Genomic DNA, 57,671 nt, shown 5'->3' with positions numbered 1-57,671 from the left:
ACCACAGGCTGCAGGCCAGGAATGCGCCCTCGATCGGCTGGACCTCATCGGACACCTCGCGCGGATCGTGCCGCAGCACGAAGCCGTCGCGCATCATGTGCCGCTCGACCGCGTCGATCGTGCCGCGGATGCGCGGATCGCCCGGCGGCAGGAAGCCGACCGACGGCAGCAGCAGCAGGCTGGCGTCGAGCAGCTTTGAGCCATAGCTCTCGACGAAACTGTTGAGGCCAGGGTCGAAGCCGCGTTGGCAGACGTCGCGATGAATGGCCTCGCGCAGCACCCGCCATTTGACCAGCGGCCCCTTGAAGCCGAACCGCTCCGCGCTCTTGATGGCGCGGTCGAAGGCGACCCAGCACATCACCTTGGAGAACACGTAGTGTCTGGGGGGGCCGCGGCGCTCCCAGATGCCGTGATCCGGCTGATCCCAGACATCGGCGAGATGGGTGACGACAGTACATTCCAGCGACCAGTTCTCTTCGTCGAGCTTCAGCCTGGCCATGCGAGACTGGTGGAAGGCGTCGATCAACTCGCCATAGACGTCGAGCTGAAGCTGCGCATGCGCGGCGTTGCCGGCGCGGACCGGCTGCGCCCCTTCATAGCCGGACAGCCACCCGGCCTCCCATTCCAGGAGGCGCCGCTGGCCCAGGATGCCGTACATGATCTGCATGTTGGCCGGCGCGCCGGCTGCGGCCCGCAGCAGCCAGTTGTGCCAGGCCGCCGCTTCCTCGGTGTAGCCCGAATTCATCAGGGCCAGCAGCGTAAAGGTGGCGTCGCGCAGCCAGCAAAACCGGTAGTCCCAATTGCGCGCGCCGCCGAGCTTTTCCGGCAACGACGTGGTGGGTGCCGCGACGATGCCGCCGGTCGGCCTGTAGGTCAGCGCCTTCAGCGTGATCAGCGAGCGCATCACGAGCGCGCGTTGATAGCTGCCGTCATAGGTCGAACGGCTGCACCATTCCCGCCAATATTCCTCGGTGTCCTTCAGCGCGGCCTCAGGGTCGATCGCCTCCGGCACCGGGTGATAGGACGGTCCATAGGTCAGGACGAACGGCACGGTGTCGCCTTCGCCGACCTCGAAATCGGCGAACGTGGTCAGATCCTTGCCGCGGGTTTCGACCGGCGTGCGCAGCACGGTCATGTCCTGCCCGCTGATCGCCAGAAGCCCGTCGCCATCCGGATTCTTCCGCACCCAGGGAACATCGACCCCGAAGCCGAAGCGGATCACCAACTCCATGCGCATCTTGACGCGGCCGCTGACGCCGCGAACGAGGCGGACCACATCGGAGGCGTTGCCGCGCGGCGGCATGAAGTCGATCAGCGCGACCGCGCCGCCTTCCGCCTCGAACCGGGTCTCCAGGATCAGCGTATCGTCCCAGTAGCGCCGCGCGGTCTGCCTGATCTCTCCGGCGGGCGCCAGCAGCCAGCGGCCATTCCTCGACGTGCCAAGCAGCGCCGCGAAGCAGGGGTCGGAATCGAACGCGGGCCAACACAGCCAGTCGATCGAGCCGTCGCGGCCGACCAGGGCTGCGGTCTCGCAATCTCCGATCAGGCCATAGTCTTCGATACGAGAGGCCACGCGCTGCGCTCCGCGTTACCCGGTGTGCGAGCGCTCGCGGGTCGCGCGCTTGAGCGCGTCGACGTCGATCGCCGACGCGAGATGCTCGATCGAGACCGGGAGCCGCCGCTTCCAGTTCGGATGCTCGTAGACGGTGCCGGGGATGTTCGGCTGCTCGACAATGCCGAGCAGGTCCTCCATCGACACCGCCATCATCCGCGACCGCGTCCGTGCCAGGAAGCTCGCCACCGAATAGAAATCGTTGGCGTGGATGTCGTGCCGGCGCAGCACGTCGTCGAGATGGCCGAGTGCATCCCAGCGCCCCTGGTCGCTCTCGCCCGGATCGATCCCGAGCGCGCGCTTGGTCTTGAGGTCGCTGAACGAGCGCCAGCCCGCATAGGTCGAAAGGTCGTGGGTGTTGAAGGTCACCAACGCATCCGGCAAATAGTAGTCGGCATTGCGGAAGACGCCCTGGTCGTCGGTCTCGAACATCATCACGAGATAGGACCAGATGCCCCAGCCGTTCATCTGCTCGCGGAACCCCGGAGGTACGGTGCCGAGGTCCTCGCCGATCACGACGCAGCGGCTCGCCACGCTCTCCTGCGCGGTCGCCGCCAGCAGCGCCTCGAACGGCATCAGCACATAGGCGCCATTGGCCGGGCCGAAGCCGCGCGGCACCAGATAGAGCCGCTTCAGCCCGAACGCGTGGTCGAGCCTGATTGCGCCGGCATGGTGCATCGAGGCGCGCAGCATCTGCCTGAACGGCTCGAACGAGCGCTGTTCAAGGCCCGCGGCATTGAAGCCGGCAAGCCCCCAGTCCTGGCCCGCCGTGTTGAGCGGGTCCGGCGGCGCGCCGACGCCGAGATGGCGCGAGATCGCGGTCTGCTCATTCCAGGCGTCGAAACCGTCCGACTGCACGCCGACGGCAACGTCGAGATAAAGCCCGACCCGCATGCCGAGCCTGTGCGCAAGCGCCTGGCAGGCGCCGAGTTGACGGTCCGCGGTCCATTGCACGAATTCGACGAACTCGACCTCGGCGGCGGAGTCGCGCGCACGGCGCAATTTGGCGCAAGCTGTATCGCTCGGCTGCCGCCATTCGTCCGGCCATTCCCACCACGGCGTGTTGAATTTGTGCCGCATCACCTCGAAGCAGGCGAAGCGCGACAGCAGTGTGCCCTGCTCGTTGCGATAGGCCTCGAAATCCTGCCAACGGCCGAGGCCGGGATTGGCCTTGAAGGCCGCGAACGCCGCGCGCAGCGCGGGCCATTTCCGCGCCGCGACGCCGACATAGTCGACCATGTCGTGGCTGCGGAGCTGTGCCAGCGCGGCCTTGGTCTCGGCATCGACGCGGAATTCGGGAATCTGCTCGACGTCGATGTAGAGCCCATTGAGGAACAGCCGGCTGTTCGGCGAGTACGGGCTGCAATCGCCGGGCCGATCGTCGAACAGCGCATGCAGCGGATTGAGCCCGACGCCGTCGGCGCCGAGCCGGTGGGCGAATTCGAGCAGGTGCTGCAGGTCGGTGAAGTCGCCGATGCCCCAGTTGCGCGCGGACCGCACGCCGTAGAGCTGCACCGCGATCACCCAGCAGCGGTCGAACTCGCCGCCGAAGGCGCCGTGCGGCGCCACCAGCAACGGCAGCTCCTCGCTGCCAGATGCGTCCGACAGTTGCAGCCGATGCACGCCTTCGGGCAGACCGGACGGCCACGTCACACTGCGCTCACGCGCCTCGCCCTGCGCGAGCACCCCGGTGCCATTCGCAAGCTTCCATTGCACCGGAAGCCGGGCAGCCTCCGAGAGTTGCGTTTGCGCGGCCTGGCCGCCTCTGATCACCACGGGATCGGCGATGATCCGACGGGGCGCCTGCGGCGGCAGCGCGTCGAGGATCGCCGTGAGCGCCTCGGGGGTTGTCACACGGCGGTGACCGCTGCCATCGATATACTCGGTCTGGATTCCCAGGGTCTGGGCTTTGGCGTAAAGGTCCATTCGGCACGCTGCCTGCTCGCAACGGTAGGTGTGTCGTTGCTAAATTGTACAGATACGGGAAAGGGATAGTTGATGTTCAACGCTCTACCCTATCCGGCGTTCCCGCCGGGAACCATTGCCCGGCGAGCGGCTTTCTATATGGGTCTGGCGCGCCTCCTTCCCGGCGCCGGGACGTCATTTGCATTTTTAATGGCGGCATCACCGTGAACAAAACCCTCCGGCCTGTCGAGAGTGCCCATGGCACTTTTCATATCACCGATGTCTATCCGTCGGTTGATGGCGGCCGCTTTCCGGTCAAGCGCATTGTGGGCGAACCTGTCGAGGTGTGGGCCGACATCTACCGTGCCGGACATGACGTGATATCGGCGGCATTGGTGTGGCGGCGCGAGGGCGACGGCGAATGGCAGGTCGCGCCGATGACGCCGCACAGCGACGACCGCTGGGGCGGCGCCTTCGTGCCCGACAGGCCCGGCCGCTACGCGTTCGCGATCGAGGCCTGGACCGATGAATTCGCCAGCTGGCGGCATCGCTTCGAGCAGAAGGCGCGCGATGGTAGCGACCACACGCAGGACGCGCTCGAAGGCGCGGGCATGCTGACCCAGGCGCAGGCCGGCAGCCCGGCGGCCGCCGTCATCATCAGGCAGTGCGAAATCTTTCTGCAGACCGGCGAACCAGGCGCGCTGCTCGCGCCCGAATTGCGGGAGGCGATGGCCGGCAGCCAGTTTCGCCGCGATCTGATGCGATCGCAACTCTACCCCCTCACCGCGGACCGCCCGCGGGCGCGCAGCGGCGCATGGTACCAGATGTTTCCGCGCAGCCAGGGCAAGACACCGGGCATGCATGCAACCTTCAACGACTGCATCGCGCGGCTTCCCGACATCGCCGCGATGGGCTTTGACGTCGTCCTCCTCGCGCCGATCCACCCGATCGGCCGGCAGCCCCGCAAGGGCCGCAGCAATGCCGCGATCGCACAGGCGGGCGATCCCGGCAGCCCTTACGCGATCGGCGCAGCCGAGGGCGGCCACGACGCCGTGCATCCGGAACTCGGCACGCTCGACGACTTCCGCGCCTTCGTGGCGGCATGCCAGGCGCATGGCCTCGAGGTCGCGCTCGATTTCGCCGTGCAGTGCTCCCCCGATCATCCCTGGCTGAACGAGCATCCAGACTGGTTCAAGCGGCGCCCGGACGGATCGATGCGCACGGCCGAGCATCCACCGCAGCGCTGGGATGATGTCGTCAATCCGGATTTCGGGTCCGAAGACGCCGGCGCCTTGTGGCGCGCGCTGCGCGACGTCGTGCTGTTCTGGGTCGAGCAGGGCGTCAGGATCTTCCGGGTCGACAATCCGCACACCAAGCCGCTGGCGTTCTGGGAATGGCTGATCCGCGAGGTGCGGGACCGCGACGCGGACGTGCTGTTCCTTGCGGAAGCCTTCGCGCGCCCGAAACTGATGAAGGGCCTCGCCAAGCTCGGCTTCACGCAATCCTACAGCTATTTCACCTGGCGGACGCAGCGCTTCGAGCTCGAACAATATCTCGGCGAGTTGACCTCCTATCCCGAGCGTGACTTCTTTCGGCCGAATTTCTTCGTCAACACACCGGACATCCTGCCCTTCCACCTGCAAAGCGGCGAATCCTGGATGTTCAAGTCGCGTCTCGCGCTGGCCGCGACGCTTTCAAGCAGCTATGGCATCTACAGCGGCTTCGAATTGCTCGAGCACACGCCGGTCCCCGGCCGCGAGGAATATCTCAACTCCGAGAAGTACGAGATCAGGGTTCGCAACTGGGAGCAGCCGGGGAACATCAAGCCCTATGTCGCGGCTCTCAATCGGATCAGGCGCGGCAGTCCGGCCCTGCAACAATTCGCCAATTTGCGCTTTATCAGTGTCGATGACGGCGGCGTGATCGGCTTCATCAAGGAGGCGGTCGATCAGAGCAATGTGATCGCGGCCGCGATTGCATTGTCAGCCGAGCTGCGTGAGGTCTGGCTGCCGCTCGGCGACGTCATGGTCGGCCGTGGCGATGCCCGCCGCCCCGTCTCGGCAGTGGAAGACCTTGTCACCGGCGAGCGCCACGCGCTCGAATGGGGAGGCATCCGCCTACGTATCGATCCTGCGCGCGATCCCGCGTTGCTGCTACGCTGTATCGCCTGAAGGAGCCGTCATGAACGTATTCTCCAACGTCGACATCAAGGAGAAGGTCGCAACCGAGACTGCGGACCAGCTGTGGTACAAGGACGCGATCATCTACCAGCTGCATGTCAAGGCATTTGCCGACAGCAACAATGACGGCATCGGCGACTTCGCGGGGCTGACGGAGAAACTCGGCTATCTGCAGGAGCTCGGCGTCACCGCGCTGTGGCTGTTGCCGTTCTATCCCTCGCCCGGCCGCGACGACGGCTACGACATCGGCGACTATGGCGACATCAATCCCGATTTCGGGACGATGAAGGACTTCAAGCGCTTCATCCAGGAGGCCAAGAGGCGCGGCCTGCGCGTCATCACCGAGCTCGTCGTCAACCACACCTCGGACCAGCATGCGTGGTTCAAGCGCGCGCGCCGCAGCCCGCCGAATTCGAGCGCGCGCAGCTGGTATGTCTGGAGCGACACCGACCAGAAATACCTCGATACAAGGATCATCTTCACGGATACGGAGAAGTCGAACTGGACCTGGGATCCTGAAGCCGGTCAGTTCTACTGGCATCGCTTCTTCTCGCACCAGCCGGACCTGAATTTCGACAATCCGCGCGTGGTGCGGGCCATCGTGCAGGTGATGAAGCGCTGGCTCGACACCGGCGTCGACGGCTTCCGGCTCGACGCCATTCCCTATCTGTGCGAGCGCGACGGCACCAATAACGAGAACCTGCCGGAGACGCATGCCATCATCAAGCGGCTGCGCCAGGAGCTCGACGCCTATGCCAAGGGCAAGATCCTGCTGGCCGAAGCCAATCAATGGCCGGAGGACGTGCAGGAATATTTCGGCCATGGCGACGAATGCCACATGGCCTATCACTTCCCGCTGATGCCACGCATCTACATGGCGATCGCCCAGGAAGACCGCTTTCCGATCACCGACATCCTGCGGCAGACGCCCGACATTCCCGCCGCTGCGCAGTGGGCGCTGTTCCTGCGCAATCACGACGAGCTGACGCTGGAAATGGTCACCGACGTCGAGCGCGACTATCTGTGGTCGACCTACGCCGACGACCCGCGCGCCCGCATCAATGTCGGCATCCGCCGCCGCCTTGCGCCGCTTATGGACAACGACCGGCGCAAGATCGAGCTGATGAACTCGCTGCTGCTGTCGTTCCCGGGCACGCCGATCATCTATTACGGCGACGAGATCGGCATGGGCGACAACATCTATCTCGGCGACCGCAACGGCGTGCGGACGCCGATGCAGTGGTCGCCGGACCGCAACGGCGGCTTCTCGCGCGCCGATCCGGCGCGGCTCTACGCGCCGATGATCATGGACCCGGTCTACGGCTATGAATCCGTCAATGTCGAGGCGCAGTCGCGCAGCCTGTCGTCGCTGCTTTCGGCGACCAAGCGGCTGATCGCGGTGCGCAAATCGACGCTTGCCTTCGGGCGCGGCACCATGACCTTCATCCGCCCGGAGAACCGCTCGGTGCTGGCCTATGTGCGCCAGTACCAGGGTGAGGCAATCCTGTGCGTCGCCAATCTGTCGCGGTCGGCGCAGGCCACCGAGCTCGACCTCTCCGCCTTCAAGGACCGCATTCCGCTCGAGATGCTCGGGCGCACGCGCTTCCCGGCGATCGGCGAGCTGCCCTACATGATCACGCTCGCGCCCTACGGCTTCTACTGGTTCCAGCTGCAGGAGCGCGACAAGTCCGAGCCGGTGACGCCGCGCGCGGTGCCGGAATTCGAGACGCTGGTGGTGCCGATGAATTCGACCTGGATGTCGCTGGCGCGCACCCGCGGCGTGTTCGAGCACGACGTGCTGCCCGGTCATCTCGCCCGCACGCGCTGGTATCCGGAGCGCTCGGCCAGCGCGATCCAGCCGATGCTGGTCTCCGCGATCCCGTTCTGCGACATCGGCGACAACCGGCCGTGGCTTGCCTTCTTCGAGACCACGCAGCGCGGCACCACCAGCCGCTACGTGCTGCCGATGCAGATCGAGTGGGTGCGCTTCGACCGCGAGCGCTACAATCCGCGCGCGTTCGCCGCCGTGCGCCAGGGCGCGCGCGAGGGCACCTTGCTCGATGTCGCCACCGACCAGATCTTCACCGGCCTGTTCCTGCGCAACTTGCGGGAAAACCTCACGGTCGACGAAGGCGAGCAAGGCCTCAAGCTCGAATTCCGGCCGACCAGCCGCTTCTCCGACCGGCCGGTGCGGCAGCCCGAGCGCATCCGGGTCTTCGAGAACGATCAGCCGCATTCGACCGCGCTGGTCGACAACGAATATGTCACCAAGATCTACCGCAAGCTCGAGGTCGGCATCAATCCGGAGATCGAGATGGGCCGCTTCCTCACCGAAGTGGTCAATTTTCCGAACACTCCTGCCTTGCTCGGCACCGCCGAACTGATCGAGGGCGACAAGCGCAGCGCCATCGCCGTGCTGCATGCGATGGTCGTCAACCAGGGCGACCTCTGGACCATCGCAGGCGCACACCTCGACCGCCTGGTCGAACGGCAGCGCCTGCTCACGGTGAGCGAGCACCCCGTGGAGAACGGCGACCAGGCGACCTATCTGCGCCACATGTCGCATAGCGGAAAGCGGCTCGCCGAGCTGCATATCGCGCTCGCCAGCAACCGCGACCTGCCGGACTTCGCGCCCGAGCCGACCAAGCCCGACGACCTGCAGCGCTGGGCCGACGAGATCATGGCGCGGGCCGAGCGCGTGTTCGATACGCTGAAGCAGCGACGCAGCTCCCTGAAGGAAGCCGACCGGCTGCTGGCCGATCAGTTGCAGGCCCAGCACGACACGCTGCCGGAGCGGCTCAAGGCACTGCTGCCGCGCGAGACCGACGGCTTCAACATCCGCCATCACGGCGACCTGCATCTCGGTCAGTTGCTGGTGGTCAAGGACGACGTCTTCATCATCGATTTCGACGGCGGACCGGGCCGCACCATCGCCGAGCGGCGGCGCAAGGCACCGCCGGCACGCGACGTCGCCGGCCTGATCCGTTCGATCGACTATGCGGCAACGGCCGCGCTGGAACGGACGCTCAAGGTCTCCCCCGACGAGAGCGGCCGGCTGAGCCTCGCCTTGGCCGAATGGCGCGACCAGGCCGCGGATACCCTGCTGGCGGCCTATCGCGAGACGATGGCCGGCCAGCGGCTGTGGCCCGCCGACACCAAGACGGCCGATCGCCTGCTCAATTTTTTCCTGCTTGAGAAAGCCTTCTATGAGATCGAGTATGAGCTGGCCAACCGGCCGGATTGGCTGCGGGTGCCGCTCACCGGCCTGCTGAGGATCCTGGCGCAACAACCGCATGAGGTTGCATGAGCAAACTGCCCGCCGAGGCCTATGCCATCATCGAGGGCCGCCACTCCGACCCCTTCCACTATCTCGGGCTTCACCCCGAGGGCGATCGCAACGTCGTGCGAGCCTTCCTGCCCGATGCCAGTAATGTCGAGGCGATCGGCGAGCATGGCGAGACGGCGCCGCTGGCGCGGATCCATGACGCCGGCCTGTTCGCGGGTCCCCTGCCGAACGGCTCGACGCGCTACCAGCTCCGCGCCCGCTTCGGCGACAACGTCGTCGAGCTGGAGGATGCCTACCGCTTTCCGCCGATCCTGAGCGATTTCGATCTCTATCTGCTCGGCGAGGGCACACATCAGCGCGTCTACGATACGCTCGGCGCGCATCCGATGACGCTCGACGGCGTCGACGGCATCGGCTTCGTGGTGCTGGCGCCGAATGCGCGCCGGGTCAGCGTGGTCGGCGACTTCAATTTCTGGGACGGACGGCGGCATCCGATGCGCGTGCGCGGCCCGGGCTACTGGGAACTGTTCATCCCGCGTGCTCGCGTTGGCGACCACTACAAATTCGAGATCATCGGGCGCAACGGCCAGCATCTGCCGCTGAAGTCCGATCCCCTGGCGTTCGCCGCCGAGGTACGGCCGAAGACCGCCTCGATCGTGATCGACGAGCGCAGGATCCCGCATCCGCGCCCGGCGCCGGATCGCGTCAATGCGCTGAGCTCGCCGATGTCGATCTACGAGGTCCATCTCGGGTCGTGGCGGCGCAAGGGCCGCAACGAGTGGCTGACCTATCGCGAGATGGCGGAGCAGCTGCCAGCCTATGCCAGCGACATGGGCTTTACCCATGTCGAATTCCTGCCGATATCAGAGCATCCGTTCGACGGCTCCTGGGGCTACCAGCCGACCGGCATGTTCGCGCCGACCAGCCGCTTCGGCTCGCCGGACGATTTCGCCGCGCTGATCGACGCCTGTCACGGCGCACGGCTCGCCGTGCTGCTCGACTGGGTACCCGGGCATTTCCCCGACGATCCGCACGGGCTCGGCAGCTTCGACGGCACCGCGCTCTACGAGCACGCCAATCCGCTGCAGGGCCGTCACCTCGACTGGGGCACGCTGATCTACAATTACGGACGCACCGAGGTCACCAACTTCCTGGTGTCGAACGCGCTGTTCTGGCTCGATCGCTACGGCATCGACGGGCTGCGCGTCGATGCCGTCGCCTCCATGCTCTATCTCGACTACAGCCGTCCCGCCGGCGGCTGGATTCCGAACAAATATGGCGGGAGGGAAAACATCGAGGCGATCGATTTCCTGCGCCGCTTCAACACCGAATTGTTCGCGCACTTCCCGCAAGCGACCACGGCGGCGGAGGAATCCACGGCATGGCCGCAGGTGTCGCGCCCGGTCGAATATGGCGGGCTCGGCTTCGGCTACAAGTGGAACATGGGCTGGATGCACGACACGCTGAAATATATCGGCAAGGATCCGATCCACCGCAAATTCCATCACGGCGACATCCTGTTCGGCGTGCACTACGCCTTCTCGGAAAATTTCATCCTGCCGCTGTCCCACGACGAGGTCGTGCACGGCAAGCGCTCGATCCTCGGCCGCATGCCCGGCGACGAGTGGCAGCGCTTTGCCAATCTGCGCGCCTATTACAGCTTCATGTTCGGCCACCCCGGCAAGAAGCTGATGTTCATGGGCTGCGAGTTCGGCCAGGAGCGCGAGTGGAATCACGACTATTCGATCGATTGGCATCTGCTGCAACAGCCGAGGCACAGCGGCATCCAGAACCTGGTCCGCGACCTCAACCGGCTCTATCGCGCGTTGCCGGCGCTGCACGAGCTCGACTGCGACCAGGCCGGCTTCGAGTGGGTCGTCACGGACGATGCCAACAACAATGTGTTCGGCTGGATCCGCAAGGGCAATGCTGAGCGCGCACGCTGCCTCGTGGTCGCGAACTTCTCGCCCAACGTCTACCGCAACTATCGCGTCCGGGTGCCGTTCGCGGGCAAGTGGCACGAGGTGTTCAACTCGGACTCCGCGCATTACGGCGGCACCAATGTCGGCAATGTCGGCGAGGTCCGCACATCGGAGGGCCCCACGCCCGAACTGAGTCTGACGATACCGCCGCTGGCTGCGATCTTTCTCGTACCGGAAAGCTGATTGATGCGACTGACCGGGGGTACGTCCGCGCGGCTCGGTGCAAGCTGGGACGGCAGAGGCACCAATTTTGCGCTGTTCTCGGCGAATGCGGAGAAGGTCGAGCTGTGCCTGTTCGACGGCCAGGGCCGCCGCGAGCTCGAGCGGATCGAGATGCCGGAGCGCACCGAAGACGTCTGGCACTGCTACCTCAACGACGTCTCGCCGGGCCAGCTCTACGGCTATCGCGTCTACGGGCCCTACGCACCGGAGCGCGGCCATCGCTTCAACGCCAACAAGCTGCTGCTCGATCCCTATGCCAAGCGGCTCGCCGGCCGGCTGGTGTGGAGCGATGCGCATTTCGCCTATCGCACCGGCAGCGCGCGCGAAGACCTCTCCTTCGACCGGCGCGACAATGCCCGCGGCATGCCGAAGGCGGTGGTGGTCGACGAGAGCTTCAACTGGGGCCGCCGCGAGATTCGGCCGCACATTCCCTGGGAAGACACCATCATCTACGAGGCCCACGTCAAGGGCCTGACGCAGAAGCGCGAGGACGTGCCGCCGAACCTGCGCGGCACCTATGGCGGATTGTCGTCGCCTGCGATGATCGAGCATCTCAAACGGCTCGGCGTCACCACCATCGAGCTGTTGCCGATCCACGGCCTGATCGATGACCGCATCCTGGTCGAGAAGAAGCTGGCGAATTACTGGGGCTACAACACCATCGCCTTCTTCGCGCCGGAGGCACGCTACGCCCAGGACAATGCGCTCGATTCCTTCCGCACCACGGTGGCGCGGCTGCACGATGCCGGCATCGAGGTGCTGCTCGACGTCGTCTACAACCACACCGCCGAGGGCAACCATATGGGCCCGACGCTGTGCTTCCGCGGCATCGACAATGCCTCCTATTACTGGCTGAACCGCGAGAACCCGCGCTTCTACGACGACTTCACCGGCTGCGGCAGCTCGGTCAACCTCACCCATCCGCGCGTGCTGCAGATGGTAATGGATTCGCTGCGCTACTGGGTCGAGGTCTGCCATGTCGACGGCTTCCGCTTCGATCTCGCCACGACCCTGGCGCGCGGGCCGAACGGGTTCGATCGCAACCACCCCTTCCTCACCGCGATCCGCCAGGACCCGGTGCTGGCAACCGCCAAGATGGTCGCCGAGCCCTGGGACCTCGGTCTCGGCGGCTACCAGGTCGGGGCGTTCCCATCGCAATGGTCGGAATGGAATGACCGCTATCGCAGCGCGATGCGGCGCTACTGGAGCGGCGAAGGCAGCCTGATCGGCGATATTTCGGGCCGCATGACCGCGTCCTCGGATTTGTTTCACCACGACAACCGCGCGACCCGCGCCAGCGTCAACCACGTCACGGTACATGACGGTTTTACGCTCGCCGATCTCTTCAGCTACAACGAGAAGCACAACGAGGCCAATGGCGAGGACAATCGCGACGGGTCCAACGACAATCACAGCAACAATTGCGGCCATGAAGGCCCGACCGACGATCCTGCCATCATCGCGCTGCGCCGCCAGCTCAGGAAGAATGCGCTGGCATGCCTGCTGCTGGCGCAAGGCACGCCGCTGATCCTCGCCGGCGACGAGGTCGCGAACACGCAAGGTGGCAACAACAACGCCTATTGCCAGGACAACGAAACCGGCTGGATCGGCTGGGAGAACCTCGGCACGGATGACGACGCCATCGATTTCATCGGCCACCTGACCGCGCTGCGGCGTCGCTTCGGCCAGATCCGCTGCCAGAGCTGGCTCGACGGCCGCCGCACCGACGGCAGCTACGGCGTGCTCTGGCTGACGCCCGCGGCGGAAGAGATGAAGGAATCCGACTGGAAATTCCCGGAGAGCCGATTCCTCGCCTATGTGCTGGGGCCGATGGAACCAGGACAGGCGCCGATCTTTATCGTTCTCAATGCCGCACCGCAGGAGATCGTGTTCAGGATGCCGAGGATGGCGGAATACAGGAGCTGGCAGCAGGTCCTGAACACAACCAAGGCCGAGCAAACGGCTGAGCAATTCGCATCCGGCGCCGATACCAAGGCACCCCCGCGCTCGGTGCTGGCATTTGCAGGCTCCACATGAATAGACAACATTTCGGCGCCGAGCTGACACCTGACGGCACACGCTTCCGGCTGTGGGCGCCGGCGGCCAAGCGCGTCGACCTCCTGATCGACCAGCCGCATGCGCGAAGCCGCGATGCGCATGAGCTCACGCGCGACGCCGCCGGCTGGTATGTCGCCGAGATCCCAGGCGCGCGCGCCGGCACGCGTTACAAATTCCGCATCGATGACAAGGTCGATGTGCCGGATCCCGCCTCCGCATTCCAGCCGGACGACGTGTTCGGCCCGAGCGAAGTGATCGACCACGCGGCCTTCAAATGGCGCGCGACGGACTGGCGCGGACGTCCCTGGCACGAGACCGTCGTCCTCGAGGCCCATGTCGGCACCTTCACCCGAGAGGGCACCTATCGCGCCATGATCGACAAGCTCGATCATCTCGTGGCGACAGGCATCACCGCGCTCGAGCTGATGCCGCTGGCGGATTTCGCCGGGAAGCGCAACTGGGGCTATGACGGGGTGCTGTGGTACGCGCCCGACAGCGCCTATGGCCGTCCCGACGACCTCAAGACCCTGATCGACGAAGCGCATCTGCGCGGGCTGATGGTGATGCTCGACGTGGTCTATAACCATTTCGGCCCCGAAGGGAATTATCTCGGCCGCTATGCGCCCGCTTTCTTCAGTGACGCGCATACCCCGTGGGGCAGCGCAATCGACTATCGCGTGCCCGAGGTGCGTGCGTTTGCGATCGGCAGCGTGATGAGCTGGCTGCGTGACTATCGCTTCGACGGGCTGCGGTTCGATGCGGTCAACACCATCGTCGAAGCCGGCGAGATCGCCGTTATCCATGACTTCAGCAAGGCCGCCGGCAAGCTCGCCACCGAGACCGGCCGCTACATCAACCTCGTGCTCGAAAACGGCGACAACATTGCAAGCCTGCTCGATGCCGCCGAGGATCCGCCGCACGGCAAATTCCGCGGCCAGTGGAACGACGACTATCATCACGCCTGGCACGTGCTGCTGACCGGCGAGACGCAGGGCTACTATGGCGACTACCGGACGCCGAAGCAGGACCTCGCACGCGCGCTGTCGTCCGGCTACATCTACCAGGGCGAAGTCTCGGAGTTCTGGGGCGGCAAGGCCCGCGGCGAGCCGAGCGGCATGCTGTCGCCGACCTGCTTCATCAACTTCCTGCAGAACCACGACCAGATCGGCAACCGGCCGCTCGGCGATCGTCTCGTCAGCATTGCCAGGCCGGAGGCGGTCGCGGCGGCGCTGGCGGTGACGCTGATCGCGCCGACCACGCCGATGCTGTTCATGGGCGAGGAATGGGGCGCGACGACGCCCTTCCCGTTCTTCTGCGATTTCAAGGGCGATCTCGCCAACGCTGTCCGCGCCGGACGGCGCAAGGAGTTCGCCTGGGCCTATGCCAAATATGGCGACGACATTCCCGACCCGCTCGCCGACGAAACGGTGCGGTCGGCCGTGCTCGACTGGGCGGCCCTCGGGCATGATCCGGCGCGTGCACGGCTTGCGCTGGTGCGCGACCTGCTCGCCGTGCGCCGGCAGGAGATCATGCCGCGGCTCAGAGGGTGCCGCTTCGGCGACGCCATCGTGGCGGACGACCTGTTGACGGCGCATTGGCAGATGGGCGACGGCGGGACGCTGCGGCTGACCGCCAATTTGTCCGATCGCGATATCCCCGATGGACCGGAGCCGAAGGGAACTGCGATCTGGGGCGGCGCGTTGTCGAGCGACCTCCCCGGCTGGGCGGTGCGCTGGCACATCGGATAGCACAATGCCTCCGGCGATCCCGATCGCAACCTACCGTCTGCAACTCACTGCCGATTTCGACTTCGATGCCGCCGCCGGCGTGGCGCCGTATCTGAAGGCGCTCGGCATCAGCCATGTCTATGCGTCGCCCTTCATGAAGGCGCGCAAGGGCTCGACCCACGGCTATGACGTCGTCGACCACACCAAATTCAACCCGGAGCTCGGGGGCGAAGAGGGCTTTGCGCGACTGAGCGACGCATTGAAGCGCCATGATCTCGGCCTGATCCTGGATTTCGTGCCTAACCATGTCGGCGTTCACTTCGCCGACAATCCGTGGTGGCTCGATGTGCTGGAATGGGGACCGGTGTCGCCGCACGCGGTCTCCTTCGACATCGACTGGGACCAGCTGCCCTATCGCGCGCGCGGCGGCGTGCTGCTGCCGATCCTCGGCTCGTCCTATGGCCAGGCGCTGGAGCGCGGCGACATCGAGCTGCGCTATGACGCGAACGAAGGCAGCTTCTCGGCCTGGTATTTCGAGCACCGCCTGCCGATCGCGCCGGAGCGCTATGGCGAGGTGCTGCGCACCGTCGTCCGCGAGGCCGCTGCCGAACAGAGCACCGCCGGACGCGCGATGCTCGAGCTCACCGCGCAATACCGGGGGCTGCGTCATCCCAATCGCCTCGAGGCGCCGGCGCTGAAGGCGGCGATCAAGGCGATCGAGGGCGGCGCCGACCTCATCGCGCGCGGGCTCAATGCCTATCGCGCCGGCGAGGACCGCCCGACCCAGACGCTGGCGCTACATCATTTGCTGGAACGCCAGCACTACAAGCTCGGCCACTGGCGGCTGGCGTCCAGCGACATCAACTATCGCCGCTTCTTCGACGTCAACACGCTGGCCGGCCTCAGGGTCGAGGACGCCGCCACCTTCGAGGCGAGCCATAGCCTTGTGAAGCGGCTGATCGCCGAGGACCGGCTGCAGGGCTTGCGGCTCGACCATATCGACGGCCTGCGCGATCCCGCGCAGTACTTCCAGCGGCTGCGCCGCCTGATCCGCTCCGCGCAGGGCGCGAAAGCCAGACCGTTCTACATGGTGATCGAGAAGATCCTTGGCGAGGACGAGAAGCTGCCGAGATTCAGCGGCGTTCACGGCACCACCGGCTATGAATGGATGAACACGATCAGCCAGGCACTGGTCGACGGTCGCGGCCTCGATCCGCTCAACGAGATCTGGCGCCAGATCAGCAACCAGTCGCCGAACCTGACGCCGGTGTTGCGCGAGGCCAAGCAGCGCGTGCTGGAGACGCTGCTCACCAGCGAATTTACCGTGCTGGCGCGGCTGCTCGCGCGCATTGCCAGCGGACACTACTCGACCCGCGACTTCTCCGGCGACAGTCTGCGGCAGGCGCTCGAGCTCTATGTGCTGCACTTTCCGGTCTATCGCACCTATCTCACCGCCTCGGGACCAGCCGCGCATGACCGCGCACTGATCCGCGAGACCATCGAGCGCGCCCGCGCCGACTGGTTCGCCGCCGACGAAGGCATCTTCGATTTCCTGCGCGACGCCTTGACCATGGACTTGTTGCAGCCCGGCCGGCCGCCGCATGGCGCGCCGCGGGTCCGGCGCTTCGCGCTGAAGGTGCAGCAATTCACCGGGCCGATGATGGCGAAGTCGCTGGAGGATACCGCCTTCTATCGCTATCACCGGCTGCTGGCGCTCAACGAGGTTGGCGGCGATCCGGCGGCGGGCGCGATCGCACCCGAGGCCTTCCACGCCATGATGCAGGCCCGCGCCCGCGAATGGCCGCACGGCATGACGGCGACCGCGACCCACGACACCAAGCGCGGCGAGGACGCCCGCGCCCGCATCATGGCGCTTGCGGAAATCCCCGGCGAATGGACCAGCGCGGTGGCGCGCTGGAAGGTGCTGAATGCGCCGCATCTCGTGCTCGACGCCAAGATGCGCGCGCCATCGGCGACGTTCGAATACATGCTGTATCAGGCCCTGCTCGGCGCCTGGGATCCCGATGACGCCTCGCTCGCCGCCCGCATCCAGGCCTACGCGCTGAAGGCAGCGCGCGAGGGCAAGCAGGAAACAAGCTGGCTCAATCCGCACCAGCCTTACGAGGCCGGCGTGAAAGCCTTTATCGAGCGGATCCTCGATCGCAAGACCTCGCCGGAATTCCTCGATGCGCTGGGGACGCTGGCGCGGCGCACGGCGTTGATCGGCGCGCTGAATTCGCTCAGCCAGATCACGCTGAAGGCAACCATGCCGGGCGTGCCGGATTTCTACCAGGGCACCGAAGGCTGGGATCTTTCGCTGGTCGATCCGGACAACCGCCGTCCGGTCGACTTTACCGAACGGGCAGGAATGCTCGCCACACTGGAGACGCCGGATTGGGATGCGTTGGTGCAAAACTGGCGCGACGGCCGTCTCAAATTCGCATGGACGCGGCATCTGCTGCGGCTCCGCAACGAGATGGCCGATGTGTTCACCAGCGGCAACTACGTGCCGCTCGCGGTCAGCGGCCCGCACCGCGATCACGTCATTGCCTTCGCGCGGCGCCATGGCCGCGAGGCGGCCATCGTTGCGGTGGCAAGATCATTCGCCCCATTCACGCAAGGCGGCCGCAGCTGGCCGCGCCCCGAAGCTTTTGAAGGTGAAATCGACGTGACGGGGTATGCACTCCCGGATGGAGCAACCAGGATTCAGCTCTCGGCGCTGTTCGCCAATCTTCCGGTCGCGGTGCTAAAGGCCAAGGCCGCAACGGCGTCGAAACCAACCTCGAGGCGAGCGCGCTCGCACGCCTAGAGCATTTTCGGTTCTGATTGAATCAGAACCGAAGCTCTAGATTCTTGTTTTGTCGCGTTTTCTTCACGCGAACCGGTGTCCACTTCGCTCGAAAACGCTCTAGTTTGATGCGTCAGCGCTTGGTCAGCAGCAATTTCCCGCGCTTCTGGATCGCCACCTGCGCGACCTCGGCGAACCGTTGCAGCAGCCACGGCAGCGTCACTTCGACCCGCACATGGGCATCCTCGACATCGACATGCCCGGCCGCGACCTGCCCCAGCGCCCGGACACGAAAGCTCATCCGGTTGTCGTCCCAGCGCTCCTCGTCGACGCTCAAGACCGGCAGGTTCGCCGTCGCGCGCGACAGGCCCGTTTTCAAGCGGCGCATCGCCTCGTCGCGGCCGAGGCTATGGGGTATCGAAACGATCAGCGGCGCCGACATTGCGATGCACTCCTCTGTGGATTTCGTTGATGTAGTTCTGTTCCAAGGCAAACGGAAGAACCACACAGTTTTATCGCGCCGCCGACTCCGGAACCTTCACAGTTACGGGTTGTTTTCCTCCCCGAAGGGCAGAAACGAGACGAGCCCGCGGGGCTGAGGAGACGCTAGATGTCAATTGGAACGATCATTCTCATCATTCTGGTCATTGCGCTGCTTGGCGGCTTCAGTGGCATCGGCGGCGGACCGTTTTACGGCACCGGCTATTACGGCGGCGGCGGGCTCGGCCTGGTCGTCGTGATCCTGCTGATCCTGCTCCTGATGGGACGACTGTAGCGCGTGGCGGCACTGTGCCCGATCCGCATCAACGACTGTCATCGCCCGCGCAAGCGGGTGATCCAGTATTCCAGAGACGCTTGCTATTGAACCGATAAGCCGCGGCGTACTGGATACCCCGCTTCCGCGGGGTATGACGAACCAAGCCAACGGCACGAGCTTGCCCAACAGTTTCTACTGCGCCGCAAGCTTCTTCATCGCCGACTTGATCGACGATGCCGCGTCCTCGTAGCCATCCCAGGCCTTCGTCTTCGCGAGCAAGGCCGGCACGGTGCGTAGCGTGAATGTCTTCGGATCGAGATCACCGCGCAGCTGCGGCCAGGTCAGCGGCATCGAAACCGTCGCCCCCGGACGCGCCCGCGGCGACAACACCGCGACCGCCGTCGACATCCTGTCGTTGCGCAAATAGTCGAGGAATATCTTTCCCGTGCGTTTGGCCTTGGACATGTTGATCAGATAGCGCTCGGGATCGTCCTGCGCCATCCACTGGCAGACCGCCTGCGCGAACGCCTTGGCCTCCTTCCACGTCACCTTGTCCCTGCTGCCAGCGAGCAGCGGTGTGACGACGTGCAGCCCCTTGCCGCCGGTGGTCTTGCAGAAGCTTTCGAGACCGACCGCGGTCAGCCGCTGCCGCATGTCCTTGGCGGCATCGATCACGTCGGTGAATGCGACGTCGGGCGCGGGATCGAGATCGAACACCAACCGGCCCGGCGTGTCATAGGCATCGGGCGCGCAATTCCAGGGATGCAGCTCGAGCCCGCCGGCCTGCGCGACCGCCGCCAGGCCCTCGATCCGGTCGATCTGCAGATAGGGTTTGCGGTCACCTGAGACCTTCGCAAGCTTGAGGAGCTTCGACGTGCCGGCCATCGCATGACGCTGGAAGAAGGTCTCGCCCTTGATGCCGTCGGGCGCTCGCACGATCGAGCACGGCCGGCCCTTGAGATAGGAGATCATCCATTCGCCGACCGCCTCGAAATAATTGGCGAGGTCGAGCTTGGTCACCGGCTCGCCATCGCCCGCATCAGGCCACAGCGCCTTGTCCGGATGCGAGATGACGACGCCCATCACCTCGCTGGACGCCTTCCCGGTGCCCTTCTTCGCCACGCCCTTGGCCATCGGCTTCACCACTTTGGTTACAACCGGCCGCTCGGCCTCGACTTCGTGCGCCGGCTTGTCCTGGCGCAGGCCCTTGAAGGCGGCCTGGCGGATATTTCCGGCGTCGGTCCAGCCGGCGAACTCGATCTCGGCGACCAGCTCCGGCTTCAGCCAGTGCACGTCGCGGGTCTTCTTCGGCGCGTCCTTGCCGCCGAACGGGCTCTCGTCCGCCTCCGCCGCCTTCAGCGCCGGCGTGATGCGGCGGACCGTATCCTGGCCGAAGCCAGTGCCGACGATGCCGACAAACGCCAGATGATCGCCGCGATAGACGCCCGCCATCAGCGAGCGGAATTTGCCGTTGGTGGTCTTCCAGCCGCCGAGCACCACCTCATGGTCGGCGCGGATTTTTGCCTTGGTCCAGTCGTCGGAGCGGCCGGAACGGTAGGCACCGTCGAGCCGCTTGGAGACGATGCCTTCGAGGCCGAGCTTGCGCGCGGATTCCAGCACCGCCTCGCCGCGCTGCTCGAAATGTTCGACATAGCGGATCAGGAGGTTCTTGCCCTTGCGTGCCGCGAGCAATTGCTTCAGCCGCGCCTTGCGCTCGGCGAGCGGCAGCGGGCGCAGGTCCCCGGTGCCGGCGAACAGCAGGTCGAACGCGTAGAAGATCAGCCGATCCGTCTTGCCGTCGGAGAGCGCGGCCTGCAGCGTCGAAAAATGCGGCGTGCCGTTCTTGTCGAGCGCGACGATCTCGCCATCGATCAGCGCATCCGGCAGCTCCTCCGCCTCCTTCACGATCGCGCCGAACTTGGCGGACCAGTCGAGCCCCTTGCGCGTCTTCAGCACGGCCTCGCCGTCTTCGACACGGAGCTGCACGCGGTAGCCGTCGAACTTGATCTCGTGGCACCAGCCCGTGCCATTGGGTGGAGACTCGACCGCGGCGCAGAGCTGCGGCGCGACGAAATCGGGCATCTCCGATACCTGCTTCGGTTTGGCCTGCCGCGCCACTTTCAGCCGCTCCTTGGGCGCCGGCGCCTTGGTCCTGGCGCGCGCGTCCGCAGCCATGCCGTGGTTGGACTGCCAGACCGCGTCAGCTTTGGCCTTGCCATTGCCCTTGGCCAGCATGAACGGCTTCGGCGCCCGGCCCTTGCCGGCCGCGATCTGCGCCATCGAGCGTCCGGAAGCGACCGAACGATCCTCGTCGAGGATCTCCTCGCCGTTGCCGTCAACGGCATATTCGTCGCGGTGCTTGATCAGGAGCCAGTTGGTGCGCTTGCCGCCGAAGCGGTCGCCCTTCATCCGCACCAGCACCCAGCTGCCGTGCAGCTTGTCGCCCTCGAGCGTGAACTTCAGGTCGCCCTTCCTGAAGCCGCGTTCGGGATCGTCCGATTCCCAGGTGCCGCGATCCCACAGCTGCACCGTGCCGCCGCCATACTGGCCTTCGGGAATGGTGCCTTCGAAGTCACCATAGTCGAGCGGATGATCCTCGACCTCGACCGCCAGCCGCTTGTCATGCGGATCGAGCGACGGCCCGCGCGTCACCGCCCAGGACTTGAAGACGCCGTCGAATTCGAGCCGCAGATCGTAATGCAGCCGCGTCGCGTCGTGCTTCTGGATGACGAAGCGCCGCTGCTTGCTAGGTGCGACCTTGACGTCGCCCGACGGCTCGCTGGTCTTCTCGAAGTCGCGCTTCTTGCGATAGGTGGACAGGTTTCTCAGCGACACAACAAACCTCGGCAAACCCTCGGCGCAAACGACGGCCGCCGCCTCCGTGCGGCCATCAGGAACCAAAACCCACGGTATCCGTTCAAGTTCCAAACTCAAGCTGTTTGGAGGCGATCATGGCCGCTCCCCGCGCCTACTGGAAAGGCACGCTCAAGCTCTCGCTGGTGTCATGTCCGGTGGCGCTCTACCCGGCCTCGACCACGGTCGAGAAGACCCGCTTCCACATGATCAACCGGGAGACCGGCAACCGGCTGAAGCAGCAGATGGTCGATACCGAGACCGGCGACGTTGTCGAGGGCGACCAGAAGGGCCGCGGCTACGAGGTCAGCAAGGGCAAATATGTCGAGATCGAAAAGGACGAGCTCGAAGCGGTCCAGATCGAGAGCAACCATACCATCGACATCGACAGCTTCGTGCCCGAGGGCGAGATCGACAAGCGCTATCTCGACCACCCCTACTATATCAGGCCCGACGGCAAGGCCGGCGTCGACGCGTTCGCGGTGATCCGCGACGCCATGAAGGATCAGGACCGCGTCGCGCTGGCGCGGATCGTGCTGACCAACCGCGAGCATGTGATCGCGATCGAGCCGCTCGACAAGGGTATGCTCGGCACCACCTTGCGCTACCCCTACGAGCTGCGCGATGCCGACGATTATTTCGACGACATTAAGAGCCCGAAGGTCACGAAGGACATGATCGAGCTCGCCGGCCATATCCTCGACAGCAAGGCTGCGCATTTCGATCCGTCGAAATTCAAGGACGAGTATGAGACCGCGCTGAAGGCCCTGGTCCGCCGCAAGGCGGCCGGCAAGCCGATCAAGACCGCCGAGCGCGAGGAGAGGCCAAGCAACGTCGTGAGCCTGATGGACGCGCTGCAGCAGAGCCTCAAGGGCGGCAAGAGCGGCGCAAGGCGCTCGCGCTCCACCGCGCGCCGCCCGACCGCGCATCGCCGCGCCGCCAAGAAGGCGCACCGGTCAAGCGCGCGGCGACGCAAGGCTGGGTGAGATCTCTCGTCATTGCGAGCGCAGCGAAGCAATCCATCTCTCCACATACGCGGAAGGATGGATTGCTTCGTCGCTACGCTCCTCGCAATGACGGATGGATGCAACTCGTCCGCTACTTCTTCTTCGAGCTCTTCCGCTTCTTGGCAGTCTTGCGCTTCTTCGCCGTCTTCTTGGACGACTTCTTCGGCACCTTCTTGCCCTTGGCGCGCGCCTCGGACAGCCCGATCGCGATCGCCTGCTTGCGGCTCTTCACCTTCTTCTTGGAGCGGCCGCTGCGCAGCGTGCCGGCCTTGCGTTTCTTCATCGCGCGCTCGACATCGCGCGATGCTTTCCGCGAATATTTCCTTGCCATGGGTTGTCTCCCGGTGAGGGAAAACAAGCCTCGATGGCAGCGAAAGTTCCGTTTGGTGTCGTCGGGCGACGGCACCAACGTAGCCCGCATGAGCGCAGCGACATGCGGGAGATGCCCCGGATATCGCTTCGCTCATCCGGGCTACATGTTAGTCCGCTGCGCGCAGCCGATAGCCGATGCCGGTCTCGGTCAGCACGAATTGCGGACGCTCCGGGTCGGCCTCGATCTTCTGGCGAAGCTGGCGCACATAGACCCGCAGATATTGCGCATCGGTCAGTTCGTCCCACAATTCCTTCAAGAGGAAGCGGTGGGTCAGCACCTTGCCGGCATGCTGCACCAGCACGCGCAACAGGTCATACTCCTTCGGCGACAGCTTGATCTCCCTGTCGCCGACCTTGACGATCCGGCGCACCAGGTCGACCGAGAGATCGCCGGAGCGGAACACCGGCCGCTCGCCCTGCACCTGCAACTGGTGCCGCAGCGCCGCGCGCAGCCGCGCCAGCAACTCGTCCATTCCGAACGGCTTGGTCAGATAGTCGTCGGCGCCGAGGTCGAGCGCCTGCACCTTGCCGGCCTCGTCGCCGCGGCTCGACAGCACCACGATCGGCACGCTCTCGTTGCGGCCGCGGATCATGCGCAGGAGATCGTGGCCCTGGATGTCGGGCAAACCGAGATCGAGGATGATCAGCGCCGGTCCCTCGGCCAGCATCTCCAGTGCCAGCTTGCCGTTGGATGCCTCGAGGATGTCATAGCCCTGCGTGCTCAGCCCCATCCGCAGCAGCTTGCGGATCGGCGGCTCGTCGTCGATGACCAGGACCTTGATCGGCGTGGCGTTCATGCAGCAGTGTCCAGCGCGTTGGTGTCGGCAGGGATCGGCAGGCGGATGGTGATGACGGCGCCGCTGCGGTCGGCGCGGTTGGCCGCCGCGATCGTGCCGCGCATCGCCTCGACGAAGCCGCGCGAGATCGCAAGTCCGAGGCCGGTGCCGGGGCGGACATGGTCGCCCTTTTCGGCGCGATAGAATTTGTCGAACACGCTTTCGAGCTCGGCCGCGGGAATCCCGTTGCCTTCGTCGAGGATCTGCAGTGCGATCGTGTCGCGGTCGCGGGCGCCGCGGATCGAGATCGTGGTGTCCGATGGGGCGTATTTGGCGGCATTGTCGAGCAGGTTGAACAGCACCTGCTCGAACAGCACGGCGTCGAGCTCCAGCATCGGAAGGTCGGCCGCGAGCTCCAGCGACACCCGGTGATGCACCAGGATCTTGCTCGCCCGGCGCAGCGCGCTGCCGACGATCTCGCCGACATCGTGCCGCGCCGTGTTGGGCACGATCGCGCCGGATTCCAGCTTGGTCATGTCGAGCAGATTGGCGATGAACCGATTCAACCGCTCGGACTCGTCGATCACGGTGGCGAGCAGATCGTGCTTCTGCGCATCGCTCAGGTTGGCGCCGAGATCGCGCAGCGCCGAGGCTGAGCCGAGCACCGAGGCCAGCGGCGTCTTGAGATCGTGCGAAATCGAGGTCAGGAGCGCGCCGCGCAGCCGGTCGGATTCCACTGTGCGCTTGACGCGGTCCATGTCCTCGACCAGCAGCACGCGCTCGATCGCCAGCGCGCCCTGATCGACCAGCGCGTCGAGCAGCCGGCGCTGGTCCGGCGTCAGCAGGGGCCCGGTGCGGTCGTCATCGATGCCGATCACCCCGATCGGACCGCGGCCGGTGCGCATCGGCAGGAACAGCCGTTTTCCCCCCGGCAGCGTGTCCGAGCCGCGGCCGGCCGGGCGATCGTTGCCCCAGGCCCAGTTGGCGGCGGCAAGATCGGCCTGATCGAGCTGATCCTCCGGCGGATAGCCGCTCTTGACGGTCAGCATCCCATCCTCCGGCAGCAGCAGCACCACGCGCACCTTGAGCATCAGCGCGATCTGGTAGGCGGTCGCCCACAGCACGTCGTCCAGTGTCGCGGTGCCGGCGAGCTTGCGGCTGAAGGCGTAGAGCGATTCGGTGGTGCGGACGCGGCTGATCGCGGTGTCGGCCTGGGTGCGCACCCGCGCAGCGACGTTGGAGACCAGAAGCGCGATCAGCATGAAGAAGAAAAACGCCGCGACATTGGTCGGGTCGGTGATGGTGAAGGTATAGACTGGCGGCAGGAAGAAGAAGTTGTAGCACAGCGAGGCCGCGACGCTCGCCAGCAGCGACGGCCCGAGGCCGTAGCGCGCCGCGGCGCCGACCACGGCGGTGAGGAAGACGAGGTCGACATTCTCGATGCCGAAGAACGGCTGGATCAGCTTGGCCGCGCCGAGCCCGAGCGCCGCCAGCAGCAGCGCCATCAGATAGGGCCGCGGATTGAACGGCTCCTGCCGCTGCGCGGTCTGCACCGCCGCCTTGCCGACCGGCAGCTCGTCGCCGGCGATCACGTTGACGCTGATATTGCCGGCACGGCGCACCAGATCGTGCACGACGGATCCATGCGTCAGCTCGAACCAGCGCGAGCGCGTCGACTTGCCGATGATGATCTGGGTGACGTTGTTGGCCTGGGCGAAATTGATGACGTCGTCGGCGATGCGGCGGCCGACGCCGGGAAGCGTCAGCGCCTCGCCGCCGAGCGATTCCGCGAGCCGCATGGTGTCGGCCAGCCGGTCGCGCTGCTCGTCGGAAAGTTGCAGGCTGCGCCGCGTCTCGATGCTGACCGCGGTCCATTGCGCATGCAGCCGGTCGGCGAGGCGCTTGGTGTAGCGCACGAGCCCGGCCGCGCGCGGATCCTCGCTGAGGCACACCAGGATGCGTTCGCCCGCGGCCCAGGGTCCGGCAATCGCATTGGCCTGCATGTGGTTGAGCAGCTGCTCGTCGACCCGCTCGGCGGTGCGGCGCAGTGCCAGCTCGCGCAGCGCGGTGAGATTGCCGGGCGAGAAATAGTGTTCCAGCGCCCGCTCGGCTTGTCTCGGCACATAGACCTTGCCCTCCTTCAGCCGCTGGATCAGATCGTCGGGCGTCAGGTCGATCAGCTCGATCGCATCGGCGCGATCGACCACCGAGTCGGGCACCGTCTCGCGCACCCGCACATGGGTGATCTGCGCGACGACGTCGTTGAGGCTCTCGATGTGCTGGATGTTGATCGCGGTATAGACGTCGATGCCGTGCGACAGCAGTTCCTCGACGTCGAGGTAGCGCTTGGGATGCCGGCTGCCCGGCGCGTTGGTATGGGCGAGCTCGTCGACCAGCGCGAGCTGCGGCCGCCGCGCGATTAATGCGTCGAGGTCCATCTCCTCGAGCGTCTGGTCGCGATAGGCCAACCGCTTCCGCGGCAGCACCTCGAGACCCCTGAGCAGCGCCTCGGTCTCGATCCGGCCGTGGGTTTCGACGACGCCGACCACGACGTCGACGCCCGCCTTGAGGCGGGCGTGAGCGCTCGAGAGCATCTCGTAGGTCTTGCCGACGCCGGGGGCGGCGCCGATGAAGATCTTCAGCCGTCCCGATCGATCGGTCTCCCGGCGCGCCGCCTCCAGCAGCGCATCCGGCGAGGGTCGTTTGTCAGGGTCGCGCTGATTGGCCATACCGCAATATAGTCATCCTGCGAGAGACAGCCTACTCCCCTATTTTGCGTTTGCCGCGTCGAGCGCCAGGTTGAGCGCAAGAACGTTAACGCGGGGCTCGCTGATCACGCCGGCGAAGCGGCCCTGCGTGTTCTGCGTCACCAGCTCGCGCACCGCGTCCTCGGACATGCTGCGCGCCTTGGCAACCCGCGGCACCTGGAACAGCGCAGCGTCCGGCGAGATATCCGGATCGAGCCCGCTGCCCGACGTGGTCACAAGATCGACCGGGACGCTGGCGGACGGGTTCTCCGCCTTCAGCTTCTCGACATCCTCCTTGACCCGGTCGTTCAGCGCCTTGCTGGTCGGACCGAGGTTGGAGCCGCCGGAATTGGCCGCGTTATAGGGCGCCGGCACGGTCTTCGTGGAGTCGTTCGGATCGGGCGCGACCGTCGCCGACGGCCGGCCGTGGAAGTATTTATCTTCCTTGAACTCCTGCCCGATCAGGGCGGAGCCGATCACCTTGCCGTCCTGCTCGATCAGGCTGCCTTGCGCCTGCCGCGGGAAGATGACGCCGGCGATCCCGGTGACGGCGAGCGGATAGGCAAGGCCCGTGATCGCGGTCAGCAGGACCAGCACGAGGATGGCGGGGCGGATTTCTCTCAACATGATAGGTCTCCTAAGTCTCCTTCGTCATTGCGAGCGAAGCGAAGCAATCCATGGATCGGCATAACGGATGGATTGCTTCGTCGCGCTTCGCTCCTCGCAATGACGTTGTGGTTAAGCCAGGCCCAAAGCGGCGACGACGAGGTCGATCGCCTTGATGCCGATGAACGGGATGATGATGCCGCCCAAGCCATAGATCATCAGATTGCGGCCGAGCAGCGCGCCGGCACCGACCGCGCGATACTTGACGCCCTTCAGCGCCAGCGGGATCAGCGCGATGATGATCAGCGCGTTGAAGATGATCGCCGACAGGATCGCGCTCTGCGGGCTCGCCAGGTGCATCACGTTCAGCACCTGGAGCTGCGGATAGAACGCGAGGAACATCGCCGGGATGATCGCAAAGTACTTCGCGACGTCGTTGGCGATCGAGAACGTGGTCAGCGCGCCGCGAGTCATCAGCAGCTGCTTGCCGATCTCGACCACCTCGATCAGCTTGGTCGGGTTGGAATCGAGGTCGACCATGTTGCCGGCCTCGCGGGCGGCCTGCGTGCCGGTGTTCATGGCGACGCCGACATCGGCCTGCGCGAGCGCCGGCGCATCGTTGGTGCCGTCGCCGCACATCGCGACCAGCTTGCCCTTGGACTGCTCGTCGCGGATCAGCTTGAGCTTGTCCTCGGGGGTTGCCTGCGCCAGGAAGTCGTCGACGCCGGCTTCGGCCGCGATCGCCGCCGCGGTCATCGGGTTGTCGCCGGTGATCATCACGGTGCGGATGCCCATGCGGCGCAATTCGGCAAAGCGCTCGCGGATGCCGCCCTTGACGATGTCCTTGAGATGCACGACGCCGAGCAGCTTGCCGTCCTTGGCGACGGCCAGCGGCGTGCCGCCGGCCTTGGCGATCTCGTCGGCAATGGCCTGGATCTCGCGTGCTTCCGCGCTCATCGTCGCCGCGACCGCGCGGACCGTATTGCCCGAAGCAAGCGCACGCGACGAGCCGCCGTCGACATAGGCGAGGATGGCGTCGACCGCGCCCTTGCGGACCGACGAGGAGCCGGCATCGATGCCGCTCATGCGGGTCTGCGCGGTGAACGGCACGAAGGTCGCATGGAGCTCGTGCATCTCGCGGCCGCGGATGCCGTACTTCTCCTTGGCGAGCACCACGATGGAGCGGCCTTCCGGCGTTTCGTCGGCGAGGGAGGCGAGCTGCGCGGCATCGGCGAGATCCTGCTCGGAGACGCCGCGAATGGGGCGGAACGCCGTCGCCTGGCGGTTGCCGAGGGTGATGGTGCCGGTCTTGTCCAAGAGCAGCGTATCGACGTCGCCGGCGGCTTCCACCGCTCGGCCGGACATCGCCAGCACGTTGAAGCGCACCAGGCGGTCCATGCCGGCGATGCCGATCGCCGACAAGAGCGCGCCGATCGTGGTCGGGATCAGCGTCACGAACAGCGCCACCAGCACCACGACCGAGATCGAGCCGCCGGCATAGGCCGCATAGCTCGGGATCGTCACCGTCGCGAACACGAAGATGATGGTGAGGCCTGCCAGCAGGATGTTGAGCGCGATCTCGTTCGGCGTCTTCTGCCGCTCGGCGCCCTCCACCAGCTTGATCATGCGGTCGATGAAGGTCGAGCCTTGCGCTGCGGTGATGCGGACGCGGATCCAGTCCGACAGCACCTGGGTGCCGCCGGTGACCGCGGAACGATCGCCGCCGGACTCGCGGATCACAGGCGCGGATTCACCGGTGATCGCGGCTTCATTGACCGAGGCCACGCCTTCGATCACCTCACCGTCGGACGGGATGTTGTCGCCGGCCTCGACCAGCACGATGTCGCCGACCTTCAGCGAGGTGCCGGGCACCATGCGATAGGTCCGGTCGGTACCGGTGAGCAGCTTGGCCTGGCTCTCGGTGCGGGTCTTTTTCAGCGATTCCGCCTGCGCCTTGCCGCGGCCTTCGGCAACGGCCTCGGCGAAATTGGCGAACAGCACCGTGAACCAGAGCCAGAGGATGATCTGGAAGGTGAAGCCGAGATTGGCGCTGCCGGTGACGAGGTCGCGGACGAAGATCACCGTGGTCAACGCGGCCACGACCTCGACCACGAACATCACAGGGTTCTTCGCCATCAGGCGGGGATCGAGCTTGACGAAGGCCGATTTGATCGCCGGCACCAGGATCTTCGGGTCGAACATGGTCGACGCCGTCACCTGCTTTTGCAGTCTTGTGGTTTCCATGGTTGTCACTCCGGACAATTCGATCAGAACAGGGTGTTGGCGTTCATCGCGAGGTGCTCGACGATCGGCCCGAGCGCCAGCGCCGGGAAGAATGTGAGACCGCCGATGATCAGGATCACGCCGATGACGAGGCCGACGAACAGACCGCCGGTGGTCGGGAAAGTGCCCGCCGAGGCCGGGATCGACTTCTTCTCGACCAGCGAACCTGCAATGGCCATCGCCGGCACGATCATGAAGAAGCGGCCGACGAACATCGCGGAGGCGAGCGTCAAATTGTAGAACAGGGTGTTGCCGGTGAGGCCCGCGAAGGCCGAACCGTTATTGCCGGTCGCCGAGGTGAACGCGTACAGCACCTCGGTGAAGCCGTGCGGGCCGGAGTTCGCCATCGAGGCCACCGCCGACGGCAGCACCACGCCGACCGCGGTCCAGCCGAGATACATCAGCGGCAGCACCAGGATCGCGAGCATCGCCATCTTGACCTCGCGCGCCTCGATCTTCTTGCCGACATATTCCGGGGTGCGGCCGACCATCAGGCCGGCGACGAAGATGGCCAGCACGACGAACAGCAGCATGCCGTAGAAGCCGGCGCCGACGCCGCCGATGATGACCTCGCCGAGCTGCATGTTGATCAGCGGGATCATGCCGCCGAGCGCGGTGAAGCTGTCGTGCATGGCGTTGACCGCGCCGCAGGAGGCCGCAGTGGTGACGACAGCGAACAGCGAGGACGCGACGATGCCGAAGCGGACCTCCTTGCCCTCCATGTTGCCGCCGGAAAGGCCGAGCGCGTGCAGCGCGGTGGTGCCATTGGCTTCCGCCCAATAGGTGACGGTGACGCCGGCGACGAACAGGATGCCCATCACGGCGAAGATCGCCCAGCCTTGGCGCTCGTTGCCGACCATGCGGCCGAACACGTTGGTCATCGCGGCGCCGAGCGCGAAGATCGAGACCATCTGCACGAGGTTCGATAGCGCCGTCGGGTTCTCGAACGGATGCGCGGCGTTGGCGTTGAAGAAGCCGCCGCCATTGGTGCCGAGCATCTTGATCGCGACCTGCGAAGCCACCGGTCCGAGCGCGATGGTCTGCTTGCCACCCTCCAGCGTGGTGGCATCGACATAGGCGCCAAGCGTCTGCGGCATGCCCTGCCAGACCAGGAACAGCGCGTAGACGACGCAGATCGGCAGCAGCACGTAGAGCGTGCAGCGCGTGACGTCGACCCAGAAATTGCCGACCGTGCGCATCGACGAGCGGGTGAAGCCGCGGATCAGCGCCATCGCCAGCGCGATGCCGGTCGCCGCCGACAGGAAGTTCTGGTGGGTCAGGCCGACCATCTGGACCAGATAGGACAGCGTGCTCTCGCCGCCGTAGTTCTGCCAGTTGGTATTGGTGATGAAGGAGATCGCGGTGTTGAAGGAGAGATCCTCGGCAACCGCGGACTGGCCCGCTGGGTTGAACGGCAACACTGCCTGCAGCCGCATCAACCCGTAGATGATGGCGAAGCCACCGACGTGGAACAGCAGCATGGCGACCGTATAGGTCAGCCAGTGCTGCTCGCGCCGCTCGTCGACGCCGCCGACCCAGTAGATGCCGCGCTCGACCGGGCGCAGCACGGGCGACAGGAAGGTGCGCTCGCCATTGAACACGCGGGTCATGTACCAGCCGAGCGGTTTGACCAGCGCGGCAACGATCGCGCAAAACAGAATAATTTGAATCCAGCCGATGACGGTCATTTCGTCAAACCTTTCGAATGGGAGCGAAGCGCAGCATCGACGCGAACAAGCCGAGCAACAGCCCGGTCAGCATCGCGTCGGCTAACAGAATTGTGCAAAGCGCTGACATCGCGGGCCGCCTAGAAGCGTTCGGGCCGCAGCAATGCGTAAGTGAGGTAGAACAGCAGGCCGAGCGAGACGAGGCCGGCGAGCGAATAATCAAAGATCATCGCCGCCTCCGTTACAGCCGTTCACAGGCGTAGGCGTAACCGATGCCGGCCGCGAAGAAGCCGACCGCAAGCGCCGCCATGAGAATGTCCATCATGAGAGACTCCTATGCATCCGAGGGGGCGCGGGGCGACCGTATAAGCGCTCCGCGAGGGATGGCCGTGAGGTGCCATCCGGGGCATAGGTTTTCGAGAGGTGGCGAATAAGGACGTTATAGGAATCGTATAAAGGCCACGACTTCCGCAGCCGTCGTCCCGGCGAAAGCCAGGACCCATAACCACAGGGCCGAGTTTTGCGATGGCTGGGGCCCCAACCTGATCTCACAAGCAGATTCGGTGGTAATGGGTCCTGGCTTTCGCCAGGACGACAACTTGGCCTTTATGGAATCCCTATATCTCCGTCCCCCGCCTCATCTCGTTTTCAAATGGCGGTCCGGCCATTTTTGGCTTGCGGCCAATACCCTGGGCCGCGCAAGACGAGATGACGCCATGTCAGTGCTTTCCCAGAACACCTCCATCGATCTCGGCGAACGGCTGCGCGACGCCTATGCGCTGACAGCCGAATTCATGGCCGACATCATCAGCCAGACCTGCCGGCGCTTTCCCTCGGTCGGACAGAGCGGCAAGACCCGCCGGGTCGAGCGCCTGATTCAGTCGGGCGCCTGGACCGACGCCGCGATCGCGCTGCTCGATCTGGAACTGCCGCAATGGCAGATCCGCCGCCTGGTCTATGACGAGGGCGAGTGGCACTGCGCATTGTCGCGCGAACGTGAGCTGCCGGACTGGCTCGACCAGTCGATCGAGACCCACCACACCGATCTTGCACTCGCGATCCTCAGCGCCTTCGTCGAGGCGCAGCGGATCTCCACACCCGATAGCCGAACCAGCGTGCCGACCGTCCGTCGCGACACGCGCGCCCTGTACGAGCCGCTGTTCGTCGACAATATCGGCTGAAGGCGCCGCGGCCGTGGACACCAAACAACTGCCGCGGCAGCTGCAGTCGGTCCAGGTCATGGTTCGGTTCGGCTTCCGGCTTGCCATCATGATCGGCTTTGCCGTGTTCGCCGGTGCCGGCTTCGGCAAGGGCCTCGTCACGCTGTTGTGGATGTCGGCGGTGATCTGTGCCTTTGCAGGGATCGCCAAGCGCGAAATGCCGTTTGCTGCAAACCTCAACCACTGGGACGAGATGGCCGCTTATGTCGCGCTGTGCGCGCTCGGCACCGGCATCGTCCAGCGCCTCTGAATCCGTCCCGGAAAATCCTATTCCGCTCCTATGAAGTCGGCCGTCCTTCGCGCTCGATTTCATATCCGGCAAATCAGACATTGATCGCGTGACTGTGACTGAAGCGTTTTCGAGCGAACCGGATACCGGTTCTCGTGATGAAAACGAATCAGAACGAATGAAGGACTACAACCGTGAAACTCGTCGAACCTCCCTCGTGTAGCGCCGCGTCCACCATCGTCCTCATCGGCCGCAATCGTCGCGGCCAGTGGGTCGCCCAGCAACAGAACGGCCTCTATGGCGGCCTGTTCGTCAACCGCGCCCAGGCCGTCAAATACGCGCTGTTCGAGAACGGCCAGCGTCCCGAAATGATCGTCGAGCTGTCGCGTGAGATCGAGCTCGATATGCGCGGCGAGACCGCGAGCCTCCCCGCAAGCCGCGTGGCTTGAGCCGCCCATGACCTGGCAAACGGCTGCGAAAGCCGACACGGCCGCATGGCTGTTGGGCTTCATCCCCGATCTTCCGACCCCCTTCAACCATCGGGGCGAAATCGACGCGGACGCATTCGGCCGGCTGTGCGAGCGCCAGATCGCAGCCGGCGCCACCGCGCTGGTGGTCGGCGAGACCGCCGGTGAAAGCGCGACGCTGGAGCCCGCGGAACGCGCGCAGCTCGTGCGCATCGCCGCAGGCGTCGCGCGCAAGCGGGTTCGCATCATCGCCGGCGCCGGATCGAACGCGACGGATCGCGCCGTCACATTCACCCGGTCCGCGGACGCCGCCGGTGCCGACGCGGTCATGTCGGTCGCGCCCTATTACAACAAACCGATGCCACGGGGCACGGCGGCGCATTTCCGCGCCGTCGCCGCGGCCACCACACTGCCCGTCATCCTGCACGACATTCCGTCGCGCACGGTGAGGGGCCTTGCCGACGAGACGCTGCTCGAGCTCGCCGCATCGCCGCGCTTCGTGGGATTGCGCGACGGCAGTGGTGACGTTGCCCGGCTGGCGCGCCTGCGCTCACGGCTGCCGGCGACATTCCGGATGCTGACCGGCGACGACGCCGCCTCGCTGGCCTGGCTCGCCGCCGGTGGCGATGGCTGCATCTCGGCCGTGACGAACGTCGCGCCCGATCTGTATGTGGCCGTTCACAGGCATTTCCGCGAGGGACGGTTGTATCAGGCGCGGGAGTTGCACCAGCGGCTGGTGCCGCTTGCGACCTTGCTAGAGCGCGAGCATCCCGCCGCATTGAAGTTCGCGCTGGCGCTTCTGGGATTCATGCAGCCGGCGACGCGGCTGCCGATCGTGCAATTGAACGGGTCGGCAAAGGCCGAGGTCTCGCAAGCGATGGCTGAGCTTGCCGACGAGTACCTCGCAGCCGCGCATTGAGATTTTCCGACCCGACATAAGCCATCGCAATGCACAATGCGATCAGCACGCGGTGCCCGTGACACGACGCCAACTTGAGGTTCCGAAACGGCGCCCCATATCCACGGCAAGGGAGTGCTTGCCGTGCACACCACCTTCAAGGCGGCCCTCGTTGTTGCGACCGTCCTGGTCGCTCTGGTTGTCTCCATCCGTCCCGGTCCGGCCGCGGACAACAGCCATCTTGCCCTGACCATTTCAATCGACGGGGCAATCGGGCCGGCAGCGGCCAGCTACGTCAAGGACGGCCTGGCCAAGGCCGCCGAGCGTCGCGCCGAAATTGTCATCCTGCGTTTGAATACGCCGGGCGGTCTCAGCACCAGCATGCGTGAGATCATCGCCGACGTGCTGGCCTCGCCCGTTCCCGTAGTCGGCTACGTTGCGCCATCCGGCGCCCATGCCGCGAGCGCCGGGACCTATATCCTCTATGCGACCCATCTCGCGGCCATGGCGCCCGGCACCAATATCGGCGCCGCGACGCCGGTGCAGATTGGCGGCCCGATACCGGGGCTGCCGGGCAGCACCCCGGACAAGGGCGGCAAGGACCAGAAGGACGGCGGCCATCCGTCCGAAACCAAGGATGCCATGACGGCGAAGGTGACGAATGATGCCGTTGCCTTCATCCGCAGCCTCGCCGAATTGCGTGGCCGCAATGCCGACTGGGCCGAGAAGGCGGTACGCGATGCCGCCACCCTCTCCGCCAACGCTGCGCTGCAGGCCAACGTCATTGATCTCACCGCGCGCGATCCGGCCGACCTGCTCAGGCAGGTCGATGGCCGGACCATCGAGCTTCCCGGCGGCAAGACGCAACGCCTGGCGACCAGGGAAGCCGCGATCGAGGCCATCGATCCCACCTGGATCGCGCGCGCGCTCGCGGTCATCACCGACCCCAACATCGCATTCATTCTCCTGATGGTCGGCATCTACGGCCTGATCTTCGAGTTCATGTCGCCCGGTGCCGTGGCGCCGGGGGTTGTCGGGACGATCTGCCTGCTGCTCGGTCTCTACGCGCTCAACATGCTGCCGATCAACTACGCCGGCTTCGCCCTGATGCTGGTCGGGATCGCGCTGCTCGCAATCGAAGCCTTCAACCCGACCGTCGTGATCGGCCTCGGAGGAATAGTCGCCTTCGTGCTTGGAGCCGCCATGCTGTTTCGGATCGAGGCGCCCGGATACCGGCTGTCATGGCCGGTCATCGGCATCGTCGCCGCGATGTTCACGGGGCTCATTCTCGTCGTGCTCGGCGCGCTCCGCCGCGCGCGCAAGGGCCCGGTGCGGATCGGTGCGCAAGCCATGCGCGGGCTATCGGCCGAAGTGCTCGACTGGTCCGAGACCACGGGTCACGTCTTCACCAACGGCGAACGCTGGCAAGCGCGCAGCACCGAGACATTCACGGCGGGAGACACGGTCGAGGTCGCCAACATCATCGATTTGACGCTGGTGGTACGGCGCGCGCCGGCCTCCCCCGGCGAAGGAGGTACAGCATGATGCTTGATTATTTCACCTATGCGGCGATCGCGCTGCTGATCGTCGTATTCCTGACCCAGGCCGTGCGCGTGCTGCGCGAGTACGAGCGCGGCGTCATCTTCACGCTCGGCCGTTTCACCGGGGTGAAGGGCCCGGGGCTCATCATCCTGATTCCGGTGGTGCAGCAGCTGGTGAAGGTCGATCTCAGGGTGGTGGTGCAGGTGGTGCCGCCGCAGGACGTGATTTCCCGCGACAACGTCTCGGTCAAGGTCAACGCCGTGCTCTACTTCCGCATCGTCGATCCCGAGCGCGCCATCATCAAGGTCAGCGACTACATGGCCGCGACCAGCCAGCTTGCGCAGACCACGCTGCGCTCGGTGCTCGGCAAGCACGAGCTCGACGAGATGCTGGCGGAGCGCGACAAGCTGAACGCCGATATCCAGGAGACCCTCGACAGGCAGACCGACGTCTGGGGCATCAAGGTCACCGGGGTCGAGATCAAGGATATCGATCTCAACGAAACGATGGTGCGGGCAATCGCCAAGCAGGCCGAGGCCGAGCGGCTGCGGCGCGCCAAGGTGATCAACGCGATGGGCGAGCAGCAGGCCGCCGAGAAGCTGGTCGAGGCCGGCCGGATCCTCGCCCAGGAGCCGCAGGCGATGCAGCTGCGCTACTTCGCGGCGCTGCACGACATTGCCGGCGAGCGCTCCTCGACCGTGGTCTTCCCGCTCCCGATGAACCTGCTCGATCATCTGGCGCCGCGACGCGAAGCGACGTGAACTGGTTTGGGAACAGAAACGACGGCCGCTCAAGGTCGGCGCGCTCGGGATCGTGGGTCTCGTAGGCGCCGCGGCCTCTCCACGTCATTGCGAGCGAAGCGAAGCAATCCATCGCGCCACATGCGGAGATATGGATTGCTTCGTCGCTATGCTCCTCGCAATGACGCGGATGGGTTCGGGGCCTCAACTCCCGCGATGCTTGGCCCGCCACGCAGGTCCCGGACCGCGCATGTAATGCGCCTCGGGCCGGTAGTCGCTGATCGGCTCCTCGCCGATCCAGGCGAGGAATGCGAGCAGCCCTTCTGCGGCGCGGCGCGGCAGGGCAGCGATGAACGAAACTGCGCGCATCTCAGTAGTCCCACTTCTCGTCGAGCACGACCGGCGCCCGTGGATATCTCTCGGCGTCGCCGCCGAGCATGCCGACATTGAGATGGGTCCGCGCCCAATCCTCGTGGCCGCGATGCAGCAGCAGCTCATTGCGGAGCCGGTGAATCTTGGCGGCGGCGATCGCGCGGTGAACAGTCCTGAAGACGAGGCCGATCCGCCTGACGGTCCGCCGCAGCATCAAGGGCACGGCGCCGGCCGAACCGTGCGGCCGGGCATCGTGGTAATGGAGCAAGGTCATGTGCCACCTTCCCGTTTGGCGGCGCACGCGAGCGCACCGCATCACGCCAAAAAGATGCTGGGAAGGCCGTAGGAATTCGAGAGGGCACGCCGCGGTGCGGTATAGGAGCCGTATAAGGGTCGCCAACCGGCGATCGGCTCGGGCCGTTCCATCCCCACGATCCGGAACGCAACGTCTCTGCCTGTGTTGACCGGGACCCGTTCAGTGCTAGCCTTTCGGCAACGAATAGCGTCAAGCGGGTTCGATAACCGAGGGTGGAGACCATGGACCTCGTATCGCCAACTGTCGCAACCGCCGGGCCGGTCCACTCTGATGGCGTAATCGCGGCAGGCGTCTATGTCGAGGGACGACGCGTCGCCAATATCGCGATCGACGAGGCCGCGAATTGGCGTAGCAAGCCGGATCACGTTGTGTGGATCGGCCTGCACGAGCCCGACATGACGTTGCTGAGCAGCCTGCAGCGGCAATTCCAACTGCACGATCTCGCGATCGAGGATGCGGATCATGCGCATCAGCGACCCAAGATCGAACAATATGGCGATGCGTTGTTTATCGTGGCGCGCACCGCGCAACTCGACGGCGAAAGCATCGCGTTCGGCGAGACGCATCTGTTCGTCGGCGAGGGATACATCGTCTCGGTGCGACACGGCGCCTCGACATCCTATACGCCGGTCCGCGAGCGCTGCGAGAGCTGCCCGCGCGCCCTCGCTCGCGGCGAAGACTACATCCTCTATGCCATTCTCGATTTCATCGTCGACAACTATTCGCCCGTGCTCGAGACGATCCAGGAGGAGGTCGAGACGATGGAGGCGGAGGTGCTGGCGAGCGCGATGACACGGGCGCAGATCGAGCGGCTTTATCTGCTGCGACGTGACCTGCTGAGGCTGCGCAACGCGGTCGGACCACTGGTGGAGGTCTGCCGCAGACTCGAGCGCGACAACCTGCCGATGGTGCGCGACACGATGCGCCCCCTGTTCCGCGACGTCACCGACCACGTCCGCACCATCCAGGAGCGGATTGACGCGCTGCGAGAGGTGCTTGCCTTTGCATTTGAAGCAAGCCTGCTGGTCGGTCAGGCGCAGGAAACGGCGATCTCCAAGAAACTCGCCTCCTGGCTTGCCATTGTTGCGGTGCCGACCGCGATTGCTGGCATCTATGGCATGAACTTCAAGAACATGCCTGAGCTGCAATGGGAGTACGGCTATTTCGCCGTGATGGGCCTGATCCTGACCGTGTGCGGCGCCCTGTTCTGGCAATTCCGACGCGCAGGCTGGCTGTAGGGCTTGTCATCGCACAACCCGATCATGCGCACCGGGATCAAGCGGCGCCGTTGCATCGCCGTCATGTCGCAAATCGCGAGATTTCGGACAATTTTACCCCCGATCAGCGGCGCGAGGGGCCGGTTTACGGTCGGCGGCAAGACCGGTAACCTCGCCTCCCAATGCGACGTGGAGAGTGCCATGCGGCCCAAGGATCAGATCAACTGGATGCTGTCGGATGCGATCGAGGCGCTCGCCCGCGCCGAACGGTTGCACCAGAGCTTCCTCAATTTGCACCCGCGCGCGGGAAGCAGCGAGCCGAGCTGGGAACCGCCGACCGACGTGATCGAGACCGAGGATGAAATCCTGATCCTGGTCGCGCTGCCGGGGGTCGATCCCGACGAGGTCGAGGCCGCGCTCGACGGCGGCACGCTGGTGATCTCCGGCCGCCGCACCCTGCCCCCTGAACTCCGCAACGCCCGCATCCTGCGCCTCGAACTGCCGCAGGGCCGGTTCGAGCGCCGCATCGCGCTGCCGACCGGCCGCTACACCATCAGCCGCTTTGCCGCGCATGGTTGCGTCGGCCTGCGGCTTGGAAAGTCGAGCTAAAGGATTTCGACATGGCTGCCTCAGACGTTTCAAGCCCAGCATCGACTTCGACGCCGATCCCGAGCGACGCGCTGATCATCGTCCCGGTGCGCAACACCGTGCTGTTTCCGGATGTCATCATTCCGATCACGATCGCCCGCGCGACGTCGATTGCCGCGGCCCAGCAGGCGGTACGCGAGCAGCGGCCGATCGGCATCCTGCTGCAGCGCGATCCCGAGACGAACGATCCCGGTCCCGACGGGCTTTACCGCGTCGGCACAACAGCCAACATCGTGCGCTACATCACCGGCGCCGACGACACTCACCACCTGGTCTGCCAGGGCGTGCAGCGCATGCGCGTGCTCGACTATCTGCCCGGCACGCCGTTCCTCGCGGCCCGCGTGCTGCAGATCCCGGAGCCGACCACCACCTCGCCCGAGATCGAGGCGCGCTTCCTCAATCTGCAGCGCCAGGCGCTGGAGGCCGCGCAATTGCTGCCGCAAGTGCCGCAGGAGCTGATCGCCGCGCTGCAGGGCACCACCTCGCCGGCAACCCTCGCCGACCTTGCGACCTCCTACATGGACATCAAGCCGTCGGAGAAACAGGACATCCTGGAAACCATCGATCTCGTGGCGCGGATGGACAAGGTGTCGCGTCACCTCGCCGAGCGCATCGAGGTGCTGAGGCTGAGCCAGGAGATCGGGCAGAAGACCAAGGCCGTGTTCGACGAACGGCAGCGCGAGGCGATCCTGCGCGAGCAGATGGCGACGATCCAGCGCCAGCTCGGTGAAGGCGACGGCAAGGCCGCGGAAGTCGCCGAGCTAACCAAGGCGATCGCAGATGCCAAGATGCCGCCGGAGGCCGAAAGCCAGGCGCAGAAGGAATTGCGCCGCTACGAGCGGATGCCGGAGGCCGCGGCCGAGTCCGGCATGGTGCGCAGCTATCTCGACTGGCTGATCGACCTGCCGTGGAGCCTGCCGGAGGAGAAGCCGATCGACATCGCGGAGGCGCGCAAGATCCTCGACCAGGACCATTATGGCCTCGAGAAGATCAAGAGCCGCATCATCGAATATCTCGCGGTGCGCAAGCTCGCGCCCGGCGGCAAGGCACCGATCCTGTGCTTCCTCGGCCCGCCCGGCGTCGGCAAGACCTCGCTCGGCCAATCGATCGCGCGCGCGATGTCGCGGCCGTTTGTTCGTGTCTCGCTTGGCGGCGTGCATGACGAGGCCGAGATCCGCGGCCATCGCCGCACCTATATCGGCGCGCTGCCCGGCAACATCATCCAGGCGATCAAGAAGGCCGGCGCGCGCAATTGCGTCATGATGCTGGACGAGATCGACAAGATGGGCCGCGGCATCCAGGGCGATCCGTCGGCCGCGATGCTCGAAGTGCTCGACCCCGAGCAGAACAGCACCTTCCGCGACAATTATCTCGGCGTGCCGTTCGACCTGTCGCGCGTCGTGTTCATCGCCACCGCCAACATGCTCGACGGCGTCCCCGGGCCGCTGCTCGACCGCATGGAGCTGATCAGCCTCGCCGGCTACACCGAGGACGAGAAGCTCGAGATCGCCAAGCGCTATCTGGTGCGCCGCCAGCTCGAGGCCAACGGGATCAAGGCCGAGCAGGTCGAGATCGATCCGGATGCGCTGCGGCTGATCATCCGCAGCTACACCCGCGAGGCCGGCGTGCGCAACCTGGAGCGCGAGATCGGCAAGGTGCTGCGCAACGTCGCGGTGCAGATCGCCGAAGGCAGCACCAGCCACGTCACGATCGCGCCGAAGGACATCGTATCGCTGCTCGGCCAGCCCAGGTTCGAGAACGAGATCGCGATGCGCACCAGCATTCCCGGCGTTGCCACCGGCCTCGCCTGGACCCCGGTCGGTGGCGACATCCTGTTCATCGAGGCGTCGCGCACCCCGGGCCGCGGCGCGCTGATCCTCACCGGCCAGCTCGGCGAGGTGATGCGCGAGAGCGTGCAGGCCGCGCTGACCCTGGTGAAGAGCCGCGCCTCCCAGCTCGGCATCGATCCCGGCGTGTTCGAGAAGAGCGACATCCACGTCCACGTTCCCGCCGGCGCGACGCCGAAGGACGGCCCGAGCGCGGGCGTTGCGATGTTCACCGCCCTCACCTCACTGCTGACCGACCGCACGGTGCGCAGCGACACCGCGATGACCGGCGAGATCTCGCTGCGCGGCCTCGTGCTGCCGGTCGGCGGCATCAAGGAGAAGGTGGTCGCGGCCGCGGCCGCCGGCCTGACCCGGGTGATGCTGCCGGCGCGCAACAAGCGCGACTTCGACGACATCCCCGCCGGCGCCCGCGCCAAGCTGGAGTTCATCTGGCTCGAACGGGTCGACGAGGCGATCGCAGCGGCGCTGGAGGCCGCCAAGACGACGCCCGCCGCCGCGGAGTGATCGCGTCTCAAACGCAACAAGAGGGCGTGACAGCGATCGCCGTCACGCCCTCTTGCGTTGCAGATGGCGGAGCGGTGCCGCTCAGCTCTTGCCCATGCATTCTTCGATGTAGAACCAGCGGTCGTCGCCGGTCAGGCCCTTCGACTTCACCTCGGCGCGGCAGGCCTTCAGCTTTGGCTTGTTGGCCTTCCACTTCGCCTTCATGTCCTTCAGCTTCTGCATGGTGAGCTTGACCTTCGACGGCTTGGCCTCGGTCGTCTGGGCCGACGCGGTGTGCAGCGAGCCGGCGAGAAGCAAGGCGGCCACAAGACAGCTTGCGGTACGAAACATGACTGAAATATCCCTTGATTATCTGTTGAATTGAACGGCGTAGAGCTTCTTGTCTGACACGTTTTCTTCGCGCGAACCGGCATCCACTTCGCTCGAGAACGCTCCAGGCCGCGCGCGGGATGCCAGATGTCCCGCGCGCGCGGCCTGGTCTGCGATCAGAGGATTTTGACCGCGCTGAGCAGCGTCATGTAGACGCCCCACGCCAGCGGAATGCCGACGAACAGCCAGAACAGCGCCGCCTTGGCGTCGAGCCCGCCGAACCCGATCCCGTAGGAACCGTGCGGCCCGGCCGCCGCGGCGCTGGCGCTCGCATCCTGCAGCTTGGCGACCTCGGCGTCGCTCATATGCCATTTCGGATCGACTGGCTTGATCAGGTAGTTGCAGATCAGGCCCGCGATCAGCATGGCGCACAGGATGTACATCGTGGTGTTGTAGAGCTGGTCGCGCGGCACGCCGGCGGCCAGCTGGAACTCGCGGATGTAGTTCACCACGACGGGACCGATGATGCCGGCGGTCGACCACGCCGTCAGCAGACGGCCGTGGATGGCGCCGACGAACTGGGTGCCGAACATGTCGGCGAGATAGGCCGGCACGGTGGCGAAGCCGCCGCCATACATCGACAGGATGATGCCGAAGCCGAGCACGAACAACAGCTTCGATCCCATCGCGGCGAAGGTCGGCGCCAGCGCATAGAGCGCGATGCCGAGGATGAAGAACGTGTAGTAGGTGTTCTTGCGGCCGATCTTGTCCGACAGCGACGCCCAGAAGAAGCGGCCGCCGATGTTGAACAGCGACAGCAATCCGGCAAAGCCGGCCGCGATTGCCGCGATCTGCGCCTTCTGTCCGGCATCGAGCTGGTTGAAGCCGACATTGGGCAGGCCGATCAGCTTGCCCGCGAAGATCTCCTGCAGCATCGGCGAGGCCATGCCGATCACGCCGATGCCCGCCGACACGTTGAGGCAGAGCACCCACCAGATCAGCCAGAATTGCGGCGTCTTGTGCGCGTTGTCGAGATGGACGTGCTTGCTCGAGATCATCGCGTTGGCCTTCGTCGGCGGCGTCCAGCCCTCGGGCTGCCAGCCGGCCGGCGGAATGCGATAGCGGAACGCGCCGATCATCATGAACACGAAATAGATCGCGCCCATGGCGAGGAAGGTCTCCCAGACGCCGACCGAGGTCGGGGTCTTGAAGTAGTTCATCAGCTTGTCGGCGAGCGGGGCGCCGATCATCGCGCCGCCGCCGAAGCCCATGATCGCCATGCCGGTCGCCATGCCGCGCCGGTCGGGGAACCATTTCACCAGCGTCGACACCGGCGAGATGTAGCCGAGGCCGAGGCCGACGCCGCCGATCACGCCGGAGCCGAGCCACATCAACCAGAGCTGGTGCGTGTAGACGCCGAGCGCGCCGATCACGAGACCGCCGGCCCAGCACAGCGCCGCGACGAATCCGGCCTTGCGCGGGCCGACCTTCTCAAGCCAGCCGCCCCAGATCGCGGCGGAGACGCCGAGCAGCACGAAGAACAGCGTGTACATCCACCCGAGGCTCGCGACCTTCCAGTCGCAGGTGGTGGTGAACAGCTCCTGCACCAGCGAGACGTCGGGGCACGCCTTCGGCGCGGTCAGGCCGATCGCGCGCGACAGCGGCAGCCAGAACACCGAGAAGCCGTAGGCCATGCCGATGCACAGATGGATGCAGAGCGCGGCCGGCGGCACCAGCCAGCGGTTGAAGCCGGCGGTCGCGATTGTATGTTCCTTGTCGAGGAAACCTGCACCTGACGCGGATACGCGTCCGGCGCTGCTCACTGTGGTCATTGACACCTCCCCTGCAGCCGCCATTACGACAGGCGCATCTGCGTCTTCGATCCCGTCTCAGCCCATTGCGGCCAGCGTCAGCCGGCTGCGCCGCACATTTCCTCAATGCGCCGGGACCAACCACGCACATTCCGGAAATGCTAACCCCCAATACGACCGGATATGCCCGGCCGTGCAGCCCGTGATCTGGACACAGGCCCAGTCGTTGTCCGTCGATGCGCCCATACTCGAGCACAACTCCATCACCACAACCCGGCGGACATTATCAATTCGCGCAGAATGGAAAATAGGTGTCGATAGGCAAAAGGTAGATATCAAGCTGCATCTAGCTGGTACGCGGCAACGCAGCATTCGAATTGCCTATCGCTCCATTGATCTTCTCGATCAAGAAGACGATCCGGGCGTCGCTGCGTTCGGTGATCTCGACCTTGTCGCCGGTCTCCTGGATGAGGGCCGGGATATCGATCACCGAAAGCGGATCGGTACAATGCACCTCGAGGAAATCTCCCGCCGTCACGCTCCTGAGGGCCTTGCGCGTCTTCAGCGCCGGCAGCGGGCATTTCAGGCCGGTGAGATCGAGCTTCGTCGTTGTCATGGTTCGACCATGGCGAAGCCGTCCTGCATCGTCAACGCCGCCTCCTCATCCACGTCAGCCTACGGCCGGAGCCGACGCGAGCACGTCGTCGACAGGAATCGCGGCGCGCAGCATCAATTCGGCAACGTCCTCGATGTCGTCGAGATGCGCGACCGGCAGCGTGGTTGCAACGGCGACGTCGCTGGCAATCCCGACCACGCGCGGGTCGTCGGGAAACAGCAGCGGCTTGCCGTTGGCGGCGCGGTACACCTCGATCTTGTTGACCGCCTCGCGCTTGAAGCCTTCGACCACCACCAGATCGACTTGCGCCATCTTGGCGAGCAGCTCCGGCAGCCGCGGCTCGTCGGCGCCGCGCAGCTCGTGCATCAGCGCCCAGCGTCGCGTCGAGGACACCAGCACCTCGGTCGCACCGGACTGCCGGTGCACCCAGGAGTCCTTGCCGGGCACGTCGACATCGAATTCATGGTGGGCGTGCTTGATCACGGAGACGCGCAGGCCGCGGCCCAGCAGGCAGGGGATCACCCGCGACAGCAGGGTGGTCTTGCCGGCACCGCTCCAGCCCGCGAGGCCAATCACTTTCATACGCGTCTCCGAAGACATACCAATCGTTAGGGCATCCATGCCTGCTGTTCCGCCCGACATGGATGGCCGGGACCAGCCGTGACGACGGAAAGCCGCGACTTGCGCCCAACACTGCTTATATCAGCCTTGGAGCAATGTCATGCCAGGCTTGCCGGCGGATGCGGATCGACTGGCTCGCTAGAGGACAGCCCTCGGAAACTCCTGCAGCAGCTGTGCCCACAGCACCGCGAACGCGATCAGGCCACAGATCCCAAGCGCCGCGGTGAATCTCGGCAATCGGCCGATGGCGACGAGCAGCCAGGCCGGCAGGAAGAACAGGCCGAACACCATGCCGAGCGGAAACACCGCCAGCCACTGGAAGCCGGTGCTGTCGCCAGGCGGCACATGGGCGATGGCGTAGAAGGTGTAGAGCCAGAACAAGGTGCCGGCCGCCGCGACGAGCGCGGCGACCTTGCGAAAATTGACGGTGTCGAGTGCCATGACGGGTTGGTCGCCGCAATCGGCGAACCAGTTCAGGGGCCGGCGCGCAAGCCGGGCTCATCCAAATCCGGCTCACTCAAGCCGGGCTCACCAAGTAAGGCTTGGCAGCGTCGGGCTCGCCCCGCGCGGCGCGCTATCCCGCAGGGTCAGTCGTTTCGTTGACTGACCGGCCGCCCCGGCTTGGCCAGCCTTGCTGACCGGCTCTCTCTCGGGGGCTGGTCACGCATCCGCAGCCTCTTCCGCGGCCGCTGCGTATCGACTGCCAGCACTTCTTCCAGCGTTGTATTCCTAAAACGAAGCCTTCTTAACATCGCTCCGCTCCTCGAGCGGGTGGGAGCCCCATCGGTCGCTCAACCACCGACGTCAGCAACAGGGCCCATGTCGGTGATGAGAGATAACCAGCGACGGGACGCTTTGCTCCAAGGGAGCCACTGCATCCTTCGTCTGACGACGCGCGATCCCGCTATCCACCGGATTTACCTCAAAATTTCCAATGCGCAGGGCGATCGGAACACGATAATGTGCACCGTGGAGGACCATGTATGCCTCGCTCACCTTCGATTGTGCCGCATTCAATCGACCACGACACCTATCTGGTGCTGAACGATTTTGGCCGACTGGGTCGTGCCTGGAGCGAAACCGATGAAGAAGGCACTGACCGGAAAACGCTGATCCGGCGCCTCTTGGACGATCAGTACAGCCGTCCGGTCCGCATCGTGGCCTTCAATACCAATGAAGGATGGTCGCGCGACGTCACGACCGACATTGCCGACGAGCTTCGGCGCCGTTTCGTCGAATACGAAGAGGTCCCGCGCTCCGTGCTGGAGTTCGTGGAGACGGCCATGCGGCACTGAGCCGGATCCGCAACGCACAGGCCCTCTCACAGCGCGATCGCTCGGCCCCGGCAAGCATCCGCCAAACGACAATTTTCCTAGCAATCTCAACGCGATTCGGCTGCCGTGCAGCGCCGCTCCGCCATAAGGCAATATTAAGAGCATTTGCCTTACCTGTTCTCCCGTTCAAAGGGAGACCGGTCCAGTGCGCAATCGTGGTGGCGTTCGAGACGCCGTAAGCCTGACAAACCGGGTTCTGGTCACGGCGATCTTTTTGGCATCGGGCGCGGCATCGCTGATCCTGCAGGTTCTCTGGTTCAAGCAACTGCAATTCGTGCTGGGAAGCGCGACCGTCTCCGTCAGCGTCACGGTGGCAAGCTTCTTTTTCGGTCTCTCGCTGGGCAGCGCCCTGGGAGGCCGGATCGCCGACACCGTCAGCCGCCCCCTGAAAATCTACGGGTTTCTCGAACTCGCCCTCGCCCTCGTTTCTCTCGCGGTCACCGCGTTCCTGTCGCATTGGCCGACATGGGTGGGCTGGCTGTCACCGATGCTGGACCTGGAGTCGCCATTCCGGCTGCCTCTCATGGTCGCCGTGTCGCTCGCCATCCTGTCGCTGCCGACGATGTTGATGGGCGCGACCCTGCCCTTCCTGGTGAAATTCCTGACCCGCGCACAAACCGACCTCGCCAATCGCATCGGTCTGCTCTACGGGTTCAACACCCTGGGCGCCGCCATCGGCACCCTGGTTGTCGGCTTTGTGCTGATGGGCCTTTGGGGCATCGCAGGATCGAGCCTGGTTGCGGCAGCGCTGTATATCTGCGTCGGCGTTGTGGCCCTGTTCGTTGCGCGCGGCGCAAGCCCGCTTTTGCCGGTTGCGGCACGGGCGCCGGTGCAAACCGCCGCGACCGCGCGTGACAGGACGTCGATCCTGATCTGGATTTTCGCGTGCTCCGGTTTTGTGTCGATCGCCTATGAGGTCGTCTGGTTCCGATTCCTGACCAATGTCAGCACCTCGAGTGTCTACGCATTCTCGGGCATGCTCGGCGTTTACCTGCTTGGGCTCGTGATCGGCGCCCTGATCTGCGCCAAACTGCTTGCCCCCCGCAAGGATCAGTTGCTGCGATACTTCGCCGTGACGCAGCTGCTGATCGCGGTTGCGGCCACGCTGACCGTCGGAATACTCGGCAAGGCGCGGACCATGGGAGTAGCGCTGTCTCCCGTCGTATCTGGCCTGCTTCCAGTCCCGGTGCAGGAGCTCTTGGGGGGTGACGTTTCATTCTTCCTGGTCTGCGCTGTTGCCCTGTTGCTGCCGACGACGCTGATCGGCATCAGCTTTCCGCTGGCCAGCGAACTGACCGTGATGCAGATGAGCGCGCTGGGCCGCAGGATCGGCACGCTCTACGCCTTGAACACGATCGGCGGCGTCGTGGGCTCGCTGGCGGCGGGGTTTCTGCTGATCCCCTGTCTGGGCAGCCAGGGCGCGCTCACCGCGCTGATTGTCGTGAACGTCCTGCTGTTCGTCGCGACGACGGTGTCGCAACCGGATCTTCTGAGAGAAAGGAGCCTGTGGCGGCAAGGGACGATCGCCGCGAGCGTCATCGCCGTAGCTCTGTTGCTCTTCACCCCGCACTATCTGGAGCGGGTCCTGACCGCGATCGAAGGCGCCAATGTGCTCGAGTTGCGGGAAACCCGGCAAGCGACCTTTGCGGTGGTCGAGTATCGCGAGAAGGCGGCGGGCATCTATCAGCAGTTGGTGGTGAATTCGAAGAGCTACGCCAACAACCGTCCCGAGGGCAGACGCTACATGGCCGCGATGGGGCACTATCCCATTCTGCTGCACCAGGGCCCGGTTGAAACGGCTGTCGTCATTTGCATCGGGACCGGAACCACGGTGGGAGCGGTCAGCACCCATGAGGAATTGCAATCCATCGACGCGGTGGATCTGGCATCGACGGTTTTCGAATTCGCGCCCCACTTCGTGCCGATCAACAAGCAATTCTATCAAAACCCCAAAGTCCATCAGATCGTCGCGGACGGGCGCCACTTCCTGCTGGGGACCAAGGAGACATTTGACGTCATCACGCTCGAGCCGCCACCGCCTCATGATGCCGGCGTCATCAACCTCTACACGGAGGAATTCTATGCGCTGGCAAAGCAGAAGATGCGTCCCGGCGGCGTTCTCGCGCAATGGGTGCCGCTGGATTTCAACCGCGGCATTCTTCCGAAGATGATACTCAAGGCCATGATGGGCCAGTTCAAGCATGTCTCGCTGTGGCTGCCGTCCAGAATGGAAGGCGTGGCGATCGCCTCCGATGAACCGTTGAACATCGATCCGCGCGAGCTCGCCATGCGCATGTCGAAGCCCGCGGTGGCTGAAGACCTGACGGCAAACGGCCTCGGCTCGCCCGAGGATTTCCTGGCGACATTCATCGCCGCCGATGACAAACTCGCGGCCTTTGTCGGGGATGTGCCGAGCCTCACGGATGATCGGCCGCGTCTCGAATATTACAACTGGTATCCGCTGAGTTCGGTCAGCGTGGACGAGCTGAAGCGCCTCCGCGAGCCGGTGGAAGCCTATCTTGCCGACCGTTCCATCGACAGGTCCCGTCTCGACACCGCGCGCACGGTGGCCAATGCGATCCTGGATGAGCACAAGGCCACGGCCGACGGCGACAAGTCCGCCGCCCGAGCAGCGCTTCGCCTGGCCGTCAAACTGGACCCGGACAATTCCTACGTCGACTTCCTGGACCGCAAGCTAAGCGAGTGATCAGGGTGCATCCGGCAGGACAATTCATGTCGCGAGAACGCGGATATGTGACCCTCTGGCCGCGCGACACATTCAGTGTCGTCCCTGCCTAGTGCGCAATTGCGCACGGGAGCAGGGACCCATAACCACAAATGCAAGTTGTTACGTGATGCTGGAACGACGAGTCCTGCCTGCAACGCCCGCCGCGGCGTATGGGTCCCTGCTTTCGCAGGGACGACGTGGGGAAGGAGTCGTGTGCTCTCATTCTCCCCGGTGTCATGCCCGCGCTTGTGGGCGATCCGGCACGCCGCGGCTCAAGCATCGACGTCTCTGGAATACCGGATCACCCGCGCATGCATGTGCGGGTGATGACACCGCGCTGGTTGACATCTTGAATCGAGCTATCCCCATCGTCGTCCCGGCGAAAGCCGAGATCCATAACCACGAATGGTGATTGTTGCACAGCGCTGGGGCCACAGCTCAGTTCAATAACAGAGGCCTGTGGTTATGGGTCCCTGCTTTCGCAGGGACGACAGCAGTGATTGCTGCGGCACTCGCGCGCGCCATGCACACGCCAACACTCACGCTACGCCGGCCTGAACCCCGCCTTCGTCAATGCGGCCCGTCCTTCATCCGACGCCAGTGCATCGAGAAAGGCCTGCACCGCGGGCCGCTGCTTGCGCGCCGTCACCAATGCGAAGTCATAATGCTCTTCGGCAAGCGGAATGAAACCGAGCCCGGAGGCTGCCGCGACCGGCGCGATGGTCATGCCCCAGTCGGCGCGGTGCTGCGCCACCGCGGCCGCAACTGCATTGTGCGAGCGCGGCTGATTCCAGTAGCCGTCGGGCCGGCTGCCCGCCAGCAGGCGATCGATCAGGATGCGGGTGCCGGCGCCCTGGTTGCGGTTGACCATGATGCAGGCGGGATCGGCGAGCGCGGCGCGCACCGCCTGCTCTGCGCTCAGGCCGGCAAAGCGCGTGTCGTCCTTGCGAAACACGATGCCCTGCATGCGCCGCCAGCCCGGCACCAGCTCGAGCCCGTCGGCCAGATACGGCGTGTTGTAGGTCTCGGTCTTGTCGTCGAACAGATGAATCGGGGCGAGATCGCATTCGCCGCGCTTGGCGGCCGCGAGCCCGCCGAGGCTGCCGACCGCGATAGAGCGCACTACAAGCCCGGCATGCGCCAGCGGCGCCGTGACGAGATCTAGTCCAGTGCAATGGCTGCCGACGATGACGAGATCGGGCACCCGCACATGCGGCGTGAACAGCGTCACCTCGGCCTCGCTGCCGGCCGGCAGCTGGTCGGCCAACGCCTCGATCTTCAGGAAGCCGTCGGCCTGCGCGAACGAGGTGATCGCGCCCGAACCCTTGCCGCTCGGATAGGCGATCAGGCCGTCGGCGCCCTCGACCAGCGACACCATCACGAACTCGGTGCGCCCGAGCTCGGAGGCGATGCGCACCGGCACCTTCGCCGCCACCTTGGCATCCGATCGCGGCGGCAGCCCGGCCATCCGGCGCAGCACCGGCACGATCATGTCGTGGAAGGTGAACATCGCCGAGGTCGGAAAGCCGGGCAGGATGACCACCGGCTTGCCGTCGCACACCGCAAGGCACAGCGGCTTGCCCGGCTTCAGCGCCACGCCATGCGCGATGATGCCCGGCTTGCCGAGGCGAGCGATGATCCGGTGCGAGACGTCGCCCGCGCCCTTGGAGGTGCCGCCCGACAGCACCAGCATGTCGCTGTCCGCCAGCGCCTTGCGCATCGCGGCCTCGAGCATTGCCTCGTTGTCGGCGATCGCGCCAAGGAACGCCGCGTCACCGCCGTTCTCGGCAATCGCGGCGGTGACGATCGCACCATTGGTGTCGTAGATCGCGGCCGGCCGCAGCGTCTCACCCGGCTGCACCAGTTCGTCGCCGGTCGAGAGGATTGCGACGCGCGGACGGCGCGTCACCGCAACCTCGGCGATGCCGCAGGCCGCGAGCATGCCGATCTCGCGCGACCCGATCATCGTTCCCGCGCGCAGCAGCGCCTCGCCGCGCGCGATGTCGGAGCCGGCATAGGACACGAACTGGCCGGGCGACGCCGCACGCCGGACCTCGATGGTGCCGTGGCCGGCAGGCTGAGTGTGCTCGACCATCACGATGGCATCAGCGCCGCGCGGCACCGGACCGCCGGTCGCAATCGCAGTTGCAGTACCCGGGAGCACCGGCAGGGTGGGCGCAGTCCCGCACGAAATCGTCTCGTCGTTCAGCGCGAGCTGCACCGGCGCGGCCTCGCCGGCGCGCGCCAGATCGGCCGAGCGCACCGCAAAGCCGTCGACATTGGAGCGATCGAATGGCGGCACGTCGATCGGCGCCACCACGTCCTCCGCCAGCGCACGGCCGAGCGCATCGGCGAGCAGCCGCCTCTCCGACGGCAATTGGCGCGGGAACAGCGCCGCCTCGAAGCGTGCGAGCGCCTCCTCGCGCGACAGGATGGTCAGGAACTGGTCCTGCTCGACGGACGGATTGGGTTTCGGCATGAAGCTGTTGGTCATCTCGGGAACTCACTCCCGCAACATATAGGCATCGACCACCGTGCCCGCAGCGAAGCCCTCGGCGGCGCCGGGCACGATCAGCAGGGCTTCGGCGCGCGCGATGGCATCGAGCGACAGGTCGCCGGTCGCAAGCGCCGCCCAGGAACCTTGCTCGCGTATCAGCAGCACGACCTCGGCAACACCGACGCCGGAGGCGATCTTGCGTTCCAGCGGCAGCGCCAGCGTTTTGCGCGAGCGCCGACCCGACAGGCGGTCGAGCAGGGGAAGCGCAATCGCCCACCAGGCCGCGAAAGCCTGATCCGGCGCGCCCGGCAAGGCGACGAGCGGCGTTGTATGGATCCGTCCGATCGCCGTGGTGCGCCCGGGCTCCAGCGCGATGCCGTGCGCGATCAGCGTGCCGCGCGATGCCAGTGCATTCACTGTCGCGTCGGTGTGACCAACACCGGTGCCCCCGATCGTGATGATCAAATCGCAACCGTCGGTATCGAGTGCGTTTGCAATCGCCGCCACATCGGGTGCCGCCTCGATGCCGACGACCTCAGTGCCCGCAAGGCGCGCGGTGTCGGCGATCAATTGTGCGGTCAGCTCACCATTGGCGACGTTGACGATGCGAAGCCGCGGCCGTCGCACACGCAACACCTGCAGTCCGGCCGCGCGCGCGAGCAGCAGGCCGCGCGGCAGCAGCGGCTCCCCTGCTGCGATCACGGTGCGCCCAACGGCGATGTCGCTGCCGGCACGCCTGACGCCCTGTCCCGGGATTGCTTCGGCGAGCACCTGCGGAAGCGGACCGGAGGTATCGACGGCATCGGCATCGACCACGCAGTCGGTGCCTTCAGGCATCGCGGCGCCTGCCGCCACCCAGACCGGAGGTTCGGCCAGCGGCAACGGCGCATAGGACGACGCGCCGACCAGGTCATTGGCGCGCATCGCCCACCCGTCGCTGACCGCGACATCGTGCGGCGGGTAGGCGCGCAAGGCCGGCATCTCGGCCGCAAGGCAGCGCAAGGCGTCGGCCGGCGGCAACGCGATCGGCTTGACCGGCCCGACGTCGCGCAGCATGGCAGCCAGTGCCGCATCGAGCGGGGTGAGCGAAGGCGGAAGGCGCTGGGCGGTGACCATGGCCCGCTATGGACTGAATCGGCCCCGAAAGAAACTGCCTCTCGCCGCACCGGGGCTGCGTCATTAGACCGATGGCGCGTTGACGCGGCCCCCAATATAGTTGCAAAAGAAACCAATATGACCGGGCCCCCGAAGGCCCGGCACAACCAATAATGGCCAATGCGCCAATTCAGGAGGGAGACAGAATGAAGGCCACCAGACTAGCCATGTTCGGGACGCTCGCAGCCGCGCTGCTGGCCTCCCCGACCGTATCGGCGCAGGTATCCGACGACATCGTCAAGATCGGCGTGCTGACCGACATGAACGGCCCCGCCTCGACGCCGACCGGCCAGGGCTCGGTCACCGCCGCGCAGATGGCCGTCGACGATTTCGGCGGCAAGGTGCTCGGCAAGCCAATCTCGGTGATCGTCGGCGATCACCAGCTCAAGCCGGATATCGGCGCGACCATCGCGCGACGCTGGTATGACGTCGATCAGGTCGACCTCATCGTCGACGTGCCGGTCTCGGCGGTCGGGCTCGCGGTGCAGAACATCGCCAACGAGAAGAAGAAGCTGTTCATCACGCACTCGACCGGCGCGACCGATTTCCACGGCAAGTTCTGCTCGCCCTATGCGATACAGTGGGTGTTCGACACCAGGGCGCTCGCGGTCGGCACCGCGCAGGAGGTGGTGAAGCGCGGCGGCGACAGCTGGTTCTTCATCACCGACGATTATGCGTTCGGCCACTCGCTGGAGAAGGACGCCTCCGCGATCGTGACCAAGAACGGCGGCAAGGTGCTCGGCGCGGTGCGGCCGCCGTTTGCGACGCCCGATCTGTCGTCCTTCATCCTGCAGGCGCAGGCCTCGAAGGCCAAGATCATCGGCATTGCCGGCGGACCGCCCAACAACACCAACGAGATCAAGACCGCCGCCGAGTTCGGCGTCTTCGCCGGCGGGCAGCAGATGGCGGCGCTGCTGGCGCTGATCACCGACATCCATTCGATCGGGCTGTCGGCCGCGCAGGGCCTGCTGCTGACCACCTCGTTCTACTGGGACATGGACGACAAGACCCGCGAGTGGTCGAAGCGCTATTTCGCCAAGATGAACCGGATGCCGACGATGTGGCAGGCCGGCGTCTACTCCTCCGTGACCGCCTATCTGAACGCGATCAAGGATGCCGGCACCGACGATTCGCTCAAGGTCGCGGCCAAGATGCGCGAGAAGCCGGTCGAGGATTTCTTCGCCCGCAACGGCAAGCTGCGCGAGGACAATCTGATGGTACACGACCTCTGGCTCGTGCAGGTCAAGACCCCGGCCGAGTCGAAATATCCGTGGGACTATTACAAGATACTGGCCAAGATCTCCGGCGAGGACGCGTTCGGCCCGCCGGACCCGGCCTGCGCGATGGCGAAGAAGTGACGACCGAAGGTCGTCATTCCGGGATGGTGCGCAAGCACCAGACCGCAGGTGCGCAATTGCGCACCGGGGAATCTCGAGATTCCGGGTTCGATGCTGACGCATCGCCCCGGAATGACCTCTGCAGGGACGCGATGACGCGTCCATGCAGAGGTCACTTCGCTACCCCGATCTCGCGGAAATATCTGAGCACGCCGGGGTGGATCAGGTTGATATCGGGCGCGGCGGCGACGGTGTTCGCCGCCGTGGTCTCGCACGCCTGAGCGAGCTTGTTGCAGAAGGTCGCCTCGATACCGTGCAGCGTCTTCGCCAGCCGATAGGCGACATCGTCGGGCAAGGTCTCGCGCACCAGGATGTAGCTCCAGGAGCCGACCGAAGAGATTGCCGCGGTCTGCTTCGGATAGCTGCCGGCGGGGATCGTCAGCGGCTTGAGGAAAGTGTGCTTGGCGCGGATGCGGGCGATCTCGTCCGTGGTCGGCGCGATGAAGCGCGCGCCGTTGGCGCTCTCGGCCACCTTGGTGAAGCCGGGCCAGCCGATGCCGGCCCCCCACAGTGCGGCAGTGCGGCCGTCCTCGACCATCGCGGGCCCGTCGCCGGCGCGATCGAGATAGATCGACTTGAAGTCCTCGTCCTGCTTCAGCCCGATGCCGTCGAGGATGTAGCGCGACAGGATCGGCAGGCCGGAACCCTTGGCGCCGAACGCGACGGGCTGGCCGACCAGATCCTGGATCGTCTTGTAGGGGCTGTCCGCCCGCACCACGAACATGCCGGGACTCGAATACATCGCGGTGAGGATCTTCAGCCTGGTGGCCTTCGGCCGGCCGATGCCCATGAAGGCTTCATAGGACGGCTCGCCGGCGACGGTTGCGATATCGATGTTGCCGGCCTCGAGCAGCGGGATGTTCTCATTGGAGCCCTTGGTGTTGCGCGGCTCGATCGACAGCGTCGGGTCGGCCGCATTCATCACCTCGGCGAAGGCATTGCCATACAGCGGAAAGCCGCCACCCGGCGTCGCCGTGGCGAAACTGATCGTGGTTTTGGAAATGGTCTTGCTCCCCTCTTGCGCCGCCGCCCCGCCCGCGAGCAGCAGCGCGCCGGCGCACACCATAACAGCGAATTTCATCCCGAGCCTCAAGCATTCCACACGAACCCGACTATCGTCGCACGGGCGACGTCGTAGGCAAAGCCAGCGTTTTGTGAAACCATGCCGGCAACAGTCACAAGAAAATGACGGGAGAGACGATGATCCGGTTCGCGCGTGCTGCCTTGCTTGGTTTGATTTGCTGCCTCGCCTCGATTGCCCCCTCATCCGCATCCGACTATCCGAACCGCCCGGTACGCTGGGTGATCGGGTTTGCCGCCGGCGGCCCGGTCGACATCGTCGCCCGCATCATGAGCCAGTGGCTGTCGGATCACTTCGGCCAGCAATTCATCGTCGAGAACCGCACCGGATCGGGCGGCAACATCGCCGCCGCCGCTGCGATCAACTCGCCGGCTGACGGCTATACGCTATTGTTCGTCGCGCCCAACAACGCGATCTCGACCTCGCTCTACAAAAAGCTGCCGTTCGATTTCCTGCGCGACACCACCCCGGTCGCGAGCATCATGCAGCTCACCAACATGCTGGTGGTCTCGAACGCGATGCCGGTGAAGACCGTCCAGGAGTTCATCGACTACTGCAAGGCCAATCCCGGCAAGATCTCCTATGCCTCTTCGGGCAACGGCACCTCGGTGCACATGTCGGCCGAGCTGTTCAAGGCGATGACCAAGTGCGACATGCTGCATGTGCCGTATCGGGGATCCGCGATCGCCTTCCCCGACATCATCTCCAACAAGGTGCAGCTGATCTTCGACAATCTGCCGTCGGCGCTGGAGCAGGCCCGCGGCGGCAGCGTCCGCGCGCTCGGCGTCACCTCGCCGCAGCGCTGGGCGGGCGTGCCCGACGTGCCGGCGATCGCCGAGACCGTCCCGGGCTTCGAGGCGGTCGGCTTCTACGGCATCTCGGCGCCGAAGGGCACCCCGCCGGAGATCGTCGATGCCCTCAACAAGGCGGTGGGTGAAGCGCTGAAGGATCCCAAGCTCGTGGCGCGCCTCGCCGAAGTCGGCGGCATCCCGAAGCCGATGGCCCCGGCCGAATTCGGCAAGCTGGTGGCCGACGAGACCGAGAAATGGCGCAAAGTCGTCGAGTTCGCCGGCGTCTCGGTGGATTGAGGCGCCGGTCGCCAGGGAGACGAAGGCCAGGCAAGATGGCTGCCGGCCGCTGTTCCAGCGATGCCAGCCGCGAGACGTGGCTGGCCCGGCGGCGATGGCACAGGGAAGCGGGGGCGGCATTGCCGAAACCGCGGTCACCCTGTAAACGGAGCCCGCACCGTTGCCGGCCGCGCCCCGCGGCCCGCAAGGCGGCGGGGCCTGTAGCTCAATGGTTAGAGCCGGCCGCTCATAACGGTCTGGTTGCAGGTTCGAGTCCTGCCGGGCCCACCAAGAGGATCAACAACTTACTGGGTTCTCGTTGCCCTTAGCGCGACTACCGCACCAGAAACCGCACCAGATACGTGCTCTTTTCGTTCGTTAAGGCCGCTCGCGCTCCACTGGGACGGCTGCAATCTCCCTCGCAGAAGAGCCATGTCTGTTAAGGGTTCAATCTGAGAAATGGATTTTCGGGTCCAGATCGTCCGCAAAAGGGCCACAAGCAGAGCAATGGCCATGGGAGCTCGGCCGTGTGTCAACTGTGTCGACCGTTGCAACGCAAAATCGCCCTTCGGATGGTCGCGGCGCCGAAGTTGCACACGCGCTGCTCACGCTAGAGCCGCATTGCTCTCGACTTTGGCATCATCTCGTCTGTTGATCTCCAACCTGAACATTTGGATCGTCAGCTCGCACAGAAGTCTGCAAAGCTGCCGGGTCTACCTTCTTCCGCTGTGACCATTCGACAAGATTTTTTGGCCGATACGATGGATCCTTGCGCCACCTATCGAAAACGCTGACATCGATTGTCTCGTTAACATTGATATGAGCGCCATCATCGCGCACTTGGGGCGGCTGTCCTATCGGACGGTAGTAGGCTCCTTCGAATATTTTGTAGATCCCCAAAAGAAATGGACCATACGAATCGACCACGGGCGAACGAAGCAAATCTCCGTCCAGCTGAACCTCAGACCGGAACGCAAGTCCGTGCGATTCTGCCTTCTTCATCAACCACAGCAAGGATGCCTGAGGAAGCAAGTCAGTCGGATAGCCTCCTCCGACATTTGCATGAGCACCTGCGAACCAGCGCTGCTCGACTGACGTCAGTGCTCGCCGCGGCGGCCTAATGATGTCGGTCGGGTCCGTACGATGGACGTCCCAAATAGTCGGAACGAACTTTTTTCGGTGCTCGTCGATGGCTAACGCATGGTATGCGTTGAGGATCGGCAATCGTAACCCTGTTTGCAGATAATCAAATTTCGAACTGCTGATACCTGTAAAGTCACCTGCTTCGATGCCAATCGATCCAACGGTGTCCCAAACTCCGACGAAGTTGACGTAAGCGAGCTGAGAGTATTTCAAAAGCAATCGCTCTTGATCGTCTATCTTCTCAGAGTGCGCAGCCTCCATGTCTCTTAGCGTCCAGATGGTTTGCTCATCCGCTCGCCTATAGCGATCAAACAGTTCTGTGACACCTATGGGCGACCCGGCTTTCAAAATGCCGTCGATTGCGATCAAACCAGCTAATGCTCTCGCAGTGTAGGCGCCGCGGCTAAAGCCGAAGATGAAGATTTCATCGCCAGCATTGTAATTCTCAACTAGCCATTCGTAGGCAGAGCGAATGTTCTCATCGAGGCCTTGGCCAAAAGCCCCTCCGATGAAGCCGTTTACGCCCAGCCCATAGTAGATCAGCTGCGGCTTGCCATCGCTTCCTTTCGATGCGCATAGCGCTCGCATGCGCCATACGTTTGTGTTTGTCCCGATGCTATTCCAGGTGCCATCGAGAAAAACCGCGAGACGCTTTTTCTGCTGCTCTGAGCCGATGAAATCCGGCTGATTGCCTGTTTTTTCCGGGGGGCGTCCAATGTAAACGCCGACACCTATCATCGCGGCGATGCCAATGAAAATCAGAACCTTATGGCCAACCCACCAGATTTTCCGCAAAACGGTCATGGCTCGACGCCTTCGAATCGGATGAAGAAAACTTCATAATACAATTGCGCACATGCGGTGGGTAGTGCGCGGTCCATCGTACAACCGATTTCGGACCATTCTTCACAGTTTAGGCCTTGCCTTGGCAGCAGTGAGTGAGGACCGTAGTCGCTGAAGAGCATGGGCCGGCCGAGTTAAGGAGAGTGGCCTGGTATGTCGGCTCCGGGTCTTGGCCGTGTAAAAACGGCCTTGCAGGGCAGTCAATCTTGAAGCCAAAACTGGGCCAGCGTCAGGCCGCGAT

At 65.0% G+C, this 57,671-nt stretch carries 43 protein-coding genes and 1 tRNA gene (1 of these 44 running past the window's edge); 22 read left to right on the top strand and 22 right to left on the bottom strand.

Annotated elements, in window-relative coordinates:
• Together IF803_RS28130 and malQ are read right to left on the bottom strand one after the other, a co-directional pair.
• Nucleotides 1–1,573 carry the 5' portion of a glycoside hydrolase family 15 protein gene (locus IF803_RS28130; RefSeq protein WP_461194255.1) on the bottom strand. Its footprint begins 236 nt before the window's first position, so the window shows 1,573 of its 1,809 coding nt (coding positions 1–1,573); its start codon is at nt 1,571–1,573; its stop codon lies off the left edge, out of view.
• Between the two features lie 15 nt (nt 1,574–1,588).
• Nucleotides 1,589–3,538, bottom strand: a complete 1,950-nt coding sequence (gene malQ, locus IF803_RS28125; RefSeq protein ID WP_461194253.1) for a 4-alpha-glucanotransferase — start codon at nt 3,536–3,538, stop codon at nt 1,589–1,591.
• A gap of 203 nt (nt 3,539–3,741) precedes the next feature.
• Here malQ and IF803_RS28120 point away from each other — a divergent pair, with 203 nt between their 5' ends.
• From IF803_RS28120 to treY, 6 genes are read left to right on the top strand one after another with little or no spacing between them, the layout of a single operon-like run.
• Nucleotides 3,742–5,688 carry an alpha-1,4-glucan--maltose-1-phosphate maltosyltransferase gene (locus tag IF803_RS28120; RefSeq protein ID WP_461194252.1) on the top strand — a complete coding sequence of 649 codons (1,947 nt, stop codon included), beginning with the start codon at nt 3,742–3,744 and terminating at the stop codon, nt 5,686–5,688.
• A gap of 10 nt (nt 5,689–5,698) precedes the next feature.
• Nucleotides 5,699–9,004: a maltose alpha-D-glucosyltransferase gene (gene treS / locus IF803_RS28115; protein ID WP_461194251.1), complete on the top strand. Its 3,306-nt coding sequence runs from the start codon at nt 5,699–5,701 to the stop codon at nt 9,002–9,004.
• Nucleotides 9,001–11,148, top strand: a complete 2,148-nt coding sequence (gene glgB / locus IF803_RS28110) for a 1,4-alpha-glucan branching protein GlgB (RefSeq protein ID WP_461194250.1) — start codon at nt 9,001–9,003, stop codon at nt 11,146–11,148. The genes treS and glgB overlap by 4 nt, the downstream gene beginning before the upstream one ends.
• A gap of 3 nt (nt 11,149–11,151) precedes the next feature.
• The gene (glgX, locus tag IF803_RS28105) at nt 11,152–13,224 is read left to right on the top strand and encodes a glycogen debranching protein GlgX (RefSeq protein ID WP_461194249.1); all 2,073 of its coding nucleotides are present in this window, start codon (nt 11,152–11,154) and stop codon (nt 13,222–13,224) included.
• Nucleotides 13,221–14,993 (top strand): malto-oligosyltrehalose trehalohydrolase, encoded by a 1,773-nt coding sequence (gene treZ, locus IF803_RS28100; RefSeq protein ID WP_461194247.1) that lies wholly within the window; start codon nt 13,221–13,223, stop codon nt 14,991–14,993. The genes glgX and treZ overlap by 4 nt, the downstream gene beginning before the upstream one ends.
• A gap of 4 nt (nt 14,994–14,997) precedes the next feature.
• Nucleotides 14,998–17,781: a malto-oligosyltrehalose synthase gene (treY, locus tag IF803_RS28095; RefSeq protein ID WP_461194245.1), complete on the top strand. Its 2,784-nt coding sequence runs from the start codon at nt 14,998–15,000 to the stop codon at nt 17,779–17,781.
• A gap of 112 nt (nt 17,782–17,893) precedes the next feature.
• Here treY and IF803_RS28090 read toward each other — a convergent pair whose 3' ends face one another.
• Nucleotides 17,894–18,202, bottom strand: a complete 309-nt coding sequence (locus IF803_RS28090) for a polyhydroxyalkanoic acid system family protein (RefSeq protein WP_016846775.1) — start codon at nt 18,200–18,202, stop codon at nt 17,894–17,896.
• Between the two features lie 168 nt (nt 18,203–18,370).
• Between IF803_RS28090 and IF803_RS28085 the strand changes: the two genes are divergently transcribed.
• Complete coding sequence (locus IF803_RS28085; RefSeq protein ID WP_076823921.1) at nt 18,371–18,535, top strand: DUF3309 family protein; 165 nt, start codon at nt 18,371–18,373, stop codon at nt 18,533–18,535.
• A gap of 174 nt (nt 18,536–18,709) precedes the next feature.
• Here IF803_RS28085 and ligD read toward each other — a convergent pair whose 3' ends face one another.
• Complete coding sequence (ligD, locus tag IF803_RS28080) at nt 18,710–21,352, bottom strand: DNA ligase D (RefSeq protein ID WP_461194244.1); 2,643 nt, start codon at nt 21,350–21,352, stop codon at nt 18,710–18,712.
• A 116-nt stretch (nt 21,353–21,468) separates the two neighbouring features.
• On the opposite strand from ligD, the gene ku reads away from it, so the two are divergent.
• On the top strand, nt 21,469–22,356 hold the full coding sequence (gene ku, locus IF803_RS28075) for a non-homologous end joining protein Ku (RefSeq protein WP_461194243.1): 888 nt from the start codon (nt 21,469–21,471) through the stop codon (nt 22,354–22,356).
• Between the two features lie 112 nt (nt 22,357–22,468).
• Here the strand turns inward: ku and IF803_RS28070 are convergent, their stop codons facing one another.
• From IF803_RS28070 to IF803_RS28040, 7 genes are all read right to left on the bottom strand, one after another.
• On the bottom strand, nt 22,469–22,708 hold the full coding sequence (locus tag IF803_RS28070) for a DUF6496 domain-containing protein (protein ID WP_461194242.1): 240 nt from the start codon (nt 22,706–22,708) through the stop codon (nt 22,469–22,471).
• 148 nt (nt 22,709–22,856) lie between these two features.
• Nucleotides 22,857–23,546 (bottom strand): response regulator, encoded by a 690-nt coding sequence (locus IF803_RS28065; RefSeq protein ID WP_028342451.1) that lies wholly within the window; start codon nt 23,544–23,546, stop codon nt 22,857–22,859.
• Complete coding sequence (locus IF803_RS28060) at nt 23,543–26,254, bottom strand: DUF4118 domain-containing protein (RefSeq protein WP_461194240.1); 2,712 nt, start codon at nt 26,252–26,254, stop codon at nt 23,543–23,545. The genes IF803_RS28065 and IF803_RS28060 overlap by 4 nt, the downstream gene beginning before the upstream one ends.
• 39 nt (nt 26,255–26,293) lie before the next feature.
• Entirely contained in the window at nt 26,294–26,899 is a 606-nt protein-coding gene (locus IF803_RS28055; RefSeq protein ID WP_461194238.1) for a K(+)-transporting ATPase subunit C, read from the bottom strand.
• A gap of 111 nt (nt 26,900–27,010) precedes the next feature.
• The gene (gene kdpB / locus IF803_RS28050; RefSeq protein ID WP_461194237.1) at nt 27,011–29,122 is read right to left on the bottom strand and encodes a potassium-transporting ATPase subunit KdpB; all 2,112 of its coding nucleotides are present in this window, start codon (nt 29,120–29,122) and stop codon (nt 27,011–27,013) included.
• A gap of 23 nt (nt 29,123–29,145) precedes the next feature.
• Nucleotides 29,146–30,849: a potassium-transporting ATPase subunit KdpA gene (gene kdpA / locus IF803_RS28045; protein ID WP_461194236.1), complete on the bottom strand. Its 1,704-nt coding sequence runs from the start codon at nt 30,847–30,849 to the stop codon at nt 29,146–29,148.
• A gap of 119 nt (nt 30,850–30,968) precedes the next feature.
• Nucleotides 30,969–31,058 carry a K(+)-transporting ATPase subunit F gene (locus tag IF803_RS28040; RefSeq protein ID WP_016846764.1) on the bottom strand — a complete coding sequence of 30 codons (90 nt, stop codon included), beginning with the start codon at nt 31,056–31,058 and terminating at the stop codon, nt 30,969–30,971.
• 486 nt (nt 31,059–31,544) lie between these two features.
• Here IF803_RS28040 and IF803_RS28035 point away from each other — a divergent pair, with 486 nt between their 5' ends.
• The 6 genes from IF803_RS28035 (at nt 31,545) to IF803_RS28010 (ending at nt 35,945) form a co-directional block, all read left to right on the top strand.
• Nucleotides 31,545–32,009 (top strand): hypothetical protein, encoded by a 465-nt coding sequence (locus tag IF803_RS28035; RefSeq protein ID WP_461194235.1) that lies wholly within the window; start codon nt 31,545–31,547, stop codon nt 32,007–32,009.
• A 13-nt stretch (nt 32,010–32,022) separates the two neighbouring features.
• Nucleotides 32,023–32,298 carry a hypothetical protein gene (locus IF803_RS28030; protein WP_461194234.1) on the top strand — a complete coding sequence of 92 codons (276 nt, stop codon included), beginning with the start codon at nt 32,023–32,025 and terminating at the stop codon, nt 32,296–32,298.
• Between the two features lie 173 nt (nt 32,299–32,471).
• A complete protein-coding gene (locus tag IF803_RS28025; RefSeq protein ID WP_461194233.1) occupies nt 32,472–32,726 on the top strand; it encodes a hypothetical protein in 255 nt (84 codons plus the stop codon).
• A gap of 7 nt (nt 32,727–32,733) precedes the next feature.
• Nucleotides 32,734–33,663 carry a 4-hydroxy-tetrahydrodipicolinate synthase gene (gene dapA / locus IF803_RS28020; protein WP_461194232.1) on the top strand — a complete coding sequence of 310 codons (930 nt, stop codon included), beginning with the start codon at nt 32,734–32,736 and terminating at the stop codon, nt 33,661–33,663.
• A gap of 114 nt (nt 33,664–33,777) precedes the next feature.
• Nucleotides 33,778–35,187 (top strand): NfeD family protein, encoded by a 1,410-nt coding sequence (locus IF803_RS28015; protein WP_411783518.1) that lies wholly within the window; start codon nt 33,778–33,780, stop codon nt 35,185–35,187.
• Nucleotides 35,184–35,945, top strand: coding sequence for a slipin family protein (locus IF803_RS28010; protein WP_461194231.1), 762 nt, complete (start codon nt 35,184–35,186; stop codon nt 35,943–35,945). The genes IF803_RS28015 and IF803_RS28010 overlap by 4 nt, the downstream gene beginning before the upstream one ends.
• Before the next feature lie 183 nt (nt 35,946–36,128).
• Here IF803_RS28010 and IF803_RS28005 read toward each other — a convergent pair whose 3' ends face one another.
• Together IF803_RS28005 and IF803_RS28000 are read right to left on the bottom strand one after the other, a co-directional pair.
• Nucleotides 36,129–36,293: a hypothetical protein gene (locus IF803_RS28005; protein ID WP_411783517.1), complete on the bottom strand. Its 165-nt coding sequence runs from the start codon at nt 36,291–36,293 to the stop codon at nt 36,129–36,131.
• Between the two features lies 1 nt (nt 36,294).
• The gene (locus tag IF803_RS28000) at nt 36,295–36,570 is read right to left on the bottom strand and encodes a hypothetical protein (protein ID WP_461194229.1); all 276 of its coding nucleotides are present in this window, start codon (nt 36,568–36,570) and stop codon (nt 36,295–36,297) included.
• A gap of 263 nt (nt 36,571–36,833) precedes the next feature.
• On the opposite strand from IF803_RS28000, the gene corA reads away from it, so the two are divergent.
• The 3 genes from corA (at nt 36,834) to lon (ending at nt 40,828) form a co-directional block, all read left to right on the top strand.
• Nucleotides 36,834–37,850, top strand: coding sequence for a magnesium/cobalt transporter CorA (gene corA, locus IF803_RS27995; RefSeq protein ID WP_461194228.1), 1,017 nt, complete (start codon nt 36,834–36,836; stop codon nt 37,848–37,850).
• 180 nt (nt 37,851–38,030) lie between these two features.
• Entirely contained in the window at nt 38,031–38,438 is a 408-nt protein-coding gene (locus IF803_RS27990) for an Hsp20/alpha crystallin family protein (RefSeq protein WP_016842263.1), read from the top strand.
• A gap of 11 nt (nt 38,439–38,449) precedes the next feature.
• On the top strand, nt 38,450–40,828 hold the full coding sequence (lon, locus tag IF803_RS27985) for an endopeptidase La (protein WP_411783515.1): 2,379 nt from the start codon (nt 38,450–38,452) through the stop codon (nt 40,826–40,828).
• 81 nt (nt 40,829–40,909) lie between these two features.
• Here lon and IF803_RS27980 read toward each other — a convergent pair whose 3' ends face one another.
• The 5 genes from IF803_RS27980 to IF803_RS27960 all read right to left on the bottom strand — a co-directional run bounded on the left by IF803_RS27980 (nt 40,910) and on the right by IF803_RS27960 (nt 44,626).
• Nucleotides 40,910–41,158 (bottom strand): hypothetical protein, encoded by a 249-nt coding sequence (locus IF803_RS27980; RefSeq protein WP_028342462.1) that lies wholly within the window; start codon nt 41,156–41,158, stop codon nt 40,910–40,912.
• Between the two features lie 155 nt (nt 41,159–41,313).
• On the bottom strand, nt 41,314–42,969 hold the full coding sequence (locus IF803_RS27975; RefSeq protein ID WP_461194225.1) for an OFA family MFS transporter: 1,656 nt from the start codon (nt 42,967–42,969) through the stop codon (nt 41,314–41,316).
• Nucleotides 42,970–43,294: 325 nt separating this feature from the next.
• Nucleotides 43,295–43,564 (bottom strand): sulfurtransferase TusA family protein, encoded by a 270-nt coding sequence (locus IF803_RS27970; protein ID WP_028332714.1) that lies wholly within the window; start codon nt 43,562–43,564, stop codon nt 43,295–43,297.
• Nucleotides 43,565–43,618: 54 nt separating this feature from the next.
• Nucleotides 43,619–44,164 carry a molybdopterin-guanine dinucleotide biosynthesis protein B gene (gene mobB, locus IF803_RS27965; protein ID WP_461194223.1) on the bottom strand — a complete coding sequence of 182 codons (546 nt, stop codon included), beginning with the start codon at nt 44,162–44,164 and terminating at the stop codon, nt 43,619–43,621.
• A gap of 159 nt (nt 44,165–44,323) precedes the next feature.
• Nucleotides 44,324–44,626, bottom strand: a complete 303-nt coding sequence (locus IF803_RS27960; RefSeq protein ID WP_461194222.1) for a hypothetical protein — start codon at nt 44,624–44,626, stop codon at nt 44,324–44,326.
• A gap of 542 nt (nt 44,627–45,168) precedes the next feature.
• Here IF803_RS27960 and IF803_RS27955 point away from each other — a divergent pair.
• A complete protein-coding gene (locus IF803_RS27955; RefSeq protein ID WP_016847487.1) occupies nt 45,169–45,480 on the top strand; it encodes a hypothetical protein in 312 nt (103 codons plus the stop codon).
• A gap of 184 nt (nt 45,481–45,664) precedes the next feature.
• Entirely contained in the window at nt 45,665–48,226 is a 2,562-nt protein-coding gene (locus IF803_RS27950) for a fused MFS/spermidine synthase (protein WP_461194221.1), read from the top strand.
• 565 nt (nt 48,227–48,791) lie between these two features.
• Here IF803_RS27950 and IF803_RS27945 read toward each other — a convergent pair.
• Together IF803_RS27945 and IF803_RS27940 are read right to left on the bottom strand one after the other, a co-directional pair.
• Nucleotides 48,792–50,741, bottom strand: coding sequence for a molybdopterin biosynthesis protein (locus tag IF803_RS27945; RefSeq protein WP_461194219.1), 1,950 nt, complete (start codon nt 50,739–50,741; stop codon nt 48,792–48,794).
• Nucleotides 50,742–50,750: 9 nt separating this feature from the next.
• On the bottom strand, nt 50,751–51,860 hold the full coding sequence (locus tag IF803_RS27940; RefSeq protein WP_461194218.1) for a molybdopterin-binding protein: 1,110 nt from the start codon (nt 51,858–51,860) through the stop codon (nt 50,751–50,753).
• A gap of 185 nt (nt 51,861–52,045) precedes the next feature.
• Between IF803_RS27940 and IF803_RS27935 the strand changes: the two genes are divergently transcribed.
• Complete coding sequence (locus IF803_RS27935; RefSeq protein ID WP_461194217.1) at nt 52,046–53,257, top strand: ABC transporter substrate-binding protein; 1,212 nt, start codon at nt 52,046–52,048, stop codon at nt 53,255–53,257.
• 151 nt (nt 53,258–53,408) lie between these two features.
• Here IF803_RS27935 and IF803_RS27930 read toward each other — a convergent pair whose 3' ends face one another.
• A complete protein-coding gene (locus IF803_RS27930) occupies nt 53,409–54,377 on the bottom strand; it encodes a TAXI family TRAP transporter solute-binding subunit (RefSeq protein ID WP_461194216.1) in 969 nt (322 codons plus the stop codon).
• Nucleotides 54,378–54,496: 119 nt separating this feature from the next.
• On the opposite strand from IF803_RS27930, the gene IF803_RS27925 reads away from it, so the two are divergent.
• Together IF803_RS27925 and IF803_RS27920 are read left to right on the top strand one after the other, a co-directional pair.
• Complete coding sequence (locus IF803_RS27925) at nt 54,497–55,465, top strand: Bug family tripartite tricarboxylate transporter substrate binding protein (protein WP_304496571.1); 969 nt, start codon at nt 54,497–54,499, stop codon at nt 55,463–55,465.
• 194 nt (nt 55,466–55,659) lie between these two features.
• Nucleotides 55,660–55,735 (top strand) — tRNA-Ile (locus tag IF803_RS27920).
• A 348-nt stretch (nt 55,736–56,083) separates the two neighbouring features.
• Here IF803_RS27920 and IF803_RS27915 read toward each other — a convergent pair.
• The gene (locus IF803_RS27915) at nt 56,084–57,391 is read right to left on the bottom strand and encodes a DUF2235 domain-containing protein (protein WP_461194215.1); all 1,308 of its coding nucleotides are present in this window, start codon (nt 57,389–57,391) and stop codon (nt 56,084–56,086) included.
• Nucleotides 57,392–57,671: the final 280 nt, after the last annotated feature.

Source organism: Bradyrhizobium sp. UFLA06-06 (assembly GCF_054820065.1).
This window is presented reverse-complemented; position numbering and strand designations above follow the sequence as displayed.

Bases quoted from the DNA above. Each gene is read 5' to 3' on its own strand.
- malQ (WP_461194253.1), bottom strand. From the start codon at position 3,538: ATGGACCTTTACGCCAAAGCCCAGACCCTGGGAATCCAGACCGAGTAT.
- treS (WP_461194251.1), top strand. From the start codon at position 5,699: ATGAACGTATTCTCCAACGTCGACATCAAGGAGAAGGTCGCAACCGAG.
- glgB (WP_461194250.1), top strand. From the start codon at position 9,001: ATGAGCAAACTGCCCGCCGAGGCCTATGCCATCATCGAGGGCCGCCAC.
- glgX (WP_461194249.1), top strand. From the start codon at position 11,152: ATGCGACTGACCGGGGGTACGTCCGCGCGGCTCGGTGCAAGCTGGGAC.
- treZ (WP_461194247.1), top strand. From the start codon at position 13,221: ATGAATAGACAACATTTCGGCGCCGAGCTGACACCTGACGGCACACGC.
- treY (WP_461194245.1), top strand. From the start codon at position 14,998: ATGCCTCCGGCGATCCCGATCGCAACCTACCGTCTGCAACTCACTGCC.
- IF803_RS28090 (WP_016846775.1), bottom strand. From the start codon at position 18,202: ATGTCGGCGCCGCTGATCGTTTCGATACCCCATAGCCTCGGCCGCGAC.
- IF803_RS28085 (WP_076823921.1), top strand. From the start codon at position 18,371: ATGTCAATTGGAACGATCATTCTCATCATTCTGGTCATTGCGCTGCTT.
- ku (WP_461194243.1), top strand. From the start codon at position 21,469: ATGGCCGCTCCCCGCGCCTACTGGAAAGGCACGCTCAAGCTCTCGCTG.
- IF803_RS28070 (WP_461194242.1), bottom strand. From the start codon at position 22,708: ATGGCAAGGAAATATTCGCGGAAAGCATCGCGCGATGTCGAGCGCGCG.
- IF803_RS28065 (WP_028342451.1), bottom strand. From the start codon at position 23,546: ATGAACGCCACGCCGATCAAGGTCCTGGTCATCGACGACGAGCCGCCG.
- IF803_RS28060 (WP_461194240.1), bottom strand. From the start codon at position 26,254: ATGGCCAATCAGCGCGACCCTGACAAACGACCCTCGCCGGATGCGCTG.
- IF803_RS28055 (WP_461194238.1), bottom strand. From the start codon at position 26,899: ATGTTGAGAGAAATCCGCCCCGCCATCCTCGTGCTGGTCCTGCTGACC.
- kdpB (WP_461194237.1), bottom strand. From the start codon at position 29,122: ATGGAAACCACAAGACTGCAAAAGCAGGTGACGGCGTCGACCATGTTC.
- kdpA (WP_461194236.1), bottom strand. From the start codon at position 30,849: ATGACCGTCATCGGCTGGATTCAAATTATTCTGTTTTGCGCGATCGTT.
- IF803_RS28040 (WP_016846764.1), bottom strand. From the start codon at position 31,058: ATGATCTTTGATTATTCGCTCGCCGGCCTCGTCTCGCTCGGCCTGCTG.
- IF803_RS28035 (WP_461194235.1), top strand. From the start codon at position 31,545: ATGTCAGTGCTTTCCCAGAACACCTCCATCGATCTCGGCGAACGGCTG.
- dapA (WP_461194232.1), top strand. From the start codon at position 32,734: ATGACCTGGCAAACGGCTGCGAAAGCCGACACGGCCGCATGGCTGTTG.
- IF803_RS28010 (WP_461194231.1), top strand. From the start codon at position 35,184: ATGATGCTTGATTATTTCACCTATGCGGCGATCGCGCTGCTGATCGTC.
- IF803_RS28005 (WP_411783517.1), bottom strand. From the start codon at position 36,293: ATGCGCGCAGTTTCGTTCATCGCTGCCCTGCCGCGCCGCGCCGCAGAA.
- IF803_RS28000 (WP_461194229.1), bottom strand. From the start codon at position 36,570: ATGACCTTGCTCCATTACCACGATGCCCGGCCGCACGGTTCGGCCGGC.
- corA (WP_461194228.1), top strand. From the start codon at position 36,834: ATGGACCTCGTATCGCCAACTGTCGCAACCGCCGGGCCGGTCCACTCT.
- IF803_RS27990 (WP_016842263.1), top strand. From the start codon at position 38,031: ATGCGGCCCAAGGATCAGATCAACTGGATGCTGTCGGATGCGATCGAG.
- lon (WP_411783515.1), top strand. From the start codon at position 38,450: ATGGCTGCCTCAGACGTTTCAAGCCCAGCATCGACTTCGACGCCGATC.
- IF803_RS27980 (WP_028342462.1), bottom strand. From the start codon at position 41,158: ATGTTTCGTACCGCAAGCTGTCTTGTGGCCGCCTTGCTTCTCGCCGGC.
- IF803_RS27975 (WP_461194225.1), bottom strand. From the start codon at position 42,969: ATGACCACAGTGAGCAGCGCCGGACGCGTATCCGCGTCAGGTGCAGGT.
- IF803_RS27970 (WP_028332714.1), bottom strand. From the start codon at position 43,564: ATGACAACGACGAAGCTCGATCTCACCGGCCTGAAATGCCCGCTGCCG.
- mobB (WP_461194223.1), bottom strand. From the start codon at position 44,164: ATGTCTTCGGAGACGCGTATGAAAGTGATTGGCCTCGCGGGCTGGAGC.
- IF803_RS27960 (WP_461194222.1), bottom strand. From the start codon at position 44,626: ATGGCACTCGACACCGTCAATTTTCGCAAGGTCGCCGCGCTCGTCGCG.
- IF803_RS27955 (WP_016847487.1), top strand. From the start codon at position 45,169: ATGCCTCGCTCACCTTCGATTGTGCCGCATTCAATCGACCACGACACC.
- IF803_RS27945 (WP_461194219.1), bottom strand. From the start codon at position 50,741: ATGACCAACAGCTTCATGCCGAAACCCAATCCGTCCGTCGAGCAGGAC.
- IF803_RS27940 (WP_461194218.1), bottom strand. From the start codon at position 51,860: ATGGTCACCGCCCAGCGCCTTCCGCCTTCGCTCACCCCGCTCGATGCG.
- IF803_RS27935 (WP_461194217.1), top strand. From the start codon at position 52,046: ATGAAGGCCACCAGACTAGCCATGTTCGGGACGCTCGCAGCCGCGCTG.
- IF803_RS27930 (WP_461194216.1), bottom strand. From the start codon at position 54,377: ATGAAATTCGCTGTTATGGTGTGCGCCGGCGCGCTGCTGCTCGCGGGC.
- IF803_RS27925 (WP_304496571.1), top strand. From the start codon at position 54,497: ATGATCCGGTTCGCGCGTGCTGCCTTGCTTGGTTTGATTTGCTGCCTC.
- IF803_RS27915 (WP_461194215.1), bottom strand. From the start codon at position 57,391: ATGACCGTTTTGCGGAAAATCTGGTGGGTTGGCCATAAGGTTCTGATT.